This window comes from Desulfobaccales bacterium, assembly GCA_041648175.1.
Taxonomy (GTDB): Bacteria; Desulfobacterota; Desulfobaccia; order Desulfobaccales; family 0-14-0-80-60-11; genus 0-14-0-80-60-11.
In genome coordinates this window covers 1-52414 of record JBAZPO010000021.1, presented here as the reverse complement: position 1 = coordinate 52414, position 52414 = coordinate 1, and the positions used below count along the sequence as shown (strand labels likewise).

Annotated in this window: 47 protein-coding genes; 20 read left to right on the top strand and 27 right to left on the bottom strand. The window is 54.6% G+C overall.

Features of this window, described 5'->3' with window-relative positions:
• The first annotated feature begins 636 nt into the window (after positions 1 to 636).
• The 3 genes from WC600_16190 to WC600_16180 are packed head-to-tail and all read left to right on the top strand — an operon-like array spanning position 637 to position 3523.
• Positions 637 to 2751 (top strand): ATP-binding cassette domain-containing protein, encoded by a 2115-nt coding sequence (locus WC600_16190; protein MFA4904275.1) that lies wholly within the window; start codon positions 637 to 639, stop codon positions 2749 to 2751.
• 27 nt (positions 2752 to 2778) lie between these two features.
• Complete coding sequence (locus WC600_16185) at positions 2779 to 3120, top strand: nucleotidyltransferase domain-containing protein (protein MFA4904274.1); 342 nt, start codon at positions 2779 to 2781, stop codon at positions 3118 to 3120.
• Positions 3110 to 3523, top strand: a complete 414-nt coding sequence (locus tag WC600_16180; protein ID MFA4904273.1) for a HEPN domain-containing protein — start codon at positions 3110 to 3112, stop codon at positions 3521 to 3523. The genes WC600_16185 and WC600_16180 overlap by 11 nt, the downstream gene beginning before the upstream one ends.
• Positions 3524 to 3577: 54 nt before the next feature.
• Here WC600_16180 and WC600_16175 read toward each other — a convergent pair whose 3' ends face one another.
• Together WC600_16175 and WC600_16170 are read right to left on the bottom strand one after the other, a co-directional pair.
• On the bottom strand, positions 3578 to 6244 hold the full coding sequence (locus tag WC600_16175; protein ID MFA4904272.1) for a response regulator: 2667 nt from the start codon (positions 6242 to 6244) through the stop codon (positions 3578 to 3580).
• 707 nt (positions 6245 to 6951) lie between these two features.
• Positions 6952 to 7176 (bottom strand): YMGG-like glycine zipper-containing protein, encoded by a 225-nt coding sequence (locus tag WC600_16170; protein MFA4904271.1) that lies wholly within the window; start codon positions 7174 to 7176, stop codon positions 6952 to 6954.
• 555 nt (positions 7177 to 7731) lie between these two features.
• Between WC600_16170 and WC600_16165 the strand changes: the two genes are divergently transcribed.
• The 6 genes from WC600_16165 (at position 7732) to WC600_16140 (ending at position 14996) form a co-directional block, all read left to right on the top strand.
• Positions 7732 to 8322: a hypothetical protein gene (locus WC600_16165; GenBank protein MFA4904270.1), complete on the top strand. Its 591-nt coding sequence runs from the start codon at positions 7732 to 7734 to the stop codon at positions 8320 to 8322.
• A gap of 21 nt (positions 8323 to 8343) precedes the next feature.
• Positions 8344 to 9354, top strand: a complete 1011-nt coding sequence (locus WC600_16160) for a DUF6599 family protein (protein ID MFA4904269.1) — start codon at positions 8344 to 8346, stop codon at positions 9352 to 9354.
• Positions 9354 to 10370 carry a DUF362 domain-containing protein gene (locus tag WC600_16155; GenBank protein ID MFA4904268.1) on the top strand — a complete coding sequence of 339 codons (1017 nt, stop codon included), beginning with the start codon at positions 9354 to 9356 and terminating at the stop codon, positions 10368 to 10370. The genes WC600_16160 and WC600_16155 overlap by 1 nt, the downstream gene beginning before the upstream one ends.
• A gap of 223 nt (positions 10371 to 10593) precedes the next feature.
• Positions 10594 to 12330, top strand: coding sequence for a 4Fe-4S binding protein (locus WC600_16150; GenBank protein ID MFA4904267.1), 1737 nt, complete (start codon positions 10594 to 10596; stop codon positions 12328 to 12330).
• A gap of 32 nt (positions 12331 to 12362) precedes the next feature.
• The gene (locus WC600_16145; GenBank protein MFA4904266.1) at positions 12363 to 13586 is read left to right on the top strand and encodes an aldo/keto reductase; all 1224 of its coding nucleotides are present in this window, start codon (positions 12363 to 12365) and stop codon (positions 13584 to 13586) included.
• A 240-nt stretch (positions 13587 to 13826) separates the two neighbouring features.
• Complete coding sequence (locus WC600_16140) at positions 13827 to 14996, top strand: ABC transporter substrate-binding protein (protein ID MFA4904265.1); 1170 nt, start codon at positions 13827 to 13829, stop codon at positions 14994 to 14996.
• Positions 14997 to 15011: 15 nt separating this feature from the next.
• Here WC600_16140 and WC600_16135 read toward each other — a convergent pair whose 3' ends face one another.
• Positions 15012 to 15662: a hypothetical protein gene (locus tag WC600_16135; protein MFA4904264.1), complete on the bottom strand. Its 651-nt coding sequence runs from the start codon at positions 15660 to 15662 to the stop codon at positions 15012 to 15014.
• A gap of 271 nt (positions 15663 to 15933) precedes the next feature.
• Here WC600_16135 and WC600_16130 point away from each other — a divergent pair, with 271 nt between their 5' ends.
• Positions 15934 to 17448 carry a 5'-nucleotidase C-terminal domain-containing protein gene (locus tag WC600_16130; GenBank protein MFA4904263.1) on the top strand — a complete coding sequence of 505 codons (1515 nt, stop codon included), beginning with the start codon at positions 15934 to 15936 and terminating at the stop codon, positions 17446 to 17448.
• Position 17449: 1 nt separating this feature from the next.
• Positions 17450 to 17656: a hypothetical protein gene (locus tag WC600_16125; protein ID MFA4904262.1), complete on the top strand. Its 207-nt coding sequence runs from the start codon at positions 17450 to 17452 to the stop codon at positions 17654 to 17656.
• A gap of 64 nt (positions 17657 to 17720) precedes the next feature.
• On the opposite strand, the gene WC600_16120 is transcribed toward WC600_16125, so the two are convergent.
• From WC600_16120 to WC600_16020, 21 genes are all read right to left on the bottom strand, one after another.
• Positions 17721 to 18245, bottom strand: coding sequence for a DUF4337 family protein (locus tag WC600_16120; GenBank protein ID MFA4904261.1), 525 nt, complete (start codon positions 18243 to 18245; stop codon positions 17721 to 17723).
• A 187-nt stretch (positions 18246 to 18432) separates the two neighbouring features.
• Positions 18433 to 20415: a putative cobaltochelatase gene (locus tag WC600_16115; protein ID MFA4904260.1), complete on the bottom strand. Its 1983-nt coding sequence runs from the start codon at positions 20413 to 20415 to the stop codon at positions 18433 to 18435.
• A 465-nt stretch (positions 20416 to 20880) separates the two neighbouring features.
• On the bottom strand, positions 20881 to 21144 hold the full coding sequence (locus tag WC600_16110; protein ID MFA4904259.1) for a hypothetical protein: 264 nt from the start codon (positions 21142 to 21144) through the stop codon (positions 20881 to 20883).
• 42 nt (positions 21145 to 21186) lie between these two features.
• Entirely contained in the window at positions 21187 to 21654 is a 468-nt protein-coding gene (locus WC600_16105; GenBank protein MFA4904258.1) for a metallophosphoesterase family protein, read from the bottom strand.
• A 92-nt stretch (positions 21655 to 21746) separates the two neighbouring features.
• Positions 21747 to 23225, bottom strand: a complete 1479-nt coding sequence (gene purF / locus WC600_16100) for an amidophosphoribosyltransferase (GenBank protein ID MFA4904257.1) — start codon at positions 23223 to 23225, stop codon at positions 21747 to 21749.
• Positions 23215 to 23484, bottom strand: a complete 270-nt coding sequence (locus tag WC600_16095) for a type II toxin-antitoxin system RelE/ParE family toxin (GenBank protein MFA4904256.1) — start codon at positions 23482 to 23484, stop codon at positions 23215 to 23217. Before WC600_16095 ends, purF begins: the two co-directional genes overlap by 11 nt.
• On the bottom strand, positions 23474 to 23680 hold the full coding sequence (locus WC600_16090; GenBank protein ID MFA4904255.1) for a hypothetical protein: 207 nt from the start codon (positions 23678 to 23680) through the stop codon (positions 23474 to 23476). The genes WC600_16095 and WC600_16090 overlap by 11 nt, the downstream gene beginning before the upstream one ends.
• Positions 23681 to 24350: 670 nt before the next feature.
• A complete protein-coding gene (locus WC600_16085) occupies positions 24351 to 24575 on the bottom strand; it encodes a type II toxin-antitoxin system HicA family toxin (GenBank protein MFA4904254.1) in 225 nt (74 codons plus the stop codon).
• Positions 24572 to 24784, bottom strand: coding sequence for a type II toxin-antitoxin system HicB family antitoxin (locus WC600_16080; GenBank protein MFA4904253.1), 213 nt, complete (start codon positions 24782 to 24784; stop codon positions 24572 to 24574). The genes WC600_16085 and WC600_16080 overlap by 4 nt, the downstream gene beginning before the upstream one ends.
• 203 nt (positions 24785 to 24987) lie before the next feature.
• Positions 24988 to 25398, bottom strand: a complete 411-nt coding sequence (locus WC600_16075; GenBank protein ID MFA4904252.1) for a PIN domain-containing protein — start codon at positions 25396 to 25398, stop codon at positions 24988 to 24990.
• The gene (locus WC600_16070) at positions 25383 to 25589 is read right to left on the bottom strand and encodes a DUF2281 domain-containing protein (GenBank protein MFA4904251.1); all 207 of its coding nucleotides are present in this window, start codon (positions 25587 to 25589) and stop codon (positions 25383 to 25385) included. Before WC600_16070 ends, WC600_16075 begins: the two co-directional genes overlap by 16 nt.
• A 290-nt stretch (positions 25590 to 25879) precedes the next feature.
• Positions 25880 to 29131, bottom strand: a complete 3252-nt coding sequence (gene carB / locus WC600_16065; protein MFA4904250.1) for a carbamoyl-phosphate synthase large subunit — start codon at positions 29129 to 29131, stop codon at positions 25880 to 25882.
• A 345-nt stretch (positions 29132 to 29476) separates the two neighbouring features.
• On the bottom strand, positions 29477 to 30325 hold the full coding sequence (locus tag WC600_16060; GenBank protein ID MFA4904249.1) for a FecR family protein: 849 nt from the start codon (positions 30323 to 30325) through the stop codon (positions 29477 to 29479).
• 150 nt (positions 30326 to 30475) lie between these two features.
• A complete protein-coding gene (locus WC600_16055) occupies positions 30476 to 32287 on the bottom strand; it encodes an NACHT domain-containing protein (protein ID MFA4904248.1) in 1812 nt (603 codons plus the stop codon).
• A 68-nt stretch (positions 32288 to 32355) separates the two neighbouring features.
• Entirely contained in the window at positions 32356 to 33612 is a 1257-nt protein-coding gene (locus WC600_16050; GenBank protein ID MFA4904247.1) for a PQQ-dependent sugar dehydrogenase, read from the bottom strand.
• Positions 33613 to 34049: 437 nt separating this feature from the next.
• Complete coding sequence (gene carA, locus WC600_16045) at positions 34050 to 35177, bottom strand: glutamine-hydrolyzing carbamoyl-phosphate synthase small subunit (GenBank protein ID MFA4904246.1); 1128 nt, start codon at positions 35175 to 35177, stop codon at positions 34050 to 34052.
• 1101 nt (positions 35178 to 36278) lie between these two features.
• Positions 36279 to 36506: a hypothetical protein gene (locus WC600_16040; GenBank protein ID MFA4904245.1), complete on the bottom strand. Its 228-nt coding sequence runs from the start codon at positions 36504 to 36506 to the stop codon at positions 36279 to 36281.
• Positions 36507 to 36710: 204 nt separating this feature from the next.
• Positions 36711 to 36983 carry a hypothetical protein gene (locus WC600_16035; GenBank protein MFA4904244.1) on the bottom strand — a complete coding sequence of 91 codons (273 nt, stop codon included), beginning with the start codon at positions 36981 to 36983 and terminating at the stop codon, positions 36711 to 36713.
• Positions 36984 to 37100: 117 nt separating this feature from the next.
• A complete protein-coding gene (locus WC600_16030; protein MFA4904243.1) occupies positions 37101 to 38411 on the bottom strand; it encodes a 3-deoxy-D-manno-octulosonic acid transferase in 1311 nt (436 codons plus the stop codon).
• Between the two features lie 2 nt (positions 38412 to 38413).
• Positions 38414 to 38884: an NUDIX hydrolase gene (locus WC600_16025; GenBank protein ID MFA4904242.1), complete on the bottom strand. Its 471-nt coding sequence runs from the start codon at positions 38882 to 38884 to the stop codon at positions 38414 to 38416.
• 79 nt (positions 38885 to 38963) lie between these two features.
• Positions 38964 to 39539 carry a hypothetical protein gene (locus WC600_16020; protein MFA4904241.1) on the bottom strand — a complete coding sequence of 192 codons (576 nt, stop codon included), beginning with the start codon at positions 39537 to 39539 and terminating at the stop codon, positions 38964 to 38966.
• Between the two features lie 95 nt (positions 39540 to 39634).
• Here WC600_16020 and WC600_16015 point away from each other — a divergent pair, with 95 nt between their 5' ends.
• The 9 genes from WC600_16015 (at position 39635) to hslO (ending at position 48464) form a co-directional block, all read left to right on the top strand.
• A complete protein-coding gene (locus WC600_16015) occupies positions 39635 to 40054 on the top strand; it encodes a hypothetical protein (GenBank protein ID MFA4904240.1) in 420 nt (139 codons plus the stop codon).
• A gap of 106 nt (positions 40055 to 40160) precedes the next feature.
• A complete protein-coding gene (locus WC600_16010) occupies positions 40161 to 41330 on the top strand; it encodes a class I SAM-dependent rRNA methyltransferase (protein MFA4904239.1) in 1170 nt (389 codons plus the stop codon).
• Between the two features lie 270 nt (positions 41331 to 41600).
• Complete coding sequence (locus WC600_16005) at positions 41601 to 42293, top strand: hypothetical protein (protein MFA4904238.1); 693 nt, start codon at positions 41601 to 41603, stop codon at positions 42291 to 42293.
• Positions 42294 to 42373: 80 nt separating this feature from the next.
• Positions 42374 to 43231, top strand: a complete 858-nt coding sequence (locus tag WC600_16000; protein ID MFA4904237.1) for an SH3 domain-containing protein — start codon at positions 42374 to 42376, stop codon at positions 43229 to 43231.
• Between the two features lie 280 nt (positions 43232 to 43511).
• Entirely contained in the window at positions 43512 to 44774 is a 1263-nt protein-coding gene (locus WC600_15995; protein ID MFA4904236.1) for a PAS domain-containing protein, read from the top strand.
• A gap of 1 nt (position 44775) precedes the next feature.
• Entirely contained in the window at positions 44776 to 45417 is a 642-nt protein-coding gene (locus WC600_15990; GenBank protein ID MFA4904235.1) for a response regulator transcription factor, read from the top strand.
• Between the two features lie 200 nt (positions 45418 to 45617).
• Positions 45618 to 45809: a hypothetical protein gene (locus tag WC600_15985; GenBank protein ID MFA4904234.1), complete on the top strand. Its 192-nt coding sequence runs from the start codon at positions 45618 to 45620 to the stop codon at positions 45807 to 45809.
• A 584-nt stretch (positions 45810 to 46393) separates the two neighbouring features.
• Positions 46394 to 47566 (top strand): PLP-dependent aspartate aminotransferase family protein, encoded by a 1173-nt coding sequence (locus tag WC600_15980; protein MFA4904233.1) that lies wholly within the window; start codon positions 46394 to 46396, stop codon positions 47564 to 47566.
• Positions 47567 to 47582: 16 nt separating this feature from the next.
• Complete coding sequence (gene hslO / locus WC600_15975) at positions 47583 to 48464, top strand: Hsp33 family molecular chaperone HslO (GenBank protein ID MFA4904232.1); 882 nt, start codon at positions 47583 to 47585, stop codon at positions 48462 to 48464.
• A gap of 49 nt (positions 48465 to 48513) precedes the next feature.
• Here the strand turns inward: hslO and WC600_15970 are convergent, their stop codons facing one another.
• The 3 genes from WC600_15970 to aroF all read right to left on the bottom strand — a co-directional run bounded on the left by WC600_15970 (position 48514) and on the right by aroF (position 51413).
• On the bottom strand, positions 48514 to 48930 hold the full coding sequence (locus WC600_15970) for a DsrE family protein (protein MFA4904231.1): 417 nt from the start codon (positions 48928 to 48930) through the stop codon (positions 48514 to 48516).
• 56 nt (positions 48931 to 48986) lie between these two features.
• Positions 48987 to 49184: a hypothetical protein gene (locus WC600_15965; protein MFA4904230.1), complete on the bottom strand. Its 198-nt coding sequence runs from the start codon at positions 49182 to 49184 to the stop codon at positions 48987 to 48989.
• Between the two features lie 300 nt (positions 49185 to 49484).
• Positions 49485 to 51413: a 3-deoxy-7-phosphoheptulonate synthase gene (gene aroF / locus WC600_15960; GenBank protein ID MFA4904229.1), complete on the bottom strand. Its 1929-nt coding sequence runs from the start codon at positions 51411 to 51413 to the stop codon at positions 49485 to 49487.
• Between the last annotated feature and the right edge of the window lie 1001 nt (positions 51414 to 52414).

Sequence of the window (52414 nt, the reverse complement as noted above, 5' to 3'; positions counted from 1 at the left end):
CACCCGTGCCGTGTCCCGGCACAAGGATGCCGGCGCCCCATTAATCCCTTGATAATACTGGCTAAGTTTTGCGAAAGCCGAATATTTAGCCCGGGACCAGCGCGGGACAGGGCGTGACAACCCTGGCACCGCCTCGACCGGAACGCGCTTGCACGCGGGTTTAGACCGGGTATATGGCGAGGGCGCCTCGGCAATGTCCCGGCACATGTGCCGGATTTGCCCTTCCAATCGGCCTGCGCCCGGCCATTTTCAACGATTTTTGGGGTAGTTTTGAGGGACTAAAAGCCATTTTTAAACCGTTTTTCTCTGTTATCATGAACGAAGCGCAGGCTCTTATAGTGATTGCCAAAAGAGTTTCTTGCAAAATTACCGGACATTATGTGGTCGCAAGCTTTAGCCTTGTTTTGAGAAATTCGCCGGTAGCACAGGCTTTCCAGCCTGTGCTTATGTCATATATACGGTTTCGACCGTAAAGAGACTTTTGCAAGAGGCTCTTTTGGCAAGCACTATAAATATGGAATGCAGAATACACCGAAGGCTGACCGAGCAAAAGTAACCTGGGACCAAACCTTCAAGGAACTAAAACGGTTGACCAATTGGCCATTTTAGCATTAATTATTAAGGGAAAGGAAACGCATGTCCCAGGTTGAGCGCACGGAAACCCTGCTTCGCATCGAAAACCTGACGGTGCACTACGGCGCGGCTCAGGCTTTGTTCGGCATCGATCTGGCCGTGGGGCAGGGCGAAACCGTGGCCCTGGTGGGGGCCAACGGCGCGGGCAAGACCAGCCTGCTCAAGGCCATCATGGGACTGGCGCCGCCGTCGGGCGGGCGTATCATCCTTAATGGTGTTGACGTCACCGGTTCATCCGCGGCGGCCATGGCAGCCCGTGGCGTGGCCCTGTGCCCCGAGGGCCGGGAGATGTTCGGGGACCTGACGGTCAAGGAAAACCTGGAATTGGGGGCTCTGGCCTTACGCATCGGCGCCTCTGAGATGGCCCGGCGCCTTGATGGAGTCTATGCGCGGTTCCCGCGCCTTAAAGAACGGGTTGGCCAGCGCACCAACACGCTCTCCGGCGGAGAGCAGCAGATGGTGGCCATGGGCCGGGCCCTGATGGCCCAGCCGCGGTTGTTGCTTTTGGACGAGCCGTCTTTGGGGCTGGCGCCGCTCATAACGGATGAAATTTTCGACATCATTAAACAGTTGACCCGGGCCGGGGTGACTATACTTTTGGTGGAGCAAAACGCGGCCCGGGCTCTCACCGCCTCTAAGTCGGCTTACCTCCTGGCCAACGGCCACCTGGTGGGCCAGGGCTTAAGCGACAAACTCCTGGTGGACCCGGAGTTGCGCCGGGCCTTTCTGGGGGCGGGTTCCGACAACAACCCGGCCGCGTCCCGTTTGGGCGCGGCGGGATTGACCAATATCAGATTGGAGAAGCCGAATTTGAGCCAGCAGACTTTTTTGCCGTCTTTTAAGACCGAGTCCGAACTCAAGGCCCACCAGTTGGCGGGGCTGAAGTGGACGATGCGACACGCTTACGAGGGCTCCAGCTTTTACCGGACTCATCTGGACGACGCCGGGATTTCACCGGGGGACATCCTCGACCTGGCCGATTTACAGAAACTGCCGCTGACCACGGCCGAAGACCTCAGGGATGGTTACCCCTTTGCCTTCCGGTCGGTGCCCTTTGAGCAGATCGTGCGCATCCACGCCAGTAGCGGCACCACCGGCAAACGTAAGATTCTCTGCTATACCCAAAAGGACGTGGACGACTGGCGGCATTTCTTCGCCCGGGCCTATGAGATGACCGGTGTCACCCCTCTGGATCGGGTGCAGATCGCGGTGGGTTACGGGGTCTGGACCGCGGGGGTGGGTTTCCAGGCGGGCTGCGAGGCTCTGGGGGCCATGGCCCTGCCCGTGGGGCCGGGGAATGTGGACCTGCACTGCGAGTTTCTGGTGGACCTGCAAAGTACGGTGTTGTGCTGCACCGCGTCCATGGGCCTGCTCATGGCCGAAGAGGTTAACAAACGGGGCATTGCCGACAAGATCAATCTGAAGAAGATCATCTATGGCTCAGAGCGCTCGTCGGTGTCCATGCGGCGCAAGATTTCCGAACTTTTCGGGGGCGTGGAACTCTTCGACATTCCCGGGATGACCGAGCTTTACGGACCCGGCACCGGGATCGAGTGCCCCGACCACGACTGCATCCACTACTGGGCCGATTACTACATCCTGGAGATCCTGGACCCGGAGACTCTACTTCCGGTCCCCGACGGCGAGTGGGGGGAGATGGTGGTCACCACCCTGTGCAAGGAGGCCGCGCCCTTAATCCGCTACCGCACCCGGGACATCACCCGCATCATCCCGGGAGCGTGCACCTGCGGCAGTATCCTGCCCCGGCACTCCCGCCTTCGGGGCCGCACGGACGATATGTTCAAGTTCCGGGCGGTGAACATTTACCCGTCCAGTGTGGACCGCATCCTCTCTGAGGTCCCGGGGCTGGGGTCCGAGTACCAGATTCATCTGACCCGGGACGACCACGGCCGCGACTCCATGCTCCTCAAGGTGGAGCGGGGCGAAGGAGTGGAGGCGGGCCGCGTTGATGAGCTCTGCCGTGAAGTGCGCTATGTGGTCAAGCATAAACTCATGGTCACCCCCGAGGTGGTGGTGATGGACTACGGGAAGCTGCCCCGCTCGGAGCGCAAGAGCCAGCGGGTGTTCGACAACCGCATCGAGGATTCGGTGGTGTAAGGAAACAAGGGGCCGACGAGTTATTCAATGACCATCTGGGACTTAGAAATGCAAAATAAGGATGCCATGTTGAATGAGGTCCTGCGACGTCTGGTCGAGGTATTTCAACCAGAGCGCATCTACCTGTTTGGTTCCAAGGCCAGAGGCGATGCCGGACCAGACAGCGACTATGACCTCATGGTAGTGGTATCCGACGACGCGCCACCGGAAAAAAGGCGCAGCCGCCTGGCTTATCAGGCCTTACGCGGCACCCGGGCCGCCGCGGACGTATTAGTTTGGACGAGGGAGGCGTTTGATAGCCGTCTCCATCTTCCTCCCTCGCTACCTGCGACCATTATCCGAGAGGGGAGATTACTCTATGCCGCTTGATCCGGTTTTGGTGGCTGATACCCGAGCCTGGTTGCGAAAAGCGGAAACGGATGTGAAGGCGGCGCGCCATGATTTCACCGCTTCTCCCCCGCTTCTGTCTGATGTCGTGTTCCATTGTCAGCAGGCAATCGAAAAAATACTCAAAGGGTTTCTCATGTGGCACGGCCTGCCTTTTCGGAAAACTCACAGCCTGGAAGAATTAGGTGAGCAGTGTCTAGATGTGGATTCGACCTTAAAAGATCTGGTTGATCGTGCCGTGCCCCTCACTGAATATGCCTGGAAATTTCGCTATCCCGGTGACCTGGAAGAACCATCACTTGAAGAAGCCCAAGAAGCACTTCAGATTACGCAGGAATTTTATGAAACAATGCTTCTCCGATTCCCTTTGGAAGTTTGCCCATGAAGAGAGCCGCAGACTCATAAGAGACCGATAAGAAAACGGGACCGTCTTTAACGATCAGGCTTGACGATGCTTCTTCAACAAGCGCCGGACAATCTTGTCCAGGTCCCCTCCAAGGACGGGTTTCTCCAAACATTCGATGCCCATTTGCCGGGCTCCGTTGATCTTCTCGGTTTCGCCAAAGCTGGTTGCCAGGATAATGGGTAAATCAGGGCGCAGGCGCTGGAGTTCACGGGCCAGCTCCAGACCAGATATCAGGGGCAGGCTGTAGTCAGCGATGACCAGATCAAACTCCTGGGGACTTCTTCGGAAGGCTTCCAAGGCTGAAGAACTGTCAGTGAAGGCAGTGACACGGTACCCGAGACGCCGGAATAATTTTTCTTCCAGCTTGCAAAGTTGAGGCTCATCATCCACCAGCAGGAGATGCTCACCTCGAAGCGCGGCTACTTTGGCTATTTCCTTAGGGGGCCGGGTAACTATTTCCCGAACCAGATTTTTGGCCTGGAGGGCGGATTCGAGCATCTCCTGTAAGTTGCGGCACACACTGCTTTCATTGGGCTGCTCGTCCAGGGCCATTTCCGTTTGCAGGATCAGGGATGACAAAATATTGTTAAACTCGTCCAACTTGCCACTCGCACTTAAGGCCTCGGGGTTGTATTCGAGGAGGAAATGGCCAGGCGTCCCGAATCCAGGATTGACCGGCTGCAGCGGAATCGCCTCCCGGCCGAAGATCAACGCCTGATTTTTTCCTCTTTGTTTCAGCCCCACCCCTATAACATCAAGCGCCAGGTGGTTGCCGTCTTTATGGCGGAACTGCCAGCGTTGCTGGGTTCCGTCATTTTGTTGAACAATTTTTTGAAGCTGGTCATGGGTTTCTTGAGGCTGCTGGTCCAGCAGGTCATCCAGTCTTAAGGCAAGCAGCTCTTGAGGCGTGTAGCCCAGGGCCTGGGCCATAAACTGATTCGATTCCTTAATTTGTGAGGTGTTTGGATCGATAACGGCAATGGCTTCGGGCGCGGCGTCCAAAATGGCCTTGACGCGGCCCGACGTTGAGAGCGCGTACTCCTTGAGATATAAGTTGCTGCTCAGGCTGACCAGGGCCAGGAGCGCCAAAATACAAGCCAGCAGAATGCCGCCGAGCCGGTACATGCCGAGGCGCTCGACGGGACGGAAAAAAAAGATCGACCAGCCCGCGTGGATGGTCCCAGCGTTTGATACCAGATAATTTACCCCCTGAAGCTCCACTCGGGCCCCATCCTCAAATTTTGCGGGAAAAATGGGGGCAAACCGGTCTTTGCCGTACTGATCCTTTAATTCAGCAGGGTTTTGTTGATCCAGCGGCCAGAGACTTTTAAAAATCATGTCCGGATTGGTGGCCAGAAACACGATGCCGCGTGGGTCTGCCAGGGCCATTATGGAATTGCCTTTTTGAACTGCGGCTTTCAGTTCCTCAGTAATTTTATCCATGGAGACTTTTATTACCGCCACCCCTCGCGTGATTTTTCCCCGGGGAGCGCGCACGGGGCAGCTCACATAATACCCCGGCACCTTGGAAGTAACGCCTACGGCAAAATACCGGCCGAAGGACCCGCTAATAGCCTGTTTGAAATAGGGGCGAAAGCCATAGTTATGGCCCAAAAAACTATCGTGGTCATTGCGGTTGGAGGAGGCTATGGTTTTTCCTGTTGTATCCATGAGATAGCAGACCGACGCCCCCATAGTTTCTTTGTAGCGGTCCAATAAGCCATTAACCCGATCTTGATCTACCTCTCGGTTAGTGCGAATCGATAAGGCCAACCAACTCGTTTCGCCCAAGGCTTTGGCGCCATCATCCAGATGCTTGAATTCGGCGTTTAACCGGTTTACCACAATAGCGGCATATTCCGAAACCTCGGCTTTGACCTTATCGTGCTGTTTATTGGCCCAGTCTCCCAGATAAAGGGTCAAGACACTGCCCAAGCCCAGGATGACCGAGAGGGTGGCCAGCATCGTAAACATGTAACGGGAACGATACCGGGTATCTTGAGCCTCTTCCTCTTTCTGACGCCACGGCAAATAGCCATATATGCCGGCCGCCATCCCAAAGGCCAACAGCCCCTGAAAGAATTGAATCGGCACACCGGTAAAGCGCGCCAGGAGGTCTTGATTGAGCCAGGCGGTCGAAAACAGGGTGGACTGGAGGGGCGAAAGCGCGGTGCTTACCGCAAACAGGCCCAGAGAAAGGCTCGCAAGCTGACCGCTGCCGCGATTTTGAGGAGGCAGTTGGCGGCCTGCCGAAAACAGTGCAGCCGCAGCCCACAATCCCCCGATTAATCCTAGCGTATAATGACTGACGAATTCTATCCCGGCCCAGCCTCGCAAACCTCCCAGGGCAGTCATCATCAGGAGTAGAGCTAACAGCCATAATCCCGATTCCCGGCCCCGGACCCGGCTCAACCCGGACCGACCGAATTCCATTAAGCAGACCCATGAAACAATGAGCAAAGCAGCGCTGATGATGCTTAAATAAGAAGGCTGTGAAATATTTATGGCGACCAGTGACAGCCAGGCAGCCATTCCCTGAGCTAAGGCGAATCCGCCGAACCAGCGCCAGTGAAGTCGTTGATAAACATCCCCGCGAAAGAGGTAGCAAACTGCCAACACCAAGAAAAAAGCCAACCCCTCAAAGAAAAAGATGTAATCCATCTGGCCTTTAAAAAGGTCCTGAAAGGTGGCAACTCCCATTTTTCTTCTCCTTAAGGGGGATCAGCCTGATTATCGGCTGTTAGGGATTTTCCCCGTTTGAACGGGACTTCGTCCGGGCCGCCTCTAAGTTAGCTGAAGATGAGTGAGTGATCTGCAGGTTTATTCTAGTGGGGCGACGGCAGGTTTTGCATGAATTTGGCGTTCCCTCGCGCGAGTAAAAAAATTCTTTATATTTGGGCTGAATTAAGCACTCTTCCGCAGGTCTTCCTGAGGCCTCCTAAATTCAATAATTAGGGTAAATGGGCGAAAAATACTCGTATAGATCTTTCCCTTAGAGCTTCAAATGTATATTATATATTCTATACACGATTATATTAAACTTATACAAAATTCAAGTTTTTTTAAAAGAAATCTTGGGATCATTCGGTCTATAAAATCAACCGAATGATTCCAAATACTTACAAAAGGGGTTTCTGAAATTGATCCTGAGATAAATAAAGAAACGGCAGCGGCATGACTTTAGGAATAGATCAGGTGAGCAGGTGATAACCAGATGGCCCGGTTATCCAGCGCTTTTGGTCTTTTGGAGCTATGAAATGTTATGGGAATTGTCGTGCCGATGAGATCATGCTTCCTACGCTATACGGCGAGAGATCACTGCAGTGCGCTTTAGCCTCCACCCTACCCCCGTTTTTAAAGCGAGAAGGTAGGGTGTCCATGTTTGAAAGTAAATCCGAGAAAAAACCTTAACGGGTTTTCTGGGACTGATCGTAAAGAAAACCTCCCAGCAAGCCCGCTCCCGCACCGGCGGCAGCCCCTAAGCCCGCAGACCCCGCCAAGGCTCCGATGACGGCGCCGCTGCCAGCGCCGATGGCTCCGCCACTTAACACCCGCTGTTCCGTGGTTGACAGATTGGCGCATCCGGCTACCGCCCACAACGCTACCAACATGACAATGATCGTTCTTTTCATTCTCATTTCCTTGTTACTCAAAAAAAACCCCCGGTTCCTACCGGGGGGTTAGGGGTTGATATATATGCAGGGTTTGGAGAATTGCTTATAACATTAGCGGCTGGAAGCGGAGAAATCTATAAACATAATGAGCATTTTCATATCATCATTTTGATCATTTGAAGCTTCACTATTTACGTTACGACGAATTTTTGCAGCCTCATAGTGGTTCCCTTAAGTTCGCTGGTTGAGCCGATGAAAAACTAGAGATTGTTAGGCTATTGTTAAACCAATCATGATTTTAATGCCTTGCAGCGGCCCCCCTTGTTTTTTTTGTAGCATAGTAGATAAAATAACATCCAAGGATCTTTCGCCATGTTTGCTCCGGCCCTGGTGGCCGCGTTATTATTCTTCCGGACTTTCATGATTGCCAGGCTCACGGCCTTGCCGGTTATCCGGGCAGATCAAAATCTTGGCGCGGCCTGCCGCAGCGCGCTAATCCCTGGTATTTTTCCCAGGTTTTTCCGAAAGCCACAATCCCTACAGTTCACATCCCGCGGTAAGGAAGGAGGGGGTATGAAGCGTCTGGTTTCAATACTTTTGGGGTTTCTGCTGGTGGTTGGCGCGGTCTCCGAGGGGCTGGCGGCGAGCGCCAAGGCCATGGCAATGCGGCAAACCAACGGGCTGACCGTATTCACGCCACCGCAGAAGTTCCTGGCCGGGAATTTCGTGGCCGACGAAATGAACCCCACGGTTATTTTCGGTCCGGTGCAAGCCTTTGCTGCGGCCCGCAAATGTCCCACGGCCTGGCTCATTGAGGCGTGGGAGGGCAGCAAGGATATGCCGGCGGAGTACACCCTTTACTTGGAGGAAGACTGTCCTGACCAGGTGGTCTACTATGTCTTTATCGACCAGAGCGCTTTGACCCCTCAGCAATGGATCGAATGGCGGGAAAAGTTCTATAAGAGCAAGACGGGAGAGTCATTTGACGCGACCAAGTCCAAACTGGACCAGGCCTGCACTGCAGGCTGCGGGGTCGGGGCCGAATTGCGCTTCATCCAGAAAAATGGGGAACTAACGGCTAAATCTCCGGAAGGAATTCTCAAGGACGATCTTAAGGTTAGCCCTATTTACGATCTGAACCGGCAGCAGAAAATTACCAAGTAGATAGGTTGATTCGGGAAGTTTATGGCAAGGCGTAAGGCAAAAGTGAGCGCGGCGCAGAGGCTGACCGGTTATGCCATTCTGGCCCTGTTGGGCTTGATCACCGTGGGGCTGTTGGTCCAGCAGTCCCGGTTCAACCCCGCGGTGATCGTGGCTCTGCGCGCCCCTCAACCTGTTGGGCGGGTCCAGGCCGGTTCGGGTCAGGGAGAGGCCGCGACGGCTGCGCTGATCCCGGAGGTTCCGGGATTTACCCCTCTGGCCGCGGTGGAGAGCTACAATCCGGATAACCTGTCCGATAAGATCGACGGCAAAGCCGAACTTTATCTGGCGGCTGGGTTTAAGGAAATGTCCTGCCGCATGTTTAGTCTGGCCGGGGCAGAAAAGACCCACGTGGACGTCTACCTCTACGATATGGAGTCGGCCCAAAATGCCTATGCCGTATTCAGCGGCCAGCGCCGGGCCGGCTCCCCCAGTATTACTCTCACCGCCAATGCCTATGCCACCAGCAATGCCCTGTTTTTCACGCAGGGCAAGTTTTATGTGGAGATCGTAGCGGACCGGGCCTCGGAGACGCTAAAAAACACGCTTTCGACCTACGCGGCCGCGCTTTTGGCCAAGCTGCCGGCCCAGGCTGAAACCAAGAGTGAGGGGGCGCTTTTTCCCAAGGAAGGCCTGGCCGCTGATACCGTGCGTCTGAGCGCCGCGGATACCTTCGGCCTGGAGGGGTTCAATAACGTCCTCACCGGGGAATACACCCTGAAAAACGGGAAGGCCACGGCCTTTATAGCGCAGCGCGATACGCCGGATCAAGCCCAGGCGGACGCCAAGCGTTACCTGGAATTTTTGGCCGCCAACGGGTACAAGAAAATCCAGGCTCCGGGAGGCCCGGCGGGTCTCTCGGCGTTCAGCCTGGAAGATTCGTTTGAAATCGTCTTTGTCCAGGGCCGCATTTTAGCGGGGGTGCATGACGCGACCTCGCAGGCCGCGGCGCTGGAACTCAGCAATAACTTGCGGACCGAACTCAAGGGGAAGTAGTGCAGCAGCCTAAGGATGAGCAAAAGCTAGAAACCGGCGAGTTAAACCGCCGGGATTTTATCAAGCGGATAGGGTACGCCGCGGCCTTAAGCCTGGCCGCGGGGGGCCTGGGTCTGGCCCTGTACGATCCGAAAGGCCCCGCCGCGTCTCAAGGCCAGAAGGCCCTGACCGGACTGGGAAATTTCGCCCTGAAATCCTTAACGCCGGGGCAGGGGAAAATGGCCATTGTTAAGGGCATGGACCGGAAGGGGATGGTCGAGCAAGGGGTGAAGGCCCTGGGAGGCATGGAGTTCTTCATCCAGAAGGGCGATAAGGTGCTGATCAAGGTCAACGCCGCGTTCGCCACGCCGGCAACGCTTGGGGCCACCACCAACCCGGAGGTGCTCGCCGCGGTGGCCGATCTGTGCTTCAAGGCCGGGGCGGCCCAGGTGCTGGTGACGGACAACCCCATCAACAATCCCGATGGCTGCTTTGAGATCAGCGGGCTGGCCAATGCGGCCCGAGCCAGTGGCGCCAGCCTCATCGCGCCCCGGCCCGCCCTTTTTGCGCCCCTCAGCCTGCCCGGAGGCAAGCTCCTGGAAAACTGGCCGGTGCTGGCCGGGGTCTTTCCGGGAGTAACCAAGGTCATTGTGATATCCCCGGTCAAGGACCACCAACGCGCCGGGGCTTCCATGACCTTGAAAAATTTTTATGGCTTCCTGGGCGGGCGGCGCAACGTCTTCCATCAGGATATCAACGGCATCATTACCGAGCTATCGCAGTTGCTCAAGCCCACTCTGGTGGTCCTGGACGGCACGGTGAGCATGATGACCAACGGCCCTACCGGGGGTTCCCTGTCCGATCTGAAGGACACCGGCACCATGGTGGTCTCAACCGACCCAGTGGCCGCGGACGCGGTGGGCGTGGAACTTTTGGGGCGGACCCTGAATGATGTGCCTTATATCCTTATGGCCGAGAAGGCTGGGGCGGGCACTGCCGATTATAAGCGGCTTAACCCGGTGCTGATTAATATTTAAGAGTCATTAACCGGAGTCTTTAATCAAAATTACTTTTACTAATTCTTTATCATCATAAAAGCGAAATCCCCCCTAACCCGCCCTTGCTAAAGAGGGGAACCTGGCTGAATTACTTGAGAAGTCCCCCTTTGAAAAAGGGGGATTTAGGGGGATTTGAAAGCAGATTATATAGCGCTGGCGGAGTCCCTTTCCTTCTCCGGCCTATCAAATAGGACCGCGTTTCATGCGTATCGTTACCGTCCGTCGTATCAGCCAGGCCTTCTTTCTGGTGATTTTTCTGTGGTTTTGCAGCGCGGCAACCCTGGGCGCGGCCTGGTGGCAGTTGCGGGGTTGGCCCATCAACTGGCTACTGGAACTCGATCCCCTGACGGCCATCAGCACGGCCCTGGCTACTCATAGCTTCTATGCGCCGTTGGCCTGGGCGTTGGTCACCATTGGGCTTACCCTGTTTGTGGGCCGGTTCTTTTGCGGCTTTGCCTGTCCTTTGGGCACCATCAACCAGGCCACCGGCTGGCTGGGGCGACGGGGTCAGCACGCTCACGTCCGGGTGCAGGCCAATCGCCACCGCCGGGCGCAGAACTTGAAGTACTACCTCCTGGCCTTCCTGCTGGCCTTGGCCCTCATGGGGTCGGTGCAGACCGGGGTTTTCGACCCGCTGCCCCTGCTATACCGCAGCGTGAATCTGGCCCTGGCCCCCTTGGCCGATAACCGCCTGGGCCTGCTCAGCGACGAGCCGCGCTTTTACGCCTCGACCTGGCTCATAGGGGTCGTGTTTCTGGGGGTGGTGGGCCTGAACCTGGTCCTGCCGCGGTTCTTCTGCCGGTTTGTCTGCCCCCTGGGGGCATTGTTCGGTTTGCTCGGCCGCTTCACTCCCTGGCGCATCGGCAAGATTTCGACCAAATGCGGCGATTGTTGCATCTGTGAGGAGTACTGCGAAGGGGCTTGCCGCCCCGCGGGGACGATCATCACCGGTGAGTGCGTGATGTGCATGAATTGCCTGGACCGCTGCCCTGCCAGCCGAATTACCTTTGCAAATAAACCCTCCACCGCCGGTGAGGCCGGATTGCCGGACCTGTCCAAACGCGGTCTGGTTATGGCCGGGGCCGGGTTGCTGGTGGTGTCCATGTGGGAGGTGGGGGGCCTCGCCGGGAGCAACCGTGACCCCAACCTCATCCGGCCACCCGGCGCCCTGGACGAGGACCGCTTCCTGGCTCGCTGCATCCGGTGCGGCCAATGTATGCGCATCTGCCCCGGCAATATCATCCAGCCCGCGTTATTTGAAGCCGGAATACAAGGTCTGTGGACCCCGGCGGTCAACTACCGCATCGGCCGCAGCGGTTGCCAGCCCAATTGCGTCGCCTGCGGCCAGGTCTGCCCCACTGCGGCCATTCGCCCCTTAAGCCTGGAAGAAAAGCAGGGCACCGGCGAGTTCGCGGCCCAGGGACCGATCCGCATGGGCACAGCCTTCGTGGACCGCACCCGCTGCCTGCCCTGGGCCATGGACCGGCCTTGCCTGGTCTGTCATGAATTATGTCCCGTGAGCCCCAAGGCCATCTTTACCCGCACCGAGTACGAGACCATCCGGGGTGGGCAGGAGTTGCCGGCCAGGGTTCTGAGTCAAGGGGTGGACCTGTATGCCCCTACCCCCGTAGCCGTAAACCTGGGCAGCGGTGACTATTACCTGCGGGTCACCGGGCAGCCCGGAGCGGCGCTCAGGCGCATAATCGGGTTTTCCGGGAACCGGTTGACCCTGGAAGATTCCCTGGCAGTAGGGGGCACCCAGGTTTTTTACGGAGCCAAGGTGGATATCCTGGTAAGATTGCAGCGGCCGTTCGTAGACCCCGCAAAATGTATCGGCTGCGGCATGTGCGAGCATGAATGCCCGGTATCGGGCCTGCGCGCCATCCGGGTATACAGTGAAAACGAATCCCGTTCCCGCCCGGGGCGCATGCTGGCTTAGGGCGGTAAACCGACTCTCAATCAGGAGGTTTTATGAGCAAGAAGATTGAAGAAACCGGCTTTACGCGCCGGGATTTTGTGAAGACTATGGGTCTTGCAGGTCTGGCAATTGGCACGGGCACGGTGGGGGCCATTGCCGCACCGGAGGCCGGGGCCGCCAAGGCCGCGACCGTGCCTAAACGCAAACTGGGGAAGACCGGGGTGGATGTGTCTATCCTTAATCTAGGAGGTATGTTCGACACCATTAACAACCAGTTGCTCCTCAAGCAGGCCGTGAAATGGGGAGTCACCTACTGGGACACGGCCGAGAGCTACGGCAATGGACTGAGCGAGGAGGGCTTTGGCCGCTTCTTCGCCCGCAACCCTGAAGCCCGCAAGGAGATTTTTCTGGTCACCAAGCTCGTCCCCAAGAAGGGCAACCTCACCGAGCGTCTGGATAAGAGTTTGAAAAGGCTGCAGACGGACCACGTGGATCTGTTCTTCATCCACGCCATCACCGGCATCGACCAAATGACCCCGGCTTTCAAGGATTGGGCGGCGGAGATGAAGAAGGCGGGCAAGATAAAATTCTTCGGGTTTTCCACCCACACTAACATGGATGATTGTCTCTTGGGCGCGGCCAAGCTGAACTGGATCGATGCGGTGATGCTGACCTACAACTTCCGGACCATGCAAAGCCCCAAGATGCAGGAAGCCCTGAACGCCTGCGCCAAATCCGGGGTGGGGCTGGTGGCCATGAAGACCATGGGTGGTGGGCCCGGACCGACCAAGAGCGCGACCAAGGCCGAGCTTAAAGTGGTGGAGGGCTTCCAGGCCCGGGGCTTTTCGGATAAACAGGCCAAACTCAAGGTCGTGTGGGAGAATCCCCAAATCGCCAGCCTCTGCTCCCAGATGCCCAACTTGAGTATTCTCTCGGCCAACGTGGCCGCGGCCCGTGATCTGACCAAACTGGCCAAAGAAGAGTTCGAATCCCTGCGCCAGTATGCCTTAGAGACTAAAGCGGATTACTGCGCCGGCTGTGGCAGCATCTGCCAGGCCGCGGTGGGCGGGGCTGTGCCGGTGAACGAAGTCATGCGCTGTCTCATGTATCACCGGGACTATGGCGAGCCGGAACTGGCCCGGCAGACCTTCGCGGGGCTGCCTGAAGCCGTGCGGCAGCAGTTGACCGAAGTGGACTACTCCCAGGCTGAGCAGGTTTGCCCCCAAGGATTGGCCATTGCCGCGCTCATGCGCCAGGCCCAGGAGATGCTGGCGTAAGGGCTTGTCCCGGATAAACCTTGCATCTTGGCTATTCCTACTCCCCCTAACCCCCTCCCACCAGGGGAGGGGGAATTCTAAGTATTCAAAGATAATTAGAGGCGAAGCATAAATCTGCAATCGGTATTGAAGTTTTTTTCTCCATATGGCGAATAATAGAAGAAGCTCAATTTTTCAGTTGACATCACGGCCTAAATTAGACCATCAATGAAGGAATATTTTCTGAGGAGGGAGAAGGTTATGTATAAAGGGCTTTTAAGGGTGTTCTTGGCGGCGGCCCTGGTGGTTTCGGCGTTTGGCAGCGTCCAGGCCGCTGACCAGAAACCCATCAAGATAGGGGCTTTCTTCGCGCTGTCCGGGCCGGCGGCCCCCATCGGCACCCCCACCAAGCTGGTAGCGGAAATGGCGGTGGATCAGATCAACAAGGCGGGGGGCATCAACGGCCAGCCTTTGGAGTTGATCATCGGCGATACGGAGAGCGACCCTGCCAAGGCCGCGACCATCGCCAAGAAATTCATCTTCGCCGACAAGGTGGCGGCCATCATCGGACCCACCTCCACGGGCGAGGGCATGCAGGTCAAGAAGATCGTAGAGGAGGCGGGCATCCCGATCTTTATGACCGTGGGAGGCGATCCGCCGATCATGAAGGAGACCGGGCCATTCACCTACATTTTTAAATCGCCCCAGCGCTCCTCCACCGCGGTTACGAGACTTTTCGCCTATCTGAAGGAGAAAAAGCTCACCAAAGCGGGGCTCCTGTATGCCTCCGACCCCTTCGGCAAGGACGGAGCCGTGTGGCTGGAAAAGCTGGCGCCGGATTACGGTATCACCTTCGTGGCCAAGGAGTCCTTCGGTCCCAAGGATACCGACATGACCGCGCAGCTTACCAAGATCAAGAATGCCAATCCCCAAGCCATTATCTGCTGGACCATCGGGCCGGCGGGGGCCATTGTGGCCAAGAACAAGGCCCAGCTTGGAATTAAGGTGCCTTTGTTCCAGTGCCATGGGCAGCCGGGACCGGAATATATCAAACTGGCCGGTAAGGCCTCGGAAGGCGATCTTATGCCCGCCACGAAACTGATGGCCGCGGCGCAGCTACCGGATAACGACCCCCAGAAGAAGGTGATCGAGAATTTTATTCAACTTTACAATGACGTGTATCACCTGGATAAACAATTTCCCATTAACACCCACTCGGGCTACGCTTGGGATGCCATCACCATCGTGGCCAACGCCATGAAGAAGGCGGGCACCGATCCCAAGGCCCTGCGGACCGCTATCGAGAATACCCAAGGGTATGTGGGGGTGTCAGGCATTTACAACCTGAGCGCCACGGACCACAACGGCCTGGGCCCCGATTCCATGGTGATTATCCAGGTTAAGGACGGCAAGTTCGAGCTGGCAAAATAGCTTAGACCTTAGCGTTTAGGTTTGTTCCATCAGGGGCCTGGCCAAGTCAGGCCCTTTTCTCTTTCCCCAACCATTGCGCCTGGATAAAGATACCTGCGTCCATTTAAAAGGAAGTGCTGAAGACGTAACGGGGGTCTCTGAAATTTCACGATAAAGGCGGATGGTTTCCTCACCGATGAGCCGGGAGACGGCAAAGGCCGTCAGACCGGCCGCAGGCACGGACAACAGCGGGTTTATGTCGAGGGCGTCCATCAAGAAGGGGGTTCCGACCGCCAGGCCTGTGGCTGCAACCACGGCCGCCATCTCCGGAACCCGAGCCTGGTCATCGATGTCTTTGCCAAAGAGCAGAGCAATCTCCAAAATAAGATAGAGGTGCATCCGTGTGAGGACCGCGCCTCCCCCTACTGCGCCGAGGAGTGTAAGAGTCCGCCCCAGGCCGGGAATCAACATGGGCAGATGCATGAATGCGCCGCCTAAAAAGGAAAGCTGGGATTGCGCGGAAATGAGCCGCCGGGCCAGTTGCTCGGGAGTTTCGCCAGGGAAGCGGGAGCGGATTTCCGCGGCCACTTGCCGCACACGGCCTTTACGTAACCTCAGAAAGAAATAAAAGAATTCTTCCGTTAAAATACTTTGATGACCCTGAGGGTCCGACTTATTGTTGTCCATCGGGGTTCTCCCACGCCCAACCTGAGGCCATAATACCGATGATTTGTAGCAATCCCCGCCTATTGAACCCGTATAACATAATTTCCCTGTGCTAAAAAGGATTATCTCGGCGCGATCTGTTAGGATATGATGAGGAAAATAGTGGCACACCGGCACCGTTAGAGTAAGCAATTGCCACCCTTTCAACCAGGATGCGGGGGTGAATCGTCAACCATAACCCGATTAAGCCCAGTTTTCTGGCGCCAGTAGCATGATTTTTTAAGAGGTACGCATGAAAAGAATCTGGATAATTCTGCTCGGCGTTCTCCTGATGGTGAGCCTGGCGCCCTGGGCTGAGGCGGCGCCGGTCAGCCTGAGAATCCTTTATGTCAACGATTTTCATGGGTTTGCCGAACCGATCAAACAGACGAACGGAAAGCCTTCCATAGGCGGCATCGCCTATCTGGCGGGAGCCGTGGACCGGGCTCGCCAACAGCGGCCATCAATATTGCTGGCTGCAGGCGATATGATCCAGGGGAACGCCTGGGCCAACCTGTTTCTGGGCCAATCGGTTATCGACGTAATGAATGCCATGAAATTTGACGCCATGGTGGTGGGCAATCATGAATTCAATTTTGGCCCAAAAGTGCTGCAAGAAAGGATTGCCCAGGCCAATTTTCCCATTCTGGGCGCCAACGTTGAAGGTCTGCCATCGCTAAAGCCCTATGTGATCAAGAAACTTAACGGCATAAGAATCGGCATCATCGGGGTGGTTACCCAGGATTCGGTTAACACGGCTCCCAAGAATATCGCAGGCCTGAAATTTACTCCCCCGGAGAGCGCGCTTTTAAAGTATCTCCCGGAGCTCAAGCGCCAGGCCGATATCATTGTGGTGTTATCTCATTGCGGTTATCCGGTGGACCGGGAACTGGCCGCCAAGGTGCCTGGCATTGATGTCATTGTGGGGGGACACACTCACACCAAACTGACCCATCCCGAGGAGGTGGGCAACACTATCATCGTGCAGGCCTGGGAACACGCCAAGAACTTGGGAGTCCTGGACCTGAGCGTTGAGGCCGGGAAAATCGTCAAGTTCCAGGGGGCGCTCCAGGAGATTAGCCCCAACACCGAAAAACCTGACCCCCAAATCCAGGCGATTGTGACGCGCTACGAAGACCTGGCGAATCCGCCCTTGCGGCAAAGCATCGGCGAGACCCTGGTGGACCTGGATGCCAGCAGGGTTAGAACCGAGGAAACCAACCTGGGTGATTTCATCGCCGACGTCATGCGGCAAACTGCTCAGGCGGACGCGGCTATCATCAACGCTGGCAGCATCAAAGGCAGCATTGCCAAGGGAACGATAAGAACGCAGGACGTTTATAATGCGCTGCCGTATGACAATTATCTGATTGCCATTCAACTGACGGGGGCGCAACTCAAGGAGGCGCTGGAGCACGGCGTCTCCCAGGTGGGGAAGCCTTCTCATCGCTTCCCTCAAGTCTCGGGACTCACCTTTACCTACAGCCGCTCAGCGCCGGTGGGGTCTCGGGTTAGAGAGGTCATCGTCGGGGGCCAGCTATTAAACCTCACCAAAAAATACATTGTGGCCACCATTGATTATCTGGGCGCCGGAGGTGACGGTTTCAAGATATTCGCTGCTGCCCTCGAACGCAGGGACGGAGGCGAAATGGACAGGGTCGTTTACACTGATACCGGCAATTGGCTCCGGGATCGGGTGATCATTGCCATTAAGGCCCAAAAAACCATCGCTCCCCAGGTGGACGGCCGGATCAAAGCAGTGGATTGATATGCGCGTTTATGTAAACGATAAGCCTGTGGAACTTTTTCCGGGGATGCAGGTGAAACATGCCTTGATTCGGGCCGACGAAATGGCCAAAATCACTGACGGCCTGAAGGCCTTTGATGCCTGGGGGCATGAACTGGGTCTCGACGGCGCCCTCCTGGAGGGCATGAAAATTTATGTCAAAAAGAATCCTGAAGGGAAACCGCAATAAGGCAGGGGAGGGGGGCGGAACCTCTCACTGCCCCCTGCTTGCATTGTGGAGCTATCGTAGCAGATCATATGATTAAGTTCATACCCACGTAAACCAGCCCCCAGACGCCCAGGGCCAGGCCAACCAACCACAGAATTTTCTTGCGGGTGAGGGCCGCGGTTGCGGTACTCAAGATGGCCAGTTGGAATAGAATCACGGCCAGGCCTAATTCTCCGGCCTTCTTCGCTAATGTTTCCTCCTGAGCCGCGAGCTGCTGGGCCTCCTTTTTTATCTGGTCCCGCTCCTGATTCAGGCGACCCATTTCATCTTCGAATTCCTTGATCCTGGCAGCCGCGGTCTTTGGAGCCTTGGCAGCCTTGCCCTCCGGTAGCCGCTGGGACAGCAGGATATCCCGGTTAATGGCGAAATTATCCTTTTTAATGCTCTGCACCTGGTAATCTTGCCAGTGCCGGGCCTCCCGGGCGGCGTAAATCTGGACCAGCGTCGAGTAACCCACGGCCTTGAACGCCGAGATACCCGCAGCCAGCGCCAGGACGATGACGGTCAGCGCAACCAGTTTAAGCCAGGTTTCTTTTTGTGGTTCCGGCATGACATTTCCCCGCATTTTTTACTCCCCTTTGCAAAGGCCAAGAGATAGTGAAGTAAAATCAACATGATATTCTGTGGAAAAGGCCGTACCACCTGTGACCCAGTTATGTGTAACCTGTAGCTTAACCTCGATTAATTGTCAATGCTTCGAGAATCTAAAACGGGTTTATCAGGGCGGTGGGGTGGCTTTAGGGGATTGCGGCAGTACCCAGGAGAGAGGCGACCCGGGCCACCACTTCCGGGGCCCGAAGGCTCGCCACCGAATGGTACTGGCCCCCCAGGATGCGGCTTAACTCAGGCAGGCAGCCCAGATCCAGGCAGGGGGCGAAGCGCTCCGTGTCCAGCACCAGGGCGTTGATCTTGAGGGCGCCGATCTGCGCGGCCAATTCCTTGACCTCCTCCATGGGGCTCAGTCCCTGACTAAGGCTGAGGTTGGCCCGGCCGTCGGTGATGAGCACCAGGAGAAAGGCGTCCCGGGGGTGGCGGGCCTTTTCCTTTTGCAGCAACTCACGCGCCAGATTGAGGGCATGGGGCAGGGGGGTCTTGCCGCCGGTGGGGAGGTTTGTAAGATAACGCTGGGCCATTTCTACACTGTGAGTGAAAGGTAGGGCCACCCTGGCGGTGGCGCCCCGAAAGACGATGAGTCCCACCCGCTCCCTTTTCTGGTAGGCGTCAATTAAGAGCGACAGGATCGCGGCCTTGGTTTCGGCCATGCGCTCATCCGCGCCCATGGAGCCGGAGGCATCCACCACAAACAGGATGTGGCGGCCGATTCGCTTTTCCCGCACCTTGTAGCGCAGATCGGGCTCCCTTATGGCCAGGGCCAAATTGCCCCGTTCACGCACCGCCTGATAGGGGGCCGCGGCCCTGAGCGTCGCGTCCAGGGCAAGGTCGGGGACCCCAGGCTTGGAAAGGGTAGGGCGGACATAGCGTCCGGTGGTGTCATCACTTACGGCTCGGGTGCGGGCCCCCGGAGCCTTTTTGACCTGGCGGTCATGGGGCAAATCCAAGGGCTGCACCGGGAAGGTCGATCCGGGGGCCACCGTGACCTCGCCAATTAAGGCAACTTCTTCCCCCTCGGAGGCGCCGCCGGGCTGAGGTGGGGGCGCTTGCGGCACGGGACGCTCGGCCAGGTCTTCAGCGTGCTTGCGGAAGGTCTCCTCCAGACGGTTTTCGTCCATTTCGGATTCGCTGAAGGGTTTTCGGCGCAGGCGGTGAGGCAATACCAAGGCCGCGGCCTCCCGCACGTCCTCCGGGGTCACGGCCTTCCGGCCCCGAAAGGCCGCCAGGGTTTGCGCCACCTTGAGCATAAAGATATCGGCCCGGTGGCCGTCCACGCCCTGGTCCACGCAGATGGCGGTAATAAGGCGCAGAAGGTCATGGGTAAAAGCCACGTGGGGCAGGCGCTCCCGGGCGGCAAGAATGGCCTGGCGCATCCCATCCTGCTCCCCCTGCCAGCGATTATTGAAGCCGTCCGGGTCGGCCTCGAAGGCCAGGCGCCGCTCTACCACGGCCATACGGGCGTCCAGATTGTGGAGGCCTGTGACTTCAACGCATAACCCGAAGCGGTCCAGCAACTGGGGGCGCAGTTCGCCTTCCTCGGGGTTCATGGTGCCCACCAAGATAAAGCGGGCCGGGTGGGTAAACGAAATACCTTCCCGCTCCACCACGTTGACCCCCATGGCCGCGGCGTCCAGGAGCACGTCCACCAGGTGATCGTCCAGCAGATTCACTTCGTCGACGTAAAGGATACCGCGGTTAGCCGAGGCCAACAGCCCCGGCTCAAAATGCTTCTCGCCGCTCTTGATGGCCTTTTCGAGATCAATGGTGCCCAACAGCCGGTCCTCGGTGGTGCCCAAGGGTAAATCCACCACAGGCATGGGCCGGTCCCGGCGGGGCAAAACCTCGCCCTGCTCATGGCGCTTGAGGCAGGCGTCGCACATGAGTTCCGGCAACTCCGGATGGCAGTGAAAGGGGCAGCCCGCCACCATGGGGATGGGGGGCAACAGCTCCGCCAAGCCTCGGGCCGCAGTGGACTTGGCCGTGCCCTTCTCCCCCCGGATCAACACCCCGCCGATAAGGGGATTGATGGCATTGAGAATCAGGGCCTGCTTCAGCCGCTCTTGCCCGACCAGGGCGGCGAAGGGGTAAACGGGGCGTTTGGGAGTCATAGGGAAATATTATAGGCTTTTCTTATGCAATGGCAAGGGCTTATGCCCTGGCCATTGCAATTGCCAGGCCAGCGAGGTTCACCTGGGAATTGGCGGAGGGGGCAAAGGGCAGCAGCCCTTGCGCTTATAAAAAATCTCTCAAACCTCAAAAATAATCCTATAATAATGGATCGAAGCCAAAATATTCAGTTCGAAAATAATTTAGAAAAATTATGGTACTATTTTTGCTTCACTAAGATATATCCCCAATGAATCTATCTTTTTGATTTTTCCCTCTACTTTTAAATTGTCACCATATTTCATTAAGCCTAATCCTGGATAATTAATGGAATTGATCTCAAAAACAATAAAAGTTCCAAGAGGTTTATCCTTAATATGTATTCGGTTATTATTATCCCCAATATTATTAATTCCTGTTAATTTGCCTTGCCATATGACTGTTAAGCCAATATAATGCCGAGCTATTTAAGATTGTTGTAAAAATGGTGCTTGATCAATAGTCTCTATAATTTTGCTAGGCAATAAATTATCAGAATTAACAATGTGTTTTGGAGATGTAATTTTTGGGTCTTGTATTTTGCTGGAAAGTTGAATAACATTTTCCCCTTTTTTATCGTAATTTCCAATTAATTTTCCAAAATAACCAAGCATTGCTACTAATAGAAATAATCCTAAACCTGAAAAAAGCCATTCTTTGTTCTTAGATAAAAATTCAATTAATTTTCTCATGTTATTTAATCCTTAAATTTATTGAATGATATAAGAAGTAATTCATGCTTTTAATTCCACCAGCTCCGGGTGCAGGGAGACGCCTTGTAGCTTAATTCGCGCCAACGTCACCGGCAACGTAAACCGCCGCGGTCCGGCGCTGCCGGGGTTGAGATAAAGGACGCCGTTTTTGCGTTCCATATGGGGGGAGTGGGAGTGGCCGTAGATGACTGCGGCAAAACCTGCCGCGGCGGGGTCCAGGTCCAGGGTGAAGAGTTCGTGGAGGACGTAGATGAGGAGGCCGCCCACTTCGACTACCCGGGTGTGGGGCAGGTCCGCGGCCCAGTCGCCGCGGTCGGTGTTGCCCCGGACCGCGTGCACCGGGGCGATCCGGGTTAGGGCTTCCAATATCTGGGGGTTGCCTATGTCCCCGGCGTGGATGATGAGTTCGACCCCGGACAGAGCGGAAGCGGCTTGGGGCCGCAGCAGGCCGTGGGTGTCGGAGATGACGCCGATCAGGTGTTCAGGCATAGCGGCAGGGGAGGGGCCTCTCGATTGTCGGCCTCATGGCGATTCAGTCTGATATCTTACCCTTTTCGCCTTTTGCCCTTTTCCCCTTGCATTTACGGCCGTCCGCAGACCGGGGGTAGGATGGTCTCGTTGTGGGCCGCGGAGCAGACGTCGTCTTCGAAGCAGGTCTTGGAGAAGTTTGCCTCCAGGGGCACGGGGTAATCTCCCGAGAAACAGGAGAGGCAGAAGTCGCTCTGGTTTAACTGGGTGGCTTCGACCAGGCCTTCCAGACTCAAGTAGCCCAGGTAATCGAGGCCGAGAAAGTCGCGGATCTGGTCGATTTCCTGCTGGGAGGCGATGAGTTCGCCTTTGGACGAGAAGTCGATACCGTAATAGCAGGGGAAGCGGTGGGGCGGGCAGCTCACCAGCATGCTCACTTCCTTGGCGCCGGCGTCCCTAAGGGACTTGACCCGGGAGCGGGTGGTGGTGCCCCGGATGATGGAGTCTTCGATGACCACCACTCGTTGGTCCTTGAGGAGGTCCCGCACGGGATTGAGTTTGATCCGGACGGAGAAATCCCGCATGCTTTGTGACGGCTGGATGAAGGTGCGCCCGACATAATGGTTGCGGATCACGCCCATCTCAAAGGGGATGGCGGTGGCCGCGTGGTAGCCGAGAGCGGCGTAGACGCCGGAGTCGGGAAAGGGCATCACCAGATCGGCGGATAGCGGGTGTTCCCGGGCTAAAGCCTCGCCCAGGCGCTTGCGCACCATATAGACGCTTTGGCCGAAGACGTAGCTGTCGGGCCTTGCGAAATAGACGTATTCGAAGATGCAGAAGTGGGGCGCGGCAGGCAGAAAAGGTTTGTGGGAATGGAGGCCATTTTCGTCGAGGACCACGATTTCGCCGGGTTCCACATCGCGCCAGTAATCGGCCTGTACCAGGTCCAGGGCGCAGGTTTCGGAGGCCACTACCCAAGAGCCGTTCAGCCGGCCGATACACAAGGGCCGGAAGCCGTGGGGGTCCCGAGCCGCGATGACTTTATCCGCGGTGGCCAGCACCAGCGAATACGAGCCTTTCACATATTCCAGGGCATTGATCAGGGATTCAACACAGTCGGCCCCGCGGTGGCGGGCCATGAGGTGGACGATGACCTCGGTGTCCATGGTGGACTGGAATATGGAGCCCCCTTCTTCCAGGCGGCAGCGGATGTCCCGGGCGTTGGTGAGGGTGCCGTTGTGGCCGATGGCGATCATCTGGCCGTGGTGCTGCACCACGAACGGCTGGGCGTTGATGAGCATGGTGGAGCCGGTGGTGGAGTAGCGCACGTGGCCGATGGCCAGATGCCCCGGGAGTTGGTCCAGGATGTCGGGGTTGAAGACTTCGGGCACCAGCCCCAGGCCGCGGTGCATGCGGACCCGGGTGCCGTCTCCGGAGACGATGCCGCAGGACTCCTGGCCCCGGTGCTGGAGGGCATAGAGGCCGAAATAGGTGAGGCGGGCGGCCTCGGGGTGGCCGTAGATGCCGAAGACGCCGCAGTGTTCGCGGGGTTTTTCGGCATCTGGGGAAATGGCCTGGCTGTCAGTGGCCATGTTTGTATACGTCTCCTCGGGGTCTTATTCCGTAAATCCTTACTTCTTTCCCCATTTCATCAATTCTAAAGAGAATCCGCCAGCCGCCCACCTGATAACGAAAGCAATCCGGTTGGCCTTTGAGCCTCTGAATATTGGGGCCATACTTCGGGTTCTCTTCTAATTCGATAATACAGCGGTCCACCGCGACCTTGAGTTTATAAGGTAACTTCTGGTAAACTCTCAGGGCTGGCCGCGTCAGGACTACGTCATACGGCATCGGTCTTGATATCCCGCCATCTGACGTATTCGCCTTTGGCGTACGCCTCTTCCCCTTGGGCAATCGCCTTTAATTCCTCTTCGGTGGGCTCTACTTCTTCGGGTTCCTGGATAAACTTGACGTATTCCAGGACCCCCTCCAGGGAATCTTCAGAGAGCTTATCCAGGGCCTTGATGATTTCTTCACGGATATTCATAAATACACCACTTTTTTACCCCTTAAAGCGGGGTAAAAAATAAAAATGGGCGGCAATTTTTCATCAAAACGGCTAACCTGTCGCATTTACAACACTTCTGGCGAGTCAAGTGTCGGCGTCGTCACGGGACAGAGTGGGGGTGAACCTTGGGTGTCCCACCCCTGTGCCAGGGGTGTGCCGGGCGCACGCGATGGGTGCTCGCCGACTGGCGCCGTTTTGGCGGGACGTTTCGTCCCTTGTTTTTGAAAGGCGCACCATAAGAGATTGTTTTCATCCGGAAACGTCTCTAAAATCCCCCCCTTTACCCAAGGGGGTTGGGGGGGGATTTATAACTAACCGAAAATCCCCCTAAATCCCCCTTTTTCAAAGGGGGACTTTGAAGGCTGTTTGCATCTTTAAACGTTTTCGGATGAGAACTATATTGGTTATACCCCCTGGCTTGAGTCTGTGCCGCGTCACGTCTCACTGTAATTGATGCGGCGGCGATGTCCAGAAAAGAAAAAACCCCTGACTATCATTTCTGCGGCCAGGGCCGGAAATGCTCAGGTGTCTATAATTTTTAGCTGGGATATGAGTTTACTCTATAATAACAGGTTTTTCTGTAAATGGGTAGCGATATCAAGGGATAGGGCGGGTTACTACCGCCACAATGATGTTGAACAATAATTACTCAAAGAAGTTGAATGAGTTCAGTTGAAGACAAACCACTTTCCCGAATAATCTGTCGTAGTGTCCCCTTGGCGATTTCTTTATGGTCCGGGATAGTAAGACGACGATGTGGCGGGGACTTGTGCCGAAGGATGATATGGCTCCCCTGCTGATGATCAAAGAGGTATCCCACGTTGGCCAGCGCTTTGACTAGCTGGCGGCCGGACACCACCGGCAGCTTGGTCATACCGCCACTTCCACGATTTCCTCGGTGATCGCTGGCGGAATCGGCTCCCCATGCTTTTTCAAGCTTTCTAAGTAGCCGGTAATAGCTTCTTTAATGTTGGCCTGAGCTTCTTCCCGGGTCGCCCCTTGAGAAATGCACCCCGGCAAGGCTGGACATTGGGCAACAAAGACACCGTCTTCATCCGGCTCGATGATAACCCGGAATTTCATAAGCCCTCCATCGACTCCACATTGTGTTCATACAATAAATTACCATAATCCATAGGAACTCAACAGGATGTCCGCTCCGGCTGGAACTCCTGGACGATGCGGTTACAGAGGTCTTGGATGGTTTGTTCGTCTACCATGGTAATTATTCTAATGTAAGGCTGTAAGGCGGTCACAGCCCCGTCAAAGTTTGTGTGCAGGGAGCACTACATAACTTCTTCCAAGGTCTTGCGGCCCCGCGGAGTCCGATCAAAATCGCGGTCTAAACTCAATAGTTCTAAGTTGAATTTTTCGGCGGCAATATACTGATAGGAATCATCAAAATCGAGGCCAAAGGCTTGGGCAACTTGGCTAACTTTCGCCATATCCTCCACCCCTAGTCGCACGAGGCCGATAACTTCCGAGAGGAACAAGTCTTTCACTGATTGGAGAAAGAGATCAAATCGCTTCAACCTTAAGAGAATAACGCCTATCGAATAAAGGGAAAATTCAGAGATATGGAGGCTGTCCGGCGCAGCCTGGTTGAGGAACACGGCGATCTGGTCTGCGTGGTCTTGATCGAGGAGAAGTTCCAGAATGATATTGGTGTCCAGGAGATACACTAATCTCCCCACCATTCCTGAGCCTTGTGTTGGAGTTCCACGGAAGTGTACCGGTCCCGCAAGTCGCGCAAGCCGCCACGCCAGTCCAATTTTAATGCTGCTTTTTTCTTGCGAGATCGTTTGGCCAAGAGAAATTCCAAGAAGTCTTCGGCTTCACGGTGCAATTCGGGCGGAAGTTCCTTGACTAATTGCTCAAGCCGGGTCATTTTGTTCACCTTTAATGCATCTTAACAAATTTGCTGGAAATTATCTATTTAACCCGCCATTTACCGACATATTTGACGGGCGTGGCCCCCGGTGGTGGGGCGCAGGACGCAACCTACACCCCGTCTATAAGTCTCTCAGCACAGGCGAGACGCCTATGCCACCAAAGGTTTTTTTGCACAGGCTGGAAAGCCTGTGCTACCGCCACATTCGGTGGGTACACCCTACATGACGCAGGCTGAAGCCTGCGGCTACCGTATTATCTGCGCTATTAGCTGGTTGATCTCCTTGATCATAAGGTTTTTTTGATCTTGGCGTGGTACTCCTGGAGGCTTTTTACTTCCAGTTTGCCGCGTTTTAGGGCGCGGATGGCGTCCAGGGTGGCGCGGGCTGCGGCCATGGTGGTGGTGTAGGGGATGTTGTGGTCCAGGGCCACGTGGCGGATGGAGTGGGAATCGCTGGGGGTTTCCCGGCCTTCGGGGGTGTTGACCAGGAGGGCGATTTCGTGGCTCTTGATGCGGTCGATGATGTGGGGCCGCTCCTCCCGGACCTTATAGACTTCCGTGACCGGAAGTTTGTGCTCCCGAAAGACTTTGGCGGTGCCGCTGGTGGCGTAAAGCTTAAAGCCCTCGGCCGCGTAACCCTGGGCCAGGGTGACGGCCTGGGGCTTGTCCGCGTCTTTGACGCTGAAGATGACGCCGCCTTCAAGGGGGACGACCTGGCCGGCAGCCAGTTGGGACTTGGCAAAGGCCAGGCCGAAGTCTTCATCTATCCCCATGACTTCGCCGGTGGAGCGCATCTCGGGGCCGAGCAGCGGGTCCACCCCGGGGAAGCGCCGGAAGGGAAAGACCGACTCTTTCACGGCAAAATAGGGCGGCTCGATTTCTTGGGTAAAGCCCAACTCGGCCAGGCTATGGCCCAGCATCACCTTGGTGGCGAGCTTGGCCAGCGAGACGCCGGTGGCCTTGGACACGAAGGGCACGGTGCGGGAGGCCCGGGGATTGACTTCGAGGACGTAAATCTGGTCGCGTTTGACCGCGAACTGGATGTTGAGGAGCCCGATGACCCCCAGTTCGGCAGCCAGGGCCCGGGTCTGGGTCTTGATTTCTTCCTGGACGGAGCGGGTTAAGGTGAAGGGAGGCAAGACGCAGGCGGAGTCGCCGGAATGGATGCCGGCCTCTTCGATGTGCTCCATGATGCCGCCGATGACGGTGATTTTGCCGTCGCAGATGGCGTCCACGTCCACTTCGATGGCGTCTTCCAGAAATTTGTCGATGAGGATGGGATGCTCAGGGGAGGCCTCTAAGGCCCACTTCATGAAGTTGGTCAGGGCTTCGTCGTTGGAGACGATCTGCATGGCCCGCCCACCCAGGACATAAGATGGCCGCACCAGCACGGGGTAAGTGATGTCGTGGGCGATGGCTATGGCCTGCTCGACGCTGGTGGCGGTGTCGTTGGGGGGCTGCTTGAGGCCCAGCTTGTTCAACATTTGCTTGAAGAGGCGGCGATCCTCGGCCCGGTCGATGGCGTCTGCCCCGGTGCCCATGATGCGGACGCCCGCCTTACCCAGGGGGACCGCCAGGTTCAAGGGGGTCTGGCCGCCGAACTGGAGTATGAGCCCCAGGGGCTGTTCCGTGGCGACGATGTTGATCACGTCTTCTTTGGTCAGGGGCTCGAAATAGAGCTTGTCGGAGGTGTCGTAGTCGGTGGACACGGTTTCGGGGTTTGAGTTGACCATGATGGACTCGACCCCCAATTCTTTTAAGGCGAAGGAGGCCTGGCAGCAGCAGTAATCGAATTCGATGCCCTGGCCGATGCGGTTGGGGCCGCCGCCCAGGATCATAACTTTGTCTCCAGTGGTTCTCCGGGCCTCGTCTTCCCACTCATAGGTGGAATAGTAATACGGGGTGTAGGCCTCGAATTCCGCGGCGCAGGTGTCCACTAGCTTGTAGACCGGGGTGACGCCATGCTCCTGGCGCATGGCCGCGAGGCTCTCCTCGGTGCCGCCCCAGAGGTGGGCCAGTTGTTTATCGGAGAAGCCGAACTCCTTGGCCCGGCGGAGCATATCCTCTACCTGATCCTGGCCCCGGCCCTGGCGGAGGAGTTCGCCGAACGCGGCCAATTCGTCGGAGAAGCTCACGATGTCGCGCATCTGGTAGAGGAACCAGGGGTCGATGCCGGTGAGTTCAAAGATTTCCTCCACGGACAGACCGTCGCGCAAGGCCTGGCGCAGGTAGAAGAGGCGCTGGGAATTGGGGACCCGCAGGCGGGTGCGCAGTTCATCGGGCGAGAGTTGGGCCAAGTCCTTGCCGTCGGCGCCCAGGCCGAAGCGGGAGATCTCGAGGGAACGGATGCCTTTTTGCAGGGCTTCCTTGAAGGTGCGGCCGATGGCCATGACTTCGCCCACGGATTTCATGGAGGTGGTGAGGAAATCTTCGGCCCCCGGGAATTTTTCGAAGGCCCAACGGGGAATCTTGACCACGCAGTAATCAATGGTGGGCTCAAACGAGGCGTAGGTCTCTTTGGTGATGTCGTTGGGAATTTCATCCAGGGTGAAGCCCACCGCGAGCTTGGCCGCGATCTTGGCGATGGGGAAGCCGGTGGCCTTAGAGGCCAGGGCCGAGGAGCGGGAGACCCGGGGGTTCATCTCGATGATCACCATGTCGCCGTTTTCCGGGTTGATGGCGAACTGGATGTTGGAGCCGCCGGTCTCGACGCCGATTTCCCGGATGATGGCGATGGCCGCGTCCCGCATGGCCTGGTACTCCCGGTCGGTGAGGGTCTGGGCCGGGGCCACGGTGATGGAGTCACCGGTATGGACTCCCATGGGGTCGACGTTTTCGATGGAGCAGATGATCACCACGTTGTCCTGGAAGTCCCGCATCACTTCCAGTTCGAATTCTTTCCAGCCCACCACGGACTCTTCGAGCATCACTTCGGTAATCATGCTGGCTTCCAGGCCCTGGGCGGACATGGTTTGCAGGTCCTCCAGGTTGTAGGCGATGCCGCCGCCGGTGCCACCCAGGGTGAAACTGGGGCGCACGATAACGGGATAACCGATGACCGGGACCGCGTCCACGGCCTCCTCCAGGGTGCGGATGATGACGCTTTTCGGCACCCGGAGATTGATGTTGGCCATGGCGTCCCGGAAGAGCTCGCGGTCTTCGGCCTTTTTGATGACGTCGGGTGAGGCCCCGATCATCTCAACGCCGTATTTTTCCAGGATGCCGGTTTCGGCCACGGCAATGGCGCAGTTGAGGCCGGTTTGGCCCCCCAGGGTGGGGAGAATGGCGTCGGGGCGCTCGCGTTCGATCACCTGGCAGACCATGTCCGGGGTGATGGGCTCGATATAGGTGCGGTCGGCCATCTCGGGGTCGGTCATGATGGTGGCGGGATTGGAGTTGATCAGGACGACTTCGTAGCCTTCTTCCCGCAAGGCCTTGCAGGCCTGGGTGCCGGAGTAGTCGAATTCGCAGGCCTGACTGATGATGATGGGGCCTGAGCCGATGATGAGGATTTTCTTAATGTCGGTCCGTTTGGGCATTTTTACCTGATAATTGGGCGGCTTGGATGAACCCTCGGCCGGACCCAATATTCCTTTCCCTGGCCCGTACCGTGAAGGACGAGCCCTCGGCGCGGTCAGGCGGGTTTAATAAATTGTGGGAACAGATAAGTGATTCTCTTTCCTTCACCCCTTCTGTGAAGAAGGGATGCAGGGAAGCATTTTGTTAAGTCTTGTTCAGCAAATCACCAGGCCGGGGCCGGCCTGGTGACCTGGAGGTAACTCGTCTAAAGAAATCGTATAATTTTATTCTTTTATGAGCTCCAAGGCCATAGATTTTTATGCCTCTATCCGGCAGGTTCTCTTCCACCTCGCATCGGCAACTGTTTAGGAGGTCGATGGGCTGGAGGGTGAACTCGGGCCATGGGATGGACCCGGAGTTGGAGCCGGTATCTGAGGCTGCGGCTGGAGCACCGGGGGAGTATAGAACTCTTGTCTTAAGCGCTGATCAGGACTGGTGGGTAGTCCGGGTGGCAACTGATATTCGCCGCCCACCGGAGGTAGCCCGCCAGGTCCCAGTAAGCCCCCGGCCACTATCCCGGTGTCCATGAGCCGCTCTAGGATGCCGATCATTTCCATGGACATGGGTTTGGCCAGAAAGGGTTGTTTGCCCATGGGGACCTGGGTAAAATGCATGGACTGGAGCAGGAGTTGGGCCGGAATAGTGGGGAGATTGGAGCTGACGCCCAAGGTCCCCCGGGCCAGATACACCGAGGAAAACGCCGGGGCCAGGAGGGTATACCAGTCGGTGCCGCGCACGCCGATGACCGCGGTGTGGGTTTCCATGATGAAATCCGGCTCTTCGGTCTGGATGATGCGATTGACCACGGTGTGCACCAGACCCTTAAAGAGGCGGATCACGGCCCGGCGCTCATTCGTGGCGCGATTATAGGAATAATCCGCCACCGCCAGGCGGGACTCCGGCGCCAGGACAAGGATCGAGTCATCCATCATGGTCAGTTCGGCCCTGGCCCTGGCCTTGGTGCGGATGACATCACCAGGTTCCACGCCATCCCTGAGCTTAACGGGGAGGCCGGGGATTTTGCCGCCCTTGAGCAGGTCAACTTCGCCCCGGACCTGGGTGAAGCGGCCGACGACGGCGGCGTGGAGACTGACGGGAAGAATCAAGGCCAAGAGTAAGATTGCGATCAAGCCGGAGGAGATTTTCTTTTGCATGCCGAGACCCCTTTTTACCCTTATTCTCAACCTTTTAATATAGGTATGGCCCTGCAGTTTGTCCCGCAATTTGTATTTTTTCTTTAAAAGTTACTCTCAAGCGGGAGTTTGCGGCACACATATAAGGTGGGCTGGGTCCACCCTACATGGCTAAACAAGCCCATCTAAGAGTGAGGGATTCTCCTCATTTTTTGTAGATTTCCATATTTCTTGCGCTTTTCTAAAGATTCGTTGACTTTCACCTTCAATTATTGACGATAGCTCTGGGGCTATTCCTATCTTTATTAAATCATTAAAAGAATAATATGATACATTATTATTTTCTTGTGAATTATGATATCTATAATCTTTTAATTCTTTTATTTTATTGAGGTTAGAATTAGCTCTGTCCAATAATTTGGCCAGACCCTCAAAGATATTATGAATATTATCATTTATTAATTTCCAACTAAGGAAACTTCGATTCTTATTATATATGGAATTACTTCCCCCCAGTTCATCATTATCTTTCCATTCTACTACAACAAAATAATTAGATAGAAGGCTATCTGTTGCAAGTAATTGAACTTCGCAACTTGGAAATTCCAAATCGTTTTCTTGTAAACGAAGTAAATTTAAAATCATTGGTAGAAGAAAATATTTATTATATCTATATGTATCTATTTCTGACAGAAATTCTAATTCTTGGCCCCAAGGGAGAAGACCGTCCGAACTCCTTAGGCGCTCATAAAAATCAATTGCCCATGCTTCCGGTTTTTTCCGTATATAGGAAGCCGTGTAATATTCTTGTACAGTTTTATGAATAAAACGATATTCTTCACCGTCACGCACCAAAAGACAAGTAATCTTAACAATATCATCTACATAAGAAGAAGCATTAGCATTCAAGACACATTGTTGAAGAGCTTCCTGTGATAGAGAATATATTCCCTCGTCATTAAAGGATTGTTGCCCTGTCTTTTTGGCAAGAATGCACAAAGTTTCAAAGACCTGCCGATATTGATTGTCATCAAGTGCACAGCTTCTTTTTCGCGTAAATCCTGGTTTCGTACCATCATGTCGCTGAAGAAGGGTTTGAAAAAGCGAATCATAGAAATCAGACAGCTTAGCAGGGAGTTGTTTATAAGACTTGTAGGATAAAACGAGAAGGGTCACCATAAGAGGTGTGCACAAAAGATCTATAATATGCCTGGCATGATTCTCTATATGATCAATTAATGTGTCGGCCCAAGTTTGACCAGAGGCCAATTTTTTAATGACATTCTTATACTCATCTTTTTGAAGATTATCAAGCATTACAACATTGAAGTAGTTAGAAAATCTTATGTCGTGATGCGGGCGCGATGTAACTATGACTCTTATATTTGGCCTTGTGGCAATCAAATCCTCAATTTCTGAAAGGACCCTCGATTTTAGGTCGTCAGGCACTTCGTCAAAGGCATCCAGCAAAAGCACAATCTTCCCAGAGGCCGCTAAAGCTGTGAATATTTCATCATCTATATCAAGTTTTAAGCTTTTAAATGCCGTGAAAATGCGATCATTTAAAGTTTCTAAGTGGCTAACCCGTCTGAGTTCTAAGAATATGGGAATATATTCCCCTCTACCCAGTTCCACAGAACATAAGTATCTAAGTAAGATAGATTTTCCTTGACCAGCAATACCCTGAATAAGAATATTATTTTTTGTCTTGAAGTCGGAAAGTTTGCTGACTTTAGATCTCTTTCCATCTAATAGGACATGGGAATCACAATAGAAATCAATGAGATCGACAGGTTTATCAATCTGCCATATCGTTTTTACTTTGCGGACTTGGCCAATTTGTTGATAAAGTTTATCGATTTGTTGATCTGTATTCCATTGTTTGATTTTACGGCCTGTTTGCTGGACCAAAGCTTGATAAAGGTCAAGCACAACTTGCTTAAAAAGTTTCTTAGCGGCTAACGCGCCCGCAGTGCTCAGCATTGCATTCAATGTATTCTCCTCTAAAACGAAAGTTACATAATGTTAATACAATCTTTTCAAATAACAAGTTATTTCCTATAGACCACCTGATACACCACCCCCGCCTTGTCATCTGAAATAAAAATCGTGCCGTCGTCTTTGATCAGGATATCCACCGGGCGGCCCAGGGCGCCGTGGGGGGTCAGCCAGCCGGTGATGAAGTCCTGGGCGTCCATAGGGTTGCCGGCGGCGTCCAGCTTGTAGCGCACTACTTTAAAGCCCGTGGGCTCGGAGCGGTTCCAGGAGCCGTGGTAGGCCACCAGGAGGTTATAGCGGAACTCTTCGGGCCACGCCTTAGGGAAGAAGGCCAGTCCGAGGGGGCTGGAGTGGGCCGGAAGGTCGATAAAGGCAGGGATGGTGTCCTGGCAGAAGCCCCGGCGGGAGCCGCTGGGATCGAACTGTTCGTCGTGGACCCGCTTGCCGTAGCACCAGGGCCAGCCGTAATTTTCGCCGTGCATGATGAGATTAATTTCGTCCGGCGGCAGGTTATCCCCGAGATAATCCCGGCCCATTTCCGTGGCCCAGATATGCTTGCTGAGGGGATGGCGGGCCATGAACACCGAGTTGCGCAGGCCTGAGGCATAGGTTTGAAGGTTAGCGCCATCGGCGTCGGCAATCAGGATCTTGGCGTAACGCCAATCCTTTTCTTCGCAGACGTTGCAGTTGGAGCCTACAGAAATCAAGAGGCGCTGCTGCTGGGGCGGGGGCAGGAACAGGAGGGTCCGGGTGAAATGGCGTCCGCCCGGGGGGAGGTCGATGATCTTTTTCTTATTGGTGGCTTTGAGGTGTTCGGGGTCGTAATCGTATATCGCCACCTGGCCGGTCTCCGCCACATAGAGCCGCGGTTTCTCTTCAGGTTTTTTTGTGTTTTTTGTATTTTTCGTAAAGGCCAGGCCGTGAGGGTTGTTCAGGCCCTGGACCACGGTCACTACGTCATCGGCGACGCCGTCAGCGTTTTTATCCGGCAGGGCCACCACCTTGCCCTGGCGGGTGAGGCTGACCAGGAGGGTGCCTTCGGGGTCTTCGGCCAGGACCCGGGCGCCGGGGACGTGGTCGGCAAAAACCGAGATGGTAAACCCCGGGGGGAGCAACAAGTCAGAAGAGGCAGATTCGAGCAGGGGAGGGGTACCGGCGCCGGGGGTTGCCTCCGGGGCTTTAGCAATGTCTTTGGGCGGGCTCAGAAACGCGGGTCCGGCGCCGCGCAGGTTGTACCAGGCGAAAGGCCCGGCCCAGAGAAACACCGCGGCCGCCAGGATGATGGAGATGATGACCAGGGGTTTTTTCATGTACACCGCGAGGTTTGCTTCGCCGCCGGATTGCGGCAGTCTTATATGCCCGCTTTAGCCTCGTTTAATGGTGCGTAAGATGCATCCTACGGCTTACTGTCAGCCAATATTCCTTTGAGTCCGCTTACCAAAAGCGGAAGCTCGTTCAACTTGTTCCCAAGTTGCACTTGGGAACATCAATGGATGCCAAGCTCAGCTTGGCTCGATAATGCGTTCCCAAGCACAGCTTGGGAACAAGCAACAAACGCCGAAATACTCATGTATGACGACATTCAACTTGTTCCCAAGTTGCACTTGGGAACATCTAAGGATGCCAAGCTCAACTTGGCTGAATAATGCGTTCCCAAGCACAGCTTGGGAACGAGAACATGGTGCGTGAAACGCACCCTACAACAACTGACGCAAAATTTCCAAAGGCACTGTGTGTCGCCATGAGTTCAATTCCCCTTGACCATCTCCAAGAATTCCTCGAAGAGATAGTTGGCGTCATGGGGGCCGGGGGCGGCCTCGGGGTGGTACTGCACCGAGAAGGCCGCCAGTTTGGGATGGCGCAGGCCCTCTAAGGTGCCATCGTTGAGGTTGACGTGGGTCAGCTGGACCGCGGGGTCGGGGATGGATTCCAGGTCCACGGCAAAGCCGTGATTCTGGGAAGTGATCTCGACTTTGCCCGAGAGTTTATTCTTAACCGGTTGGTTGGCCCCGTGATGGCCGAATTTGAGTTTAAAGGTGCGGCCCCCCATGGCCAAACCCATGAGCTGGTGTCCCAGGCAGATGCCGAACATGGGCTGCGACCCCAGACACTGGCGCACGTTGTCCACGGCATAGGTGACCGCGGCCGGGTCTCCGGGGCCGTTGCTGAGGACCACGCCGTCGGGTTTAAGGGCCAGGATGCTCGTGGCCGGGGTGGTGGCGGGCACCACCAGGACCTCCAGGCCCCGTTCTTTTAAGCTTCTGATAATATTGAATTTAACGCCGTAGTCGTAGAGGACCACTTTTTTGCCGGACTTTTGGGTCCAGAGGACGGCCAGGTCTTGGGGCGCACTACCCGGGGCCGGCACTTCGGGCCACCAATAGGCCTGGGCGCAGGTCACCAGGGGCACCAGGTCCTGACCCTCCATACTGGGGAGTGCTTGGGCGCGGCGCACCAGGGACGCGGGGTCCAGGTCCGTGGTCGAGATAATCCCCCGCATGGCCCCGCCCTCCCGGAGGCGCTTGGTCAGCGCCCGGGTGTCCAGACCTTCCACCCCCAATTTGCCGGAGGCCTTGAGGTAATCGGCCAGATTGCCCTGGGAGCGCCAGTTGGAAGGGTAGGGGTGGTACTCCTTGACGATGAAGCCTTCCACGTGGACCCCCCGGGACTCCAGATCCTCGCTATTAATGCCGTAATTGCCCATAAGGGGATAGGTCATAGTGACGATCTGCCCTTTGTAGGACGGATCGGTGAGAATCTCCTGATAACCGGTCATGGCGGTGTTGAACACCACTTCGCCGCTGCACTCGCCGGGTCCGGTGAAGGACCGGCCCCGTAAGATCAAACCATCTTCCAACGCCAGTAATGCTTTCAACGACTACCTCGAAATTGCAGAATTTCTCTTAAATATACCATATCTAGATGGGAACCCGATCACTTTTTTGCAACCGCGGGATCAGCGCGCGGTCCGGGGACAGTGACCGGGCGCTCGGTTTTGCGGGGGTAATTGGGGGGGCATGAGCACCTAAGAAGGAAATCGTTTAAACAGATAATTTGGTAGCCGCGGGTTTTGACGTGAAAATCCAAATCCCCCTAAATCCCAGCAATGTCCGGTTAGGTTTTTGCAAATGAGGAAGTTCGTTGGGCGTAGTCCAACAGCTCAAAAATTCGCTGCGCCCTTCCGGCTCCGAGAAGATTACTTCCCCCTCACCCTAACCCTCTCCCCAATTGGGGAGAGGGGAAAAAGTGGAGCCGATTTAATGCCTTATGGTTACTAAAACGGCCACATCTCCTACCCCCTCTCCACCCGCTTCGGGGGGAGAGGGCTGGGGTGAGGGGGGCAGAACAACCTCATGCAATTTTCTAACCGGACACTGCTGCCTAAATCCCCCTTTTCCAAAGGGGGACTTTTTGCCCCTATTCTTTATGGCTAGCCGGTTTCGGACATTTAAGCCAGCCCCTAACTTATGAGCGCAATTCAGTATAAGAAGCTACCACCGAGTATACATGGATTAATATAGATATATTGAATAGATAGCCGCGCAGAAAAAATGACTGAATCTAAGGCCCGTGGCGGGGCGATCAGGAGGATAGTAAGGGTTTGGCCTGGCCTCAATTTTAGGGTGGAAAGCAAATTTGTGCAAATCAGAGAGTGACCCCCAGGCTTTGAGCTTTTTAGCTGGCTGAGGGTTAACTATTAGCTCACCCGAGAGGCGCTATTTTCCACGTTTGGCGTAATCGCGCATGCCTGTGAATATGCGCACTTTGCCCGGGCGGTTGCCTCCTAATGGGGGGCCACTATTAATTGTAAACTTATTTCTATCTCTACATTTATCAGCCAATTTTCCTTCGAACCATTAATTTAACCGATGCCGCGATTCATTCCCGCCTGGTTGAGGTTCGCCTATTTCGTATTGCTTCTGCGAGACTCGCCTTGGGCTGAGTCGAATAATCTTAAGCGCCAGTAGGCTTCCACCTAGCCGGCCTGCCAGAAAGGGCCCGTTTTACCCAGCTTTTGTAACGCCAGGAATAATTCGGACGTATATTCCTGGACCCGCGCAAGGTAGTCCGGTTTCAGCCGATGGCGCATCAAGGGTCCGCTAAAGGCCAGCGCCCAGTCGGCGAGCGGCATGATAGCGTCTGCTGAGACCGGGTCGTAAATAGACCAGTTCTTGACGTGTTCTTCCGACCGGAAGAGATTCATGCGACTTCATTTTAATCCCCAAGATGTTTCCCCCCACTTGGAGATCGGAACGTTCATATGGCCGACAGCCGTCGGTGGACTTACTTCCAAAATCTCTTCGTCGCGCATGCGAACCAGAATCGGCTCACCGCAATCCAGACAGCGCGTGTCGATGCGGACCTCAGTGCCGGGAAAGAGCCAGCGCACGGCCAGCACTTCCAGCCCTCACTGGCCGTACCACTTCTGTTCGCCCTTCACAGTCACCCGATAATGAGTGGGGACGTTAGAAAACGGCGCCCAGGACTCGATGTAATCGGTGTCCTCTACAAACCAGCAAGCGATGGAGGCTTCGGCGGCCTTATGCTGCACGCCCCTGGCTTCATCGGGACGGAGCCCCAATATTTCGGCAAGTTCGGTGTAATGAGGGGCGCGTCCGGTTTTGATGAAGTGCTCCACAATTGAGGTGTAGGCTTTCTGGACCAATATCGACTCTACCATTACATTTCCTCCAAATATAATATGGCAGCATATGATATTGTAAACTAAATGCTTATATAATTCTTAATTTTTCTCTGTAATTCTGCGTCTATTAGGCTATCCAGAGTGTGGGGTTGGTTACTGCGGGTGAACCAGGGAGGCGATTAATTCGGCCTGGCGGCGGGATGCGCCCTGGTGGGGGATCAAGGCCGCCTGGGCGAGCCGGCCCAACTCTAAGTTGAGCTCGGTTTGGGCTAAGAAACGCTCCACGGCCTGGGCCAGGGAGTCAGCATCTGTGACCATGATACCGGCTCCCACTTCTTCCAGGATCGCTTTGGCCCAGAGAAAGTTTTCCAGATGAGGGCCGTAGATGGGGGCGCGACCCCAGGCCGCGGGTTCCAGGATGTTTTGGCCGCCGTGGGGCACGAGGCTGCCGCCGATAAAGGTGACGTCGGCTAAACCGTATAGGGTGAAGAGGTCGCCGATAGTATCGATGATAACCACGGGGTGACGGCGTGAATCCTCGCCGGACTTGAGGCGGGACCAGAGCTGACTTTTAAGGCCGCGGCCGGCAAGGAGCCGGGCTAAATCGGGGGCGCGTTGCGGATGGCGAGGCGCCAAAATGAGGTTTAAAGCAGGGGAGGGGGCCAGCAGTTTCTCATAGGCGTCAAGGATCACTTCCTCTTCGCCGGGGTGGGTGGAGGCTGCCAGCCATACCGGACCATAGGTCCCGGGACTGTTTAAGATACCACGGAACTCCTCAAGGCGGGCATCATCGCGGCCCTGCAGCAAGCGGTCGTATTTCAGATTGCCGGTGAGATGGAGTTTGTTTGGTGAAATTCCCAGGCGCTGGAACCGCTGATAATCCTGGAGCGAGCCCGCGGCAACTAGATCAAATAGATTAATAATATTATTAAGATACCGTCTATATTTAACAAATCTTCTTAAGGATTTATCGGAGAGCCGGCCATTGACCAGGGCCAGACGAATGCCACGTTTGTGCGCCATATACAGGAAATTCGGCCAGATCTCCGATTCCAGGCCAATGAATATCTGGGGGCGGAGGTAGTTCAGGTAGCGCTGCACCGCCCAGGGGATGTCCAAGGGGAAGTAGCAGACCAGGGCGCCCAAGGGAGTAAAGTGCTTGCGGGCCAGCATTTGGCCGGTTTCGGTGCCGGTGCTGATGATGAAGGAGGCCTGGGGCAGGAGGGTCTTGAGCTCACGAAACAGGGGGATTGCGGCCTGGATTTCGCCCACGGAGACGCCATGGAGCCACAAGCGAGGCGAACCGGGGGGCAAAGGCCCCGTTGGCAACTTAAGGCCCAGACGAGGCAGAAAACTTTCACCCTGGCCCCGGGATTTCAGGTGCCAGTAGAAGTATGGCCAGCCTACCAGACCACCAATGGTACTGACCATTTTATAAAAGAATATTAGTCTGTTATCAGCCAAATCTAATAAGTCTTCTTAATTTTAGCTAGCCATTGCGGACGAACTTTAAGGTAATCCGCCAGGATGCGCTTATGGTCAAAAGCCAGCACCTCAGGCAGTTGTTCCGGAGTAAAGATGGCCAGGTGACGGGCGTCGTCCGCAGCCTGGGGAGTGCCGTCGCCGTGAGCTACGTACACGGTGGTGATGGTATGGCGCCGGGGATCGCGCTCGGGGTCCGAATAGGTATGGAACTGTCCCAGGAGAGTTACGGTAAGTCCGGTTTCCTCCCGGGCCTCTCGTAGGGCGGCGATTTCTAAAGATTCGCCGTAATCCACGAACCCCCCGGGCAACGCCCAACCGTGCGGCGGATTAGCCCGTTCGATCAAAATCAAGCCCTGGTCGCGATATTCGATAATGATATCGACCGTAGGTACCGGATTACGGTGCTTCTGGGTCCCGTAACCGCACTGAGGGCACTTTTCTTGGGTCAGCATATCTTAGTTTACATAATATATATTATCAGACGTTATATTTAGGGCTGATTGGAATGACTCCTCCGAGGGGTTTGAAAAATTATCGACATAGTTCCCGTTTGTAGAATTTCTTGAGGTCGTTGTAATTCACTGAGACGATTTGCCAGACGCCGTGGTCAGGTTGACGGCGCATTTGAAACCGAAAGGTCTCCTGGGATTTGGGGTCAGTCAAGGTCACCTGCGCCTCACCCTCCCCCTGGTTGTCGATCTGGGCCACAGTCGCCGCGGCGGCCACCGCCAGGATCTGGGTGTTATTCAAATTGAGGAGATAGTGGTCCAGGACCTTGCGGATTTGGGGTTCGAAGGTTTCTAATAATTTGGGCAGAAAAAGTTGGGCGAACTTGCCGCCCAGGCGACGGGAATATTTGGTCAAATCATCAGCCTGGGCATCGTCTTTGGTCTCCACGTCTTGGCTGGAAGCCTTGGAAAAATTAGTCACAATCTCTTTTAAATCCACATAGGTGAAAAACTTGTCCAGGTTGCGGGTCTTCAGGGCCAGGGCCGCTTGCTGCAAGGCGTAACGGGGTGAGTTGGCCCATTGCCAGTAGAGGCCTCCGGCCAGGGCCGCGCCCAGGACCACGATGGCCACCGCAATTATCCAGGTTTTGCGTCGCATGCTGCCCCTTTTCTTTAGTCTCTTGTGCAGAAGATCATTATACTATACCTTAATTAGCCTGAGGATTCTAACACATTGAGGAACTCTAGCTGAATATGGCAATGAATTCAGGAAGATTAATTTCCCAGCATGCTTTGGCGAATGGCCTGATTTTGGAGCTGTGGGACCACTCCCGGCCGGTGGCCGGCGATCGCTGGTACGTGAGCCTTTCAACCCGGATAGCCGTTCCCGTGAGGGCTGATACCTTGCCGCCGGAGTTAAAGGCGCTTGCAGAGCAAGTTGTAACGGCGCTGGGAGACGAAATAATTTTCACTCGCAAAGAAGAGCGCAACTTTATATCTGCGGCGGAATTTCCTGTCCTGCTTCAAGAAATGCAAGACCGGGTTTTGAAACTGGCCCCCGGCTACTTTGGGCACCCCGATTTTGCCGCAAAGTTCATCCAGGGGAAATTCGCCGAACGCCAGAAACTGGAGCACTGGCAGAGATTAGATACGCGCCGGGACAGCGCCGGATGACTCCCGCCCCTCCCCTGCCCTCTTTTGCCTTTGGAATATTATTTATGTCATATCAATATATTGAAGCACATCGCCGAGGAACATCATGGCAAACGGAGCGCCAAGTATGAGTCCTATACCGCAGATCCGATTGACGCCCAAGGGGCTCAGGTGGCAGCGCACCGGGCACCCTTGGGTCTATCGCAATGACCTGGAAAGCATCCCGAAGCTGGCCGCGGGTGAACTGGTGGCCATGACCGATGCCAGTGGCCGCTTCTTGGGACAGGCCTTTTACAGCGCCGCGTCCCGCATCGCCTTGAGATTGGTAACTGCCGGAAATAACATCGTAAATAGGGTATTTTGGGAGGACCGGCTTAAACGAGCCTTGGCGTATCGGCGTCAGGTCGTGTTTGAGACTGACGCCTACCGCCTGATTTACGGGGAGGCGGACGGGTTCCCTGGCCTGATGGTAGATACCTATGCCGGCCACCTGGCAATTCAGACCCTGCACCCGGGTATGGAGCGCTGGCTACCCACCATAATTGAGATTTTGGTGGAGCAGTTGGCGCCGGCTTCGGTGACCCTGCGCCATGATGCCGAGGTGCGCCACCAAGAGGGGCTGCCTCTGGAAGTAAAGACGGTTTACGGGGAACTGTCGGATCGGGTGGAGGTCCGGGAGGGCGCGGTCAGGTTGTGGGCGGATATCCGGGCCGGCCAAAAAACCGGGCTCTTTTTAGACCAGCGGGAAAACCGCCGGGCCGCAGCAATCTTCTCGCATGGGGAAGTCCTGGACGCGTTTGCCTATCAGGGGGCGTTTGCCATGCACCTGGCGCCACTGGCCCAACGGGTCACCCTGGTGGAGAGTTCGGGGCCGGCCCTGGCGGTAGCCCAAGAAAACGCCAGCCTGAATGGCTATAACCATCTGGACCTGGTCAAGGCCAATGTCTTTAACTTCCTGAAGGAGGCAGTGGCTGAGGGCCGACGCTTCGACCTCATCTCGTTGGACCCGCCGGCCTTTGCCAAGAGCCGTCTGGAACGGGCCGGGGCGGCCAAAGGTTACAAAGAGATTAACCGCCGGGCCTTTCAGTTGCTCCAACCCGGAGGCATTCTGGTTACTTCATCCTGCTCCTATAACCTGAGCGAGCCGGAATTTCTGGAGATCGTGCGGGAAGCTGCTGCGGACACTCATCGCCAGGCCCGCATCGTAGAGCGCCGGGGTGCGGCCAAGGACCACCCTGCCCTGCTCTCGTTGCCGGAGAGCTTGTATCTCAAGTGCCTGATTTTGGAGGTGGAGTAGACGGTGGTGAGTGGTTAGGGTTTATAAACCAATTCAAAATCTCGATATTGCAATGCCCCCTGACATTCGAAATTACCCACATTAAAGATGCCTGCTTAGGTTCTGCCGAGCATATCCGCACATTTGCACTTTTATCGCTAAAATCAGTATGTTGTCTTTAGAGGTACTCTTTATGTCATATTTTTAGTTAAATATGATATATTTATATTAACGTTTGTGCGCCCTCCAGGGTCAGGCGTGTCAGAAGAGGCTGTATTGGAGGGAATTAAAATGTCTCAAATAGAAAAAGCCAAGGATTCCATAACGAATACCCTCGCTGCCCTCGAGGCCGAGACCCATGAGGTAGTTCAGGGATCAATCCGACTAAATGACAACTTAGATTCAGCTAAGAAAAAAATATGGCGACAGGTCTTGGTAATCTGGGCGGTCGGGATCATTTTAGCCATCTCTTACTTTTTCGTTCTTACCAATCAGCCCATACCTACAAACCAAGCTCCCGTAAGACAAGCAACCCAGCAAAATAGTGGGACAAACGTGGCAACCGACCAATCTTCGAAAACCTCTCAACTCCCTTTAAAAGTATTTCATTCGCTAGCGATTTCTGAACAAGAAGAACTGGTCAATTTGCTCACTAAAATTCGAGAAGCCCAATTAAAAAAGGATATCCACTTGTTCATGGAAGCCTACTCTCCTGATTTTCCGGAGGTCGGTCAAAAAAGGGATTCGACGTTAACTATTTGGAAAAAATATAATTACCTTGATTCCCAATTTAAGCTAACAGATCTCCAAGGAGAAACCCCAACCACTATCCTTGGAAAAGTAATCTGGAATATCAAAACCCAAGATCAGAAAAATGGGTCAATCAGAATCTTAACGAAAACATATCAAGTGACATTTTCCAAAGGATCGGGAAAATGGTTGATATACAATTTAAAAGCGGTTGATAATATTAATCCCAATTAAATAAACCTATCATGGTCGCTCTGAGTGAGACACAATATTAACCTTTATCAGTTTTAATTTAACATAACTTAATGATCAATATGAAAATCGTTAGATTGATAGTAATACCGTTGATTTCATTATCACTATATTCTTGTGCTACTAATAATAAAAATGCCAATTATTATTACAGTATCCCCACTGTTAGTTATTTGCGAGACTGCCCAGGTTATGACTGTCAAGTGGTAGCTGAGATTTACAATGCTAATGAAGTAAGGTTTCTTGATAAAAACGACGCTGGGTGGTGGAGAGTCCAATCCCTGCGAGACCAGAAAATTGGGTGGATTCAGGGAGATTTATTAAGTAACGTTCCTTTAATTACAAAAAATTATTATATTGTGGCGGATGAACTGCCCTTACGAGATTCTCCTGGTGAAGACATCGTTTCCCGTAAATTGCTTGGTTACGGGGATGAGGTCCAGAAAATTTCAGAAAAGAATGATTGGTGGCGAGTATTAGCTGAAAAAGATAAAGCGATAGGATGGATTCCCGCCAAAATGGTATCAGAAATAAAGCCAGAGCATCTTATGGAGCCTGGAAAGACCGCTGAAATTAGTTCTACAGCTTCCCCTCCTAAGACGACCTCTTATTACTTTGTTGCTGCAGAAAATATAAAACTGTACATAATACCCTCAATACCTTCACAAGTAGTGAAGGAATTAAAACTCAACGATCCAGTTGAAAAAATTTCTCAATCAGGTTCTTTGTGGGTTAAAGTAAGATATCCCACTACGGGTGCGGAAGGATGGGCTCACGCTCGCTACTTTAAAGATTCTCCTGTAACTAACAAAAATCAGATTGTAACGGAAAAGAAGAAAATTCTCAAAAAAGCTTCATCATCGAGCCAACAAACCAAAAAATCTGTAGAATCTGAATCCCTGGAACCAGAAGGGATGTAAACGTAATACGTCAATCATGAGAGTTGTCTGGGTCTTTTCTATCCAGCCTTTTCACTGATTCCTTTTCCCCAAGGACGGGGCCATGTTCGCCAAGCCTACAATCAAGCACCCTGGAACTGATGTCTGTGGGATAATTGGCTAACTGCAACCATACAAGATTATCACGATTTCTTTTGAGACCCGACCGGATCAGAGTTATATCTGTATGAACCGCCGATTTTTGAGAGTCTCGCAGCTAGAACCTGTTGTTTCGGCCTCACGGGAAACCTGAGGAAAACCCATGCTTGATTCTCTTACCATTGCAGCTATAATCGTGGTCTTACTGGGGGTCACCTGGTGGTATGCCCATTCGACGAACCGCCTGCTGCGCCAAGCTCAAGATCAAGTCGCAGCAATGCAGCGTCAAGCCCTCGCCAAGATCGAAGAGCTGCAATTGTCTTATGCCCAAATTCTTCACGAAACCGAAGGGCGTCGGCAGGCGGAAGGCAGGCTTGATGAAAGCGAGGCTCGCTTCGCCGCGTTTATGCGACATCTACCCGGAACAGCCTCGATGAGGGACACTCATGGTGGCTACCTTTTTGCCAACGAAACTTGGGAAAAAGTTTTTGGCCGCAAGGGGTCCGATTGGATGGGAAAGACCTTGGAGGAAGTCTGGCCTCCAGAACTGGCCAGCCGGTTTCGGGAGCTGGATCGGCAAGTATTGGAGTTATGGCAACCGTTGGAAAGTATCGAAACCCTGGAGCAGGATGGCTTGACCAATTTCTGGCTGAATAACCAATTCCCCATCCTGAACCAGGATGGCCAAGTAGTGATGGTGGGAGCCATTGGGATAGACATCACCGCACGGCGACAGGCAGAGGAGGCTTTGCGAAAGTCAGAGAAAAAACTCCGTTCCCTTACCGCGCAGTTGCTTACGGCTCAGGAAAATGAGCGCAAACGTTTGGCAGCGGAGCTGCATGATGAGTTGGGGCATGCCCTGTTGACTTTGAAGCTTAAGTTGGAAGCTTTGGCGGAGCAGTTGCAGCCACAGCAAGTGTCATTGAAAATCGAAATAAGTAAGATCCTCAGGTTTATCAGCGAGACCATCGGCGAAGTGCGCCGTCTTTATTTAGATTTGAATCCAGGCGATCTGGAAGATCTGGGGCTGACCGCCGCACTGGAATCCATGATCGAAGATTTCGTCGCCTTGCAAAAGAAGATTAAATGGGAGGTCAAGATAGACAACCTTGATGGCCTGTTCCCTTTGCCGGTCCAGACTGCGATCTACCGGGTCGTGCAGGAGGCCTTGACGAATATCGGAAAACACGCTTACCCCAACCATGTGTCGCTGGCAGCACACAGGGAAGACGGGCACGTTGCCTTTGTCATCGATGACAATGGCCGGGGGTTTGACCGGAACAAAGTCTTCATTGAGAAAAACACCTTAGGACTACTCTCCATGGAAGAGCGGGTGATGATTCTTGGGGGAGCTTTTGAACTCGTGAGCACAGAAAACCGGGGCACTCGTATCTCTTTTACCATTCCACTGCGCGGGAGGGCTTGATTTGGGTTCTTTTAGCATCGTTTTGGCTGACGATCACGTGATGTTCCGAGAAGGGATACGGAAAATTATCGAACGGATTGAGGAAACTGTTATTATTGGCGAAGTCAACGATGGCCTTGAGTTGCTGGAATTATTGAAGAAGTCCTGCCCTAATCTTGTCGTCCTGGATATTTCCATGCCAAATCTTCGGGGTTTGGAGGCTATCCGCGAAATCAAAAAGTATTACCCCCAGGTGAAGATCTTGGTTTTGACCATGCATCGTAAAAAAGAATTTATTCGTCAAGCCCTGGCTGATGGCGCCGATGGATTTCTGTTGAAGGAAGACCCCAGTGGTGAGTTGATCCGGGCCGTCCAGGCCCTAAAAAAGGGAGAAAAATACCTCTCCCGGCTTATTTCCGACGACCTGATAAGGTTGACTTTGGAGTTTGACCAAAACGATACTTTAACAAGTCGCGAAAAGGAGGTCTTAATCCTCTTGGTGGAAGGCAAGAAAAGCCAAGAAATTGCTAATGCTTTATTTATCAGCGTCAATACAGTGCGTCGGCACCGTTATAACATCATGGAAAAGCTGAACATTAACAATCTGGCCGATTTGGTCAAGTACGCGATCTCCCAAAACTATACCCTAATTACTCCTAAATGAATTGCTTACGAATGATCAAAACGATCATACGAAAATGGTCACTCCTCTTATTCCCCTTCCTATAAATATAATTTAATCTTTAGTTACCATTTTTTATGCCTCCCTGGGCAAACGGGCCATTATGGTTAGCCCGAAATGTCAACCGGCGATCTCGATTTCTTTCAGGCCGTTTGGCCTCGACCACCTAAAGGAGATATGCGATGGCTACTAATCAAGGGGCTGGACCCTCTTTCACTATCATCCAGTCGGCTATAGTGGTGGTGAAAATGGGTGAGACCACGGAGCAGGCCTGGCGGCGCCACGTCAAGAAACATCCCGAAGACACCTATGTTGACGTCAAGATTTTTCACTTTATCTCCCCAAACATCACTCAAAATTTGCTCATTGCCTAGCAGGTCGCGAACCTGAAAATAAGCCGATTAACTAAAAATACGCCTGACTTACGGGCAAGGTCGGGTTGACCGCTGCCTGGCGGAAAGCAAGGCCCTGCTTGACTTTTAAGCAAATCCCCGCTTCGCCACCATTTGGTTAAATAAGGCGTAATCTCAATGGGTTACGCCTTTTGGTTTTCCTGGCTTCCTCGCGTTTCCCCTGATACAGGCCGCAGTCAAGCAGAATATTCTGCCCGTTCACCGTGATCAAGTGCTGAGACCCGGTTATCGTCTGGGGCTGCCCCGTGAAAGCTGATCCGCATAAAGGCATAACCTCGCAAAGTCAACGGCAAATTGCTGGTATGATAGCGCGGGCGCGGCCGATGGACAAGTTATACTCATTGCCAAAAAGTTTTTTCTTATTAACCCCTCACCCTACCCTCTGCCACAAGGGGAGAGGAGAATTAGAGGAAAAAACTTTTGGCAAACGCTATAAATACAAAACGGGCAGGCCGGCATACTGCAAATGGACAACGATTCGTGGCGTTGATAAGATCAAGCATCGAAAATTTGCCAACATGGATTGCTCAAGGAGAGGCTGGATAATGCACAAATCAACCAAAGCCATTCATCTGGGAGCTCTGGAGAGTCCCGTCTATGGGGAGGTATCGCCTCCGATCTTCCAGACGTCCACCTTCGCTTTTCCCAGCGCCGAAGAAGGGGCTGCCCGGTTCAGTGGTGAGAAACCCGGATATATTTATACCCGCATGGGCAACCCCACGGTGAAGGCCCTGGAAGATAACATTGCCGGCCTGGAAAACGGTCTTGCCGGAATGGCGACGGCTTCCGGCATGGCTGCCATCGGCACCGTTTTTCTGAGCCTTTTAAGCCAGGGTGACCACCTCCTGGCCTCCGACTGTCTCTATGGACCGACGCATGTTATGCTTGAAAGCGAACTTCCCAGGTTCGGAATCGCTACCACCTTTGTAGATACTTCGGATGTGCACAACCTCGAGCCGGCTCTGCGGCCTAACACCAAGATGATTTACCTGGAGACCCCCACCAATCCAACCTTGAAGATTACCGATATTCAGAGAACCGCGGAAATCGCCCACCGGCACGGAGCTCTTGTGGCAGTGGACAACACCTTTGCCAGCCCCTATTTGCAACGTCCGCTGGAGCTGGGGGCCGACCTGGTAGTGCAGAGCTTGACCAAAATCCTCAACGGACATAGCGATGTGATCGGTGGCATGATCATCGTCAAGGATGCCGAACTTTATAAAAGAATCCGCAAGGTCCTGAACCTGTTTGGCGGGACTATGGACCCCCACCAGGCCTGGCTTATCTTGAGAGGAGTCCGCACCCTCCCGCTGAGGATAGAAAGAGCCCAGGAAAATGCCATGAAATTGGCGGCCTTTCTCAGCAACCACCCTAATGTGGCCTGGACCTGTTACCCAGGAATGACCGATCACCCCCAGTATGACCTCGCCAAACAGCAGATGGATGGCTTTGGAGCCATGCTCTGTTTTGGCGTGAAAAACGGCCTGGAAGGTGGCAGAGTCCTGCTCAACAACCTGCGCTTGATCACCCTGGCGGTATCTTTGGGAGGCGTGGAATCCTTGATCGAACATCCAGCCTCTATGACTCACGCCTCAGTCCCCCGGGCCCAACGGGAACAAGCCGGCATTCTGGACGAACTGGTGCGTCTCTCGGTGGGCTGCGAGGATTTTGGCGATCTCTGTGCCGACCTCGATCAAGCTCTCAATAAAATTGAGTAAAGAGGAGATAGGCGCGGTGGCGGATTACCTGGTTCGAGCTATAACGAAAGACGGCAGCGTCCGGGCATTGGCCTGCGTAACCACGCAGCTTGTCGATGAGGCCTGCCGCCGTCACGGCACCTATCCCACCGCTTCTGCTGCGCTGGGGCGGGCCTTGACCGGAGGGGCGCTCATGGGGGCGCTTCTGAAAAGCGGTCAGCGGGTGGCCCTCAAGTTCGAGGGCAACGGACCTCTGCAAAAAATCGTGGTGGAAGCCGAAAGCAACGGCTTGGTGCGGGGGTATGTAGGAGTACCCTATGTGGGCCTGCCGCCCCGGGGGAGAAAGTTAGATGTGGCCGGCGCCCTCGGGAAAGAGGGATTCCTTAGGGTAACCAAAGACTTGAGGATGAAGGAGCCCTACACGGGCGTAGTCAGACTCTTATCCGGCGAAATCGCCGAAGACCTGGCCTTCTACCTGGTCGAGTCGGAGCAGATTCCCTCCGCGGTGGGGCTGGGGGTCTTTGTTGAACCTGACGGGAACGTTGCCGCGGCGGGCGGTTTTCTGATCCAGTCCCTTCCCCCTGCCAACGATGCCGTCATAGACAAGTTGGCTGGACATATAAAGAAACTGCCCGCCATTACCGAGCTGCTGCGCAATGGCAAAACCCCGGAAGACCTCTTGGGGCTTATCTTCGCCGATATTCCTTTCATCACCCTGGAAAAGTACGTCCTGGCCTTCCGGTGTTCCTGCAGCCGGGAACGAGTGGAAAAAGCCCTTATCAGCCTCGGCCGGGAAGAACTGGCCTCCCTCCTCGAACAGCACGAGGAAACCGCCCTAACCTGCGAATTTTGCCGCGAAAATTACGTGTTGGGTCGAGCAGACCTGGAGCGGCTTCTGGGGGAAATGCAGGCATCTTGAACCCTCGGGCGGTCACTCGACCGCCTGACCATAAAGTATGCCTCCCTGATTACCAGGAAAGTGTTTTGGTGTTATCTTTGAATAGGGCCTCGGTGACCGAATTGGCCGTGCTCAACTTCACACCCGGGATGAGGTCGGACTCTGTAAACTTGAGAAATTTCTCGCACACTTGACAGGCATAAACCGTGCCGCCTTTACTGGTAAACTCGGTCAGTTTCTGTTGTTGCATGGCATACCGTTTGTTGTTGGCCTTGTTGACTATCTGAATCGCCTGGCTATTGACATAGATCGTCACCGGATGGCCGCGTTTCAATTGCTCCATGGAGAAAGCGATCGCCATATTGGCCTTGTGGTTATCATCCGTCGTCAGGTTCACAAAGAGCGGATCAGAACTGCCCGCCAGGGCGGCCTGGCCGAAGCCGGCCAAGACAACTATTATGATTATGAGAAGCCGCAACAATTTCATGTTCTCCTCCTTCAGTCATTCAGGAAGTTTGGCGATGTCGAGCCAAGGGAAAATTATCAGCCCCCACCATGCATATCCACCCATATTTGCCAAAACTGAGGATCCGATTGCTCGGGGGCGAGGGCGGTGCCATAGGAGCCAGAGGAACTTCCCGTAGGCCCGGGGCCGGTGGCGCCGTTGACGCAGGCCGCGACCCACAACAGGCTGCACAACAGCAAGGAAATGATAAGAGTTTTGAAAAATCCGATGTTCATCTCCACGTTCCTTCCTATTTTACAAGGATTTTACAATGACTTTTTGAAAGGATCTTCTGCACAAGGTAATTTCAGCAGGATGGGTTGTCAAGCTCCGGGCATGGCCGCTAAATTCGGGCTACTAGAGCAGAGGACGCGTTTTAAGCCAGGATTGGCTCCAGCCCTTTTATACGAAAATGCATTCATACCGGTAAATTGGTAGACGCAAGCTTTACCTTGAAAAACAAATCCCCCTAAATCCCCCTTTGCCAAAGGGGGACTTTAACCGCCAGCAGCGGCAGGCTGGTCGTGTTGCACATTTTACTTGGTCCCGGACGCCCCCTTTTCCACCCCGGTTATTCCTGCGCCTCCCTTCTGATAACTCCCCAAGGATTTGAAGTATTCCGTCTTGGCCCGCAACTGCTCAAGAAGAGGGCGGTTCGGCTCGGCTGACAGGTCCAGGTCCACATCTACATAGAAGAGATATTCCCAGGGCCGGTCGTGGATGGGCCGGGATTCCAGTTTCACCAGGTTGATGCTGTGGTCGGCAAAGACTCGCAGCGTTTCGAAGAGTGAACCCGGACGGTCGCTCACCGAATAGATAAGCGAGGTCTTGTTCTTGAGGCCCGGCAGGTCGCCCTGCTTGGAGATGACCACAAAGCGGGTGAAATTGCGGGGATTCATCTCGACGCCTTCTTTCAACACCACCATCCCGTAAAGCCTGGCCGCTTCGTCCCCGGCGATGGCCGCCTCCCCGGGATCGTTATTCTTCTTGACCCTTTCGACACAGGTGGCCGTATCCTGGCAGGCGATACGGTCCCAGTCGGGATGCGCCTCCAGGAACTCCTTGCATTGCCGGAAGACCTGGGGATGCGAGTAAATCCGCTTAATCCCCTGAAGCAGCGTGTTCTCGTGTCCGATAAGGTTGTGCTTGATCCTCAGAGTCACCTCACCGGCAATCTTGAGGTCGTATTCCAGGAACAGATCGTAGTTCTCATGGAAACTGCCGGTCAGACTATTCTCCAGGGGGAGCAGGCCAAAGGCCGCCTGGCCGCGGTCCACCAAGTCGAAGACCTCCCGGAAGGAGGAGCAGGTCTGCAAAGGCACATCCTCCCCGAAAAACTGACGGCAGGCCTTGTGGCTGAAAGAGCCCGGCACGCCGGCGTAGGCCGCCTGAACCGGTGTCCCCCCCAACTCGCCGGCCCTCCGGATCATCCTGGCCTTCTCGAGATACGTGTAATCCAGCTGTTTGCCCACCAGCGGGCCGATGACGTACAGGTCCCGCATAAGCTGCTCAAACTGGCCGGGGTAGAGGCTCTGGGGGCCGTCGGAAAGGGCCTTGTCGGGCTCAGTGTGCACTTCGATAATGAGTCCGTCGGCGCCCGCTGCGATGGCGGCCCGGGCCATGGGGCTCACCTTGTCCCGCAGACCAGTGGCGTGGCTGGGATCGACGATGATGGGCAGGTGCGTCAGTTTCTTGATTATGGGCACCGCGGTGAGATCGAGGGTGTTCCGGGTATAAGGCTCAAAGGTGCGGATGCCGCGCTCACAGAGGATCACCTGATCGTTGCCTTCTGAGAGAATGTATTCAGCGGACATGAGCCACTCCTCGATAGTGGCCGAGAGGCCCCTTTTCAAGAGCACCGGCTTGCCGAGGCGGCCGGCACACTTGAGGAGTTCAAAGTTTTGCATGTTCCGGGCCCCGATCTGGATCAGGTCCACGTATTTCATCATGAGGTCGGCCTGGCTGATGGAGGTCATCTCGGTAACAATCCCCAGCCCCGTTTCCTCTCGCACCTCGCTGAGGATCTTCAGCCCTGCTTCGCCCAGACCCTGGAAAGAGTATGGAGAGGTGCGCGGCTTGAACGCGCCGCCCCGGAAGAGCACGGCCCCGCTCTGGCGCACCGCCCGGGCGATGTCCAGGGTCATTTGCCGGTCCTCCACCCCACAGGGGCCGGCAATCACCACCAGGCGGTCGCCCCCGATGGCCGCGTCGCCGACCTTGATGAGAGAAGGAGTGGGATGGAACTCACGGCTTACCAGTTTATAGGGACTCGATATAGGAATGGCCTTGGCCACGCCGGGCAGACCCTCATAGTAGCCGATATCCCGGCGGATTTTACCGACCACCCCCAGGATGGTCTCCTCCACGCCTTTAATTTCCTTGACCAGGTAATCTTCGGCCCGGAGGGTGTCTTTCAGTCTTTCTTTGGCTTCCTTGGTGATGCCTTGGCTCAGTACCAGTATCATGGTGATCCTCCCATTCAGCTCTAGTTCCCAAAAATAAAAAAACCCCAGGAAATAATCCTCGGGGTTTCAACGTGGCTTGCACCCCGGGGGAGTTTGTCCTCCACCCGGGTAAATATCTTCAGTAATCAGGGTCCCGGGCAGAGGCTCCTAAAGCAGGTAAAAAAGCAGCCGAAAAAGGCCGAAAAGACGGACTCTCCCCGGAGCCTTCCAGCCAGATTGGATATCGAACACTGAGAAAATAACTCTGCCGCCATGCTCCCCTTCCTTCCAGATATGCCTTAAATATACTTTGGCGAACCATATGTCAATAAAAAGTTATCCGGTCAGGGTTACCATTCCCGCCACAAAAAGGCCTTCATGTATACTCATTGCCAAAAGAGGCTCTTGCAAATATCTCCCTGCCTGTCATTCTGAGGGAGCGAAGCGACCGAAGAATCTCATAAGTGGGTGAAAATACGAGATCCTTCGCTTCGCTCAGGATGACAAAACGGCTTTTTGCAATAACCTCAAAAGTTTTTTCTTATTAACCCCTCACCCTACCCTCTCCCACAAGGGGAGAGGAGAATTAGAGGAAAAAACTTTTGGCAAAGGCTATAACCCAAAGACGCCGCGGTCGTCCGACCGGTAATGTGAGAGGGCCAAGTGATGAATCTTCTTGGAGGCAATCGGTATGAGAGTATTATAGCGTTTGCCATAAATTTATGCCGCTGGCTGATTTTTAAATCCCCCTAAATCCCCCTTTTTCAAAGGTGGACTTTATAAGTAATTCCTTATAGTTACCCCATTTACCAAAGGGGGATTAGGGCAGTAGTGTCCGGCAAGCATTTTGCAAAGACTGTTCCCCCATCAGAATGTCAAAAAGGTAGCCGCAGGTTTAACAGGCTGTTGCTCAAATACATTCTCTTGAACTACATTTGAGCACTCCCGGGAGGCCGGGCGATAATCTTGGGACGATGATTCAAAAGCAGCCGGCCCAGCTTAGAGAACCTTTACTGGTGATT

What these genes read in the sequence shown, in the direction of transcription:
- WC600_16115 (MFA4904260.1), bottom strand. Translation starts at nt 20,415, where the DNA reads ATGACTCCCAAACGCCCCGTTTACCCCTTCGCCGCCCTGGTCGGGCAA.
- WC600_16170 (MFA4904271.1), bottom strand. Translation starts at nt 7,176, where the DNA reads ATGAAAAGAACGATCATTGTCATGTTGGTAGCGTTGTGGGCGGTAGCC.
- WC600_16120 (MFA4904261.1), bottom strand. Translation starts at nt 18,245, where the DNA reads ATGCCGGAACCACAAAAAGAAACCTGGCTTAAACTGGTTGCGCTGACC.
- WC600_16085 (MFA4904254.1), bottom strand. Translation starts at nt 24,575, where the DNA reads ATGACCAAGCTGCCGGTGGTGTCCGGCCGCCAGCTAGTCAAAGCGCTG.
- WC600_16080 (MFA4904253.1), bottom strand. Translation starts at nt 24,784, where the DNA reads ATGAAATTCCGGGTTATCATCGAGCCGGATGAAGACGGTGTCTTTGTT.
- WC600_16055 (MFA4904248.1), bottom strand. Translation starts at nt 32,287, where the DNA reads ATGCTGAGCACTGCGGGCGCGTTAGCCGCTAAGAAACTTTTTAAGCAA.
- WC600_16050 (MFA4904247.1), bottom strand. Translation starts at nt 33,612, where the DNA reads ATGAAAAAACCCCTGGTCATCATCTCCATCATCCTGGCGGCCGCGGTG.
- aroF (MFA4904229.1), bottom strand. Translation starts at nt 51,413, where the DNA reads ATGATACTGGTACTGAGCCAAGGCATCACCAAGGAAGCCAAAGAAAGA.
- WC600_16130 (MFA4904263.1), top strand. Translation starts at nt 15,934, where the DNA reads ATGAAAAGAATCTGGATAATTCTGCTCGGCGTTCTCCTGATGGTGAGC.
- WC600_16090 (MFA4904255.1), bottom strand. Translation starts at nt 23,680, where the DNA reads ATGAATATCCGTGAAGAAATCATCAAGGCCCTGGATAAGCTCTCTGAA.
- WC600_16135 (MFA4904264.1), bottom strand. Translation starts at nt 15,662, where the DNA reads ATGGACAACAATAAGTCGGACCCTCAGGGTCATCAAAGTATTTTAACG.
- WC600_16020 (MFA4904241.1), bottom strand. Translation starts at nt 39,539, where the DNA reads ATGCGACGCAAAACCTGGATAATTGCGGTGGCCATCGTGGTCCTGGGC.
- WC600_15995 (MFA4904236.1), top strand. Translation starts at nt 43,512, where the DNA reads ATGCTTGATTCTCTTACCATTGCAGCTATAATCGTGGTCTTACTGGGG.
- WC600_16070 (MFA4904251.1), bottom strand. Translation starts at nt 25,589, where the DNA reads ATGACCCGGCTTGAGCAATTAGTCAAGGAACTTCCGCCCGAATTGCAC.
- WC600_16110 (MFA4904259.1), bottom strand. Translation starts at nt 21,144, where the DNA reads ATGAGAAAATTAATTGAATTTTTATCTAAGAACAAAGAATGGCTTTTT.
- WC600_16035 (MFA4904244.1), bottom strand. Translation starts at nt 36,983, where the DNA reads ATGGTAGAGTCGATATTGGTCCAGAAAGCCTACACCTCAATTGTGGAG.
- carB (MFA4904250.1), bottom strand. Translation starts at nt 29,131, where the DNA reads ATGCCCAAACGGACCGACATTAAGAAAATCCTCATCATCGGCTCAGGC.
- purF (MFA4904257.1), bottom strand. Translation starts at nt 23,225, where the DNA reads ATGGCCACTGACAGCCAGGCCATTTCCCCAGATGCCGAAAAACCCCGC.
- WC600_16040 (MFA4904245.1), bottom strand. Translation starts at nt 36,506, where the DNA reads ATGAATCTCTTCCGGTCGGAAGAACACGTCAAGAACTGGTCTATTTAC.
- WC600_16180 (MFA4904273.1), top strand. Translation starts at nt 3,110, where the DNA reads ATGCCGCTTGATCCGGTTTTGGTGGCTGATACCCGAGCCTGGTTGCGA.
- WC600_16015 (MFA4904240.1), top strand. Translation starts at nt 39,635, where the DNA reads ATGGCAATGAATTCAGGAAGATTAATTTCCCAGCATGCTTTGGCGAAT.
- WC600_16145 (MFA4904266.1), top strand. Translation starts at nt 12,363, where the DNA reads ATGAGCAAGAAGATTGAAGAAACCGGCTTTACGCGCCGGGATTTTGTG.
- WC600_16000 (MFA4904237.1), top strand. Translation starts at nt 42,374, where the DNA reads ATGAAAATCGTTAGATTGATAGTAATACCGTTGATTTCATTATCACTA.
- WC600_16175 (MFA4904272.1), bottom strand. Translation starts at nt 6,244, where the DNA reads ATGGGAGTTGCCACCTTTCAGGACCTTTTTAAAGGCCAGATGGATTAC.
- WC600_16025 (MFA4904242.1), bottom strand. Translation starts at nt 38,884, where the DNA reads ATGCTGACCCAAGAAAAGTGCCCTCAGTGCGGTTACGGGACCCAGAAG.
- WC600_15970 (MFA4904231.1), bottom strand. Translation starts at nt 48,930, where the DNA reads ATGAAATTGTTGCGGCTTCTCATAATCATAATAGTTGTCTTGGCCGGC.
- WC600_16185 (MFA4904274.1), top strand. Translation starts at nt 2,779, where the DNA reads ATGACCATCTGGGACTTAGAAATGCAAAATAAGGATGCCATGTTGAAT.
- WC600_15980 (MFA4904233.1), top strand. Translation starts at nt 46,394, where the DNA reads ATGCACAAATCAACCAAAGCCATTCATCTGGGAGCTCTGGAGAGTCCC.
- WC600_16095 (MFA4904256.1), bottom strand. Translation starts at nt 23,484, where the DNA reads ATGCCGTATGACGTAGTCCTGACGCGGCCAGCCCTGAGAGTTTACCAG.
- WC600_16160 (MFA4904269.1), top strand. Translation starts at nt 8,344, where the DNA reads ATGGCAAGGCGTAAGGCAAAAGTGAGCGCGGCGCAGAGGCTGACCGGT.
- WC600_15965 (MFA4904230.1), bottom strand. Translation starts at nt 49,184, where the DNA reads ATGAACATCGGATTTTTCAAAACTCTTATCATTTCCTTGCTGTTGTGC.
- WC600_16005 (MFA4904238.1), top strand. Translation starts at nt 41,601, where the DNA reads ATGTCTCAAATAGAAAAAGCCAAGGATTCCATAACGAATACCCTCGCT.
- WC600_16165 (MFA4904270.1), top strand. Translation starts at nt 7,732, where the DNA reads ATGAAGCGTCTGGTTTCAATACTTTTGGGGTTTCTGCTGGTGGTTGGC.
- WC600_16150 (MFA4904267.1), top strand. Translation starts at nt 10,594, where the DNA reads ATGCGTATCGTTACCGTCCGTCGTATCAGCCAGGCCTTCTTTCTGGTG.
- WC600_16010 (MFA4904239.1), top strand. Translation starts at nt 40,161, where the DNA reads ATGAGTCCTATACCGCAGATCCGATTGACGCCCAAGGGGCTCAGGTGG.
- WC600_16125 (MFA4904262.1), top strand. Translation starts at nt 17,450, where the DNA reads ATGCGCGTTTATGTAAACGATAAGCCTGTGGAACTTTTTCCGGGGATG.
- WC600_16140 (MFA4904265.1), top strand. Translation starts at nt 13,827, where the DNA reads ATGTATAAAGGGCTTTTAAGGGTGTTCTTGGCGGCGGCCCTGGTGGTT.
- WC600_15985 (MFA4904234.1), top strand. Translation starts at nt 45,618, where the DNA reads ATGGCTACTAATCAAGGGGCTGGACCCTCTTTCACTATCATCCAGTCG.
- WC600_16190 (MFA4904275.1), top strand. Translation starts at nt 637, where the DNA reads ATGTCCCAGGTTGAGCGCACGGAAACCCTGCTTCGCATCGAAAACCTG.
- WC600_16060 (MFA4904249.1), bottom strand. Translation starts at nt 30,325, where the DNA reads ATGCAAAAGAAAATCTCCTCCGGCTTGATCGCAATCTTACTCTTGGCC.
- WC600_16105 (MFA4904258.1), bottom strand. Translation starts at nt 21,654, where the DNA reads ATGCCTGAACACCTGATCGGCGTCATCTCCGACACCCACGGCCTGCTG.
- WC600_16075 (MFA4904252.1), bottom strand. Translation starts at nt 25,398, where the DNA reads ATGGTGGGGAGATTAGTGTATCTCCTGGACACCAATATCATTCTGGAA.